We start from the raw sequence: 57,671 nt of genomic DNA, 5'->3' as shown, positions 1-57,671 counted from the left end.
CTGGTCTTCGACGACGCCGACGTCGACACCGCGGTGGAGGGTGCCGTGGTGGCCAAGCTCCGCAACGGCGGCGAATCCTGCGTCGCCGCGAACAGGATCCACGTGCAGTCCGGGGTGGTCGAGGAGTTCACCCGCAAGCTCACCGAGCGCATGGCGTCGTTCCGCCCCGGGCCTGGACTGGACCCGGCGAGCACGCTGGGCCCGCTGATCGACGACCGGCAGCGAACCAAGGTCGCTGGACTCGTCGACGACGCGGTCGCCAAGGGCGCCGAGCTGCTGCTCGGCGGCGAAGTGCCAACAGGGAAGGGCTACTTCTACCCGCCGACGGTGCTGCGAGGCGTTCCGCACGACGCGGAACTGCGCACCGAGGAGATCTTTGGGCCCGTGGCGGCGATCTACCCGTTCGACACCGAGGACGAGGCGATTGCTGCCGCCAACGACACCCCGTTCGGGCTGGCGTCGTACCTGTTCAGCCAGAACCTGTCCCGTGCGATGCGGGTCGCCGAAGCGCTGGACAGCGGGATGACCGGGATCAACCGAGGGGTGATCAGCAACCCGGCGGCGCCGTTCGGCGGCATCAAGGAATCTGGCTTGGGGCGCGAAGGCAGCAGCCACGGCATCGAGGAGTACCTCGAAACCAAATACATCGGCCTAGGTCTCTGAAAAGGCGCGATAACCGGGCTTGGCACCAGACTGTCCAGTCGGACCTCGACGCCCGCCCGGCGAGCATTCCTGACCGGCTCGCCGGGCGCGCTGCTGGCGGCAGTGGAAACGTCCTCCGCGCAACACGTCAACCGTGGCGGCGGGAACCCGACGCTGTTGTTGAGGGTGGTGGTCGGAACCATTGGTGTCTCTGTCGCGGGATCGCGATCAGTGCTGGGCTGCCACCGGCTCGGCGTGGCCGGACGCCACGCTGGGACCGGTCGCCCGGCTGCGGCGATCGAGGGAGGCCGCGAGGAGTGACAGCAGCAATGCGGTGCTGGCGAGCATGGCTCCGGCCCAGTTGGGCGCGGTGTAGCCGAACCCGGCGGCGATCACGACACCACCGAGCCAGGCTGCGAGGGCGTTGCCGAGGTTGAAGGCACCGATGTTGGCGGCGGAAGCCAGCGTCGGGGCGGTGGATGCCTGGTCGAGGATCCACTTCTGCAGCGGGGGAACGGTGGCGAAGCCCAAGGCGCCGATGGCGGAGAGGGTGAGCGCGGCGAGGACTTGGCTGTGCGCCGTCATCGTGAATAGCAGCAGGGCGACTGCGAGGCCGGAGAGCGTGACGAAGAGCATGGGCATCAGGGCCTTGTCGGCGAACTTGCCACCCAGCAGGTTGCCCAGGAACATGCCGCTGCCGAACAGCACGAGCAGCCAGGTCACCGCGCCCTCGGAGTAGCCCGCGACATCGGTCATCATCGGCGCGATGTAAGTGATCGCAGCGAACACGCCGCCGAACCCCAGGACAGTCATCGCCATCGCGAGCCAGACCTGCACGTTGCGGAACGCGGCGAACTCGGTACGGATCTTCGCGGCCTCGGGCTTGCCCTGCTCCGGGACGAGCATGGCGACGCCGAGGAACCCGATCAGGCCGAGCACGGCGACGATGCCGAAGGTGACCCGCCAGCCGGCGGCCTGTCCGACGTAGGTACCTCCGGGGACGCCGATGATGTTGGCGACGGTCAGCCCCATGAACATCAGCGAGATGGCCGAGGCCTTCCTCCCGGGGGCGACCAGGTTGGCGGCGACCACGGAACCGATGCCGAAGAACGCGCCGTGGGCGAACGAGGCGACGACCCGGCCGATGAGCATGACGCCGAAGGTGGGGGCGGCGGCGGAGAGCGCGTTGCCCACTATGAAGACGCCCATCAGGAACAGGAGCATCTTCTTGCGGGACACCTTAGTACCCAGGACGGTGAGGATCGGTGCGCCGATGACGACGCCGAGCGCGTAGCCGGACACCAGCCAACCCGCAGCGGGGATGCTGACGTTGAACTCGCCGGCGACCTGCGGGAGCACACCCATGATCACGAACTCGGTGGTGCCGATTCCGAAGGCACCGATGGCAAGAGCCAGGAGCGCGAGAGGCATGTGCGAGACCATCCTGTCTGACTGCGTCTGAGCATTACAGGCGTTGACAATAGTTGCACACGCTAGCTAATTCAAGGGACATGTATTGTGATGTGGCAGATAGTTGCAGGCGCGCCTCATATGGGTTGCACGGGATGCTCGACGCCGCGCCGGAGAAGGCGCTCCGGGCCGAACATGGCCTCTCGGTCGTCGAGTACGCGGTTCTCGAAGCGCTCGGCCGTCAGGACGGATGGCACATGCGCATGCAGCAGCTCGCCCGCGCTACCGCGCTCAGCGGGGTGGAGGTGGACTGGTAAATCTAGAAAAGTCCACCTAGGACTTTCATTTTTTCTCTTCTGGCCGATCCATATTCCGGCGGGTTCGAAGTTGTCCGGGCGGTGTGCTTGCTGGTAGGGGACCGTAGTCGGGCAGGCTGGAGGCGAAAGACTCGTGGCTATTCGTGATCATGGTTGTTATTGACGCAACCTGACCGATGTGTCCGAAAACGACGTCCGCCGGGGCGGTGCCGCACATTCCGGGGCGCTCTCGGCCGACCACACGGTTACGGCGCGCGGCGGGAGCAACGGTGGCCACGGGCAAGCGCGTGGTGTCCGAGGTCGCTAAGAGGCTGGGCCTGTCCTGGCTCGTGGTGCAGACCACTTCACCACCCAGGCTGCCGTCTCAGTCGTCGATGGAGCCGTCGAGCGGTCGGCCCTCGGTGAAATACGGCGCGATCTTGTTGTCGAACATCGATAGCGCCGACCCGATCGCCATGTGCATGTCGAGGTACTTATAGGTGCCGAGCCGACCGCCGAACAGCACGTTGTTGCTCTTGGCCGCAGCCTTGGCCAGCTCGCGGTAGCTTTCCAGCTTCGCCCTGTCCTCAGGGGTGTTGATCGGGTAGTAGGGCTCGTCATCCTTGTCCGCCGCCCGCGAGAACTCCCTGACGATGACCGTCTTGTCGCTCGGGTAGTTGGTGCGCTCGGGGTGGAAGTGCCGGAACTCGTGGATGCGCGTGTATGGCACGTCCTGGTCGGCGTAGTTCATCACCGGGGTGCCCTGGAAGTCGCCGGTGGTGTGCAGGACCTCCTGCTCGAAGTCCAGCGTGCGCCAGCCGAGCCACCCCTGTGAGTAGTCGAAGTAGCGGTCCAGCGGGCCGGTGTAGACGGTTGGCGTGGCGGCCGGGATGTCGTCGCGAACGTTGAAGTAGTCGGTGTTCAGCCGGACCTCGATGTTCGGGTGATCGGCCATCTTCGCCAGCCACGCGGTGTACCCGTCGACGGGCAGGCCCTCGTAGGTGTCGTTGAAGTACCGGTTGTTGAAGGTGTAGCGGACCGGGAGCCGGCTGATCGTGGCCGCCGGCAGTTCCTTCGGGTCGGTCTGCCACTGCTTGGCGGTGTAGCCCCGGAAGAACGCCTCGTAGAGCGGGCGCCCGATCAGCGAGATGCCCTTCTCCTCGAAGTTCTTCGCGCCATTGGAGTCGATCTCACTGGCCTGCTCGGCCACCCAGGTCCGCGCCTCGTCCGGCGTCATGTACCTGCCGGTGTACTCGCAGATCGTCGCCATGTTGATCGGCATCGGGTAGACCCGGCCCTGATAGATCGTGAACACCCGGTGCTGGTAGCCGGTGAAGTCGGTGAATTGGTTGACGTAGTCCCACACCCGCTTGTTCGACGTGTGGAACAAGTGGGCGCCGTAGCGGTGCACCTCGATGCCGGTTTCCGGTTCCGCCTCCGAGTAGGCGTTGCCGCCGATGTGGCCGCGACGGTCCAGGACCAGCACGCGCTTGTTCAGTTGAGTGGCGGCGCGCTCGGCCACGGTCAGGCCGAAGAAGCCGGAGCCGACGATAACGAGGTCATAGTCACTGAAGCTCACGATCATCGAGGGTAACGACACCGCGCCGAGCACCATCCTCAGGCCGCGTATCCGCCCCGTCCCACCAGGCCCGAATGGGGGTCTTCGAATGTGGCCGGGCACGGTCCCGTCGCCGGTGACGCTGCGTGTGCGTAGGCGTTGGTTCTCGGGATTGCGGGAGCGGGCTTCCCTGACTGCGGATTCTGGGACACCTGCCTCCCTGCCGGGCGTCGTGAGCTGAACGCCTACGGGCCCCTGCTAGTGCAAGGTAAGACGGTCGCTTGGGGCGTGAGTATCCGGTTCTGCACGGGGTGTTGGGATGGCAACGGGCGGTGTGGTTGTGGGCAGGACACGCCTCTCAGCTATGGCGCCGACTTCCTCAGCCAGCACGGTGCAGTACGCAGCCGCATACGCCTCCCGCATGTGAAGTGATGCTGCCGGGCTGATATCCGTTCCTGGCGCATCAATGTCGACCAAGGCCGTGCCCGCGTCGGAGCGAGTGGCTCGCCGTGTGCACAGGAGCCAGGCTGCCAAGGGGTTTCCGGGCGGGCCGACTTCGACTTCAACCCGGCCTCGGTGTTCCGGTTCGTTCGTGTGGCGTAGAAGTGCGAGTTCCTGTGCGGCGACGCCGCCCGCCGCCTCCGCTTTGAGGACGATGTCCTCCCAATTGCCGTCGAACAGGACGTAGTCGTCCGATTGGGGTAGCGGCAACACGGTTCTCACCGCCAAAGATGGAAAACTCTTCAAACTATGGCTACCCCTTCTGGGGCACCGTGATTCACCTGCCAGCGCGAGAAGTCTTCGCTGTTCCAGGGAATCAATCCGTGATCGGAGAATGATGGCGGCCGCCCAGGGGACGCTGAGCGGCGTTACGTGTTCGGCGATCTGAACGGTTTGGACGGGAGGTGTCCAAGGGGCGTTCTTGTCGTTTGGTGCGTGGGTGTTTGCCGCATCGGACGGTGCGAACGGGGTTGGTGGTGAAGAGGCGTCGTACTGCACCGGAAGGGAGGGCGCCGAAGTCGTCGTCGAGTTGGTCGCCGGTCGCTGCCAGGTCGGCTGCCTGCAGGTCGGCGCTCGCGGCCGTGATCAGCGGTCCAGAAGAAGTAGAGTGGTGATGTGGGCAAGTCGTCGCCCGGAACGCCGTGTGGCCTTCCGGCGGATGTCGTGAGTTTCGTCGGGCGTCGGCAGAAGAACGCTCAGGTCAGGTCTGTGTTGATGGCGCGGGCCGCCAAGCTCTTCGGGGTCAGCGGCAAGCCCTTCGAACCGATCAGCGACTTCTTGTCCGGGTTCGGCTACTACCTCAATTGGCACGATGGGGCCGAGGCCCGACCGCGCGATGCCCTTGGCGATGAGGCATTCGACGACGCCTACGAGGTGGGGCGCGGCATGTCGCTTGATGCGGCCATTGCCTACGCGCTGTCCGAGGGCGCCAAGGCTGAGGCGGCCGCTCCGTTGTTGAGCTCACCGCTGACGAGGCGCGAGCATGAGGTCGCCGCGCTGGTCACCAAGGGATTGTCGAACACGGAAATCGCTTCCAATCTGTTCATCGCGAAATCGACCGTCGAGGCCCCCGTGGAACACGTCTTCTTCGAGCTCGGGTGCAACTCCCGGACCCAGCTCGCGACCTGGTTGACGGAGCAGAAGACGCCCCACCGCAGTGCCGACGATGATTTCGGGGGGTGAGGAGCATGCGTGCCGGGCGGCAGGCGGGGAACTTGCCGGGTGAGAGCAGCAGCTTCGTCGGTCGCCAACACGAGGTGACCGGGGGCAAACGGGCATTGTCCAGGGCGCGGTTGGTGACTATCACGGGGCCACCCGGGGTGGGCAAGTCGCGCGTGGGCCTGCGCGTGGCCGCACAGGTGCGCCGGAGATTTCCCGACGGGGTGTGGCTGGTGAGGCTTGCGGAGCTGGACGACGGCGCTCTCCTGCCGCACACCGTGATGAGCATCCTCGGAGTCGGCGACTGGTCCTTGGGACGGCCGATCGACGCACTGTCGGAGTACTTGGTGTCTCGGCGGTTGCTGCTCGTTCTGGACAACTGCGAACATCTCGTTCAGGACTGCGCGGATCTGGTGAACGCGCTGCTCAGGAAGGCGCCCAGGTTGCGCGTCCTGATCACCAGCCGCCAGGTGCTGGGCTCCGACGGCGAGCACGTGGTGACGATCCCGCCGTTGCCGGTTCCGGAGAGCGCCGCCGAGATGTTCTCGATGGAGCCGGCGCAAGACTGCGCATCGGTGGAATTGTTCGCCGAGCGTGCTGCGGAACTGGCCCCGGGCTTCACCGTGGACGTTGCCAACTGCGACGCGGTGGCCGAGATTTGCGGTCGGCTGGAAGGGCTACCGCTGGCGATCGAGCTGGTAGCGAAATGGCTCCGGACGATGTCGGTCGAAGAGATCCTCGCAGCGTTGGATGAATGGCCTGAGACCGGCGTGGCCGGGTTACCTGGGCCTGGCGTCCGAACGGGGCGCCACCACGAGACGTTGCCGGCGATCTTCGACTGGAGTTTCGAGCTGTGCACGCCGGCCGAGCGGATGCTGTGGGCGCGGTCCTCGGTGTTCGCGGCGGATTTCGACCTGGATACGGCGGAAGCAGTTTGCTCCGACGAGGTGCTGCTGCTGCCAGAGGACGTGCTGGAGCTGGTCGTCGGACTGGTGGACAAGTCCATCCTCAGCCGGCAGGACCGTGCCGGGTGCACGCGTTACCGGTTGCTCGACCCGACCCGTCAGTACGGGAGGCAGCGGCTTCACGAGTCAGGGGAGGGAGACCTCCTGCGGCGGCGGCACCGGGACCACTACAGCTGGTTGGCCGAGCGGGCCGAGGCGAAGTGGTTCGGTCCCGAGCAGGTGGCCTGGAATGAACGCATTTACGCCGAGCATGCGAACCTGCGAATGGCACTGGAGTTCTGCCTCATCGAGCCCGGAGAGGCGCGGACCGGCTTGAGGTTGGCCGGGGCGCTGTGGTTCTGCTGGGTCGGCGGCGGTCGGGTCGCGGAGGGTCGCTACTGGTTGGATCACCTGCTTGCGCGAGCGACGGAACCGAGCAGGGAGCGGGCGAAGGCGTTGTGGACCAACGCCTGGGTCGCCACCATGCAGGGGGATACCAGCCCTGCGCTGATCATGCTCGACGAGTGTCGTGATCTGGCACGCAGCATCGGAGACGATGTGGAGCTGACCTCCGCGTTGTGCGTGTCCGGCTACGCCGAGCACGTGCGCGACAACCAGCAACGTGCGGTGGCGTATCTGGAAGAAGCCCTGGCGAGGGAGGACGCCGCGGGGCAGCCCAGCGCAGTGACCGTGGTGAGCCGCCCGATTCTGGCCAGTACTGTGCTCCTTCTTGGTGACTGCGAGCGGGCTCGTGCTCTCTGCGAAGAATGCCTGGCGATGCGTGACGCGTACGGCGTTCCCTGGTCGGGCTCTTGGGCACTGTGGGTGCTGGGCCTCGTGGCTTGGACGGAAGGCAACGCAGAGCAGGCCAGCTCATACGCTCGGGAATGCCTACGGCTCAAGCAGCAGCTCAACGACCTGGTCGGAATGGCCATATCCATCGAGCTGCTCGCCTGGTCCGCGGTCGACCAGGACGCTGAAAGCGCCGCTCGGTTGCTGGGGGCCAGCCACACCTTGTGGCGCGAGATAGGCAGGCCGCTGTTCGGCTTCCCGCCGTACGTAGCCCGGCATCGGGCAAGCGAGGAACAGGCCCGCATGGTTCTCGGCTCGCGGGCGTTCGACGTTGCTTTCGAGGACGGGAACAGCCTCACCTGCGACCAGGCCATATCCTATGCGCTAGGGGAAAGCCGTGATCGCGTGTCCTGACGGAACCATCATCGCCAGCCCTGCAAGGGGTTTTCCCGAATCACATGTCAGGCATCCCCGGCTGATTGGGGAAATCCCGACACACTCGGGTGGCCATCGGTCAGGCTGCAACGAGCGAGGCACTGACCCCAGGGCGTGTGCAAGGTTGACCTATCCGGTTTAGGTAGTTTCGGGCGGGAAGGTGGGTGGCAGGTTGCCCAGGTGGTGGACAGGTTGGCCAGGTGGTGGACCGTTTCGATACCGGCGGCTGTGCCGTTCGGTCGGCGCCAGCGCCATATCCGGTTCGCAAGTTTCCGTCCAGAACAAAGACCTTCCAGGCTGCGGGTCCTGGCACGTCCGTACCCGCCCACGATTTCCATTGAAATTGCGGAGGTTGTCCACCGAAAGGGCCGGCAGCACCGAAAGGGCCGGCAGCAGCCGCTGCCCATATAGGATTCCCCGTCCACCGCCTCCAGCGCCCGCCAGAGACCGTCCACACGACCCCGCAAGGACTCGACTGTGGGGGTGGGCCGGTCAAGCACAACCCGAACCAGGGAAGCCAAGAACACAAGAGCGCGGCTCCTGGACAGACCGTCACGGCTTGAACAACCCGATGATCTCCCACCGGAAACCGCGCCCTCGTCTCGCGTCCTACCTGGACAAAAACCCGCCGCAACCCTCAGATCAACCTTGCACACGCCCTGGACCTGACCCACGTTCACCGGGCGGAGCAGGATGCGGTGCTCGGGATTGATCAGTTCGGCGACGGCATGTCGGTTTCACAGAGCGTGGGACAGGCACGTGCTACCTGGGAGGGCGGACAGCGTCTCGTGACGCACCGGAAACCGTGCCAGATCCAGGATTCACCCGTTCGGCGGCGATAATTGTCTTCATCGGCCGCACCAGCCCGAATCAGCGCGGCTGGCCAAAGGCACGCCAGCTACCTGGTCGCCTAACCTCAGCAACAAGTTTCTGCCGAACCCAGGACTCCCACCTGTGGTAGGAGCGCATTGCGCCATTAAGACTCTTGCCCTCCCGCCCGGCCACCCCATACCGTGGCTTACGGATATGCGCTGGGGTGACACACGCGAATCCGCCCTGGGCGGATGGGGGTATTTGGACATTTCGTCAAAACTGCGTTGCCTGTGAACGAGCACGGTAACGGACCTGGTGGAAACGACAGTGTTCCGCCTGGTACCGGCTCGATGCGTTGACACATTCGGCACACCGCCGTACTGGGGCATATTCGTCGCGACGCGTCCCAGGAGTGATTCGCGACGTCCTAAAGCGCCTGCACGGGCTCAATTTATTTCTCGCAGCAAGCCGTTGTGGTTGAGGAAGGTACATGTTCACACACGTAGATCTCCGGACGCGGTTCGGCGAGCGGGGCTATGGCGGCCTCTATTCGTCGGAAAGTCTGGTAGCCGTTCTGGAGGAAGTGGAGACCGCTTTCCTGAAGGCCCGGGCCGACGACGCGTTCATGGACAAGTTCAAGGACGTGCTCCGCAACTTCGCTGGTAGGGCGACACCCGTCATGTACGCCGAGCGGCTGTCGGAAAAGTACGGCAGGCGGATCTTCCTCAAACGGGAGGATTTGCTGCACGGAGGTGCGCACAAGACCAACAGCACGATTGGTCAGCTGCTGCTGGCCGAGTACATGGGCAAAACGCGGATTATCGCCGAGACCGGGGCGGGCCAGCACGGCGTCGCCACGGCGATGACCGGAGCGAAGCTCGGCCTGCCGGTCGAGGTCTACATGGGTGCCGTGGACATCGAGCGGCAGCAGACCAACGTCAAGCGCATGGAACTGTTCGGCGCCCAGGTCCACCCGGTCACCAACGGCGGCGCCACGTTGAAGGACGCCATCAACGAGGCGATGCGAGACTGGATCACCAACGTGGGCAGTACCTACCACTGCTTCGGCACCGCCGCCGGGCCGTACCCGTACCCGTCGATGGTCAAGTTCTTCCAGTCGGTCATCGGCAACGAGTCCAGGGCTCAGATGGTGGAGATGACCGGCGCGCTGCCCAGCGCCGTCTTCGCGTGCATCGGCGGTGGCAGCAATGCCATCGGCATGTACTCGGCATTCGAGGACGACCCTGACGTGCTCTTGTTCGGCGCCGAACCCGCGGGTGCCAGCGAGGACCCCGACCGGCACGCCGCGACCCTCACCCGCGGAACCCCCGGCGTGTTCCACGGCATGCATTCGCTCTTCCTGCAGAACAGCGAGGGGCAGATCACCAACACCCACTCGATCGCGGCGGGCTTGGACTACCCGGGGGTCGGGCCGGAGCTTGCGGCTATGCAGGACTCTGGCCGCGCCACGTTCGAGGCGGTTTCCGACGAGGAGACGGTGAACGTGTTCGCCGAACTTTCCGAGTTGGAGGGGATCATCCCGGCGTTCGAGTCGGCGCACGCGCTGGCTTTGGCGTTGCGCAAGGCCGAGGAACTCGACCCGGAGGCGACCATCCTGGTCTGCGTGTCCGGCCGGGGCGACAAGGACCTGGAAGAGTACTGGAACTACCGAGGGATTTGAGCAGATGAACCGATTCGACGCCGCTTTCCAGCAGCCCGGCCGGAAATCTTTCATTCCATTCTTCACCCTGGGCGACCCGACCCGTGCGGAAAGCATGCGGCTCATCCGCGCGGCGATCGACGCGGGTGCGGACGCGGTCGAGCTGGGCTTCCCCTTCTCCGATCCAGTCACCGACGGACCGGTCAACCAGAGATCGATGCGGCGGTCGCTGTCGTCCGGGATGACCTACAACGGCTGCGTGGAAATGGTCCGGGAGATCCGGGCGCTCTACCCAGACCTGCCGATCGGGCTCCTGCTGTACTGCAACCTGCTGTTCAAGCGGGGTGAGCGGGCGTACGCCGAGTTCGCCGAGGTCGGCGTCGACGCCGTGGTCTGCTCGGACCTGCCGCTGGAGGAGTCTGGCAGGCACTGTGAACTCCTGGATGCCCACGGCATCGGGTGCATCCAGATGATCGCCCCGAACACGCCGACCGAGCGCGCGGCGCGGTTGATCGACGGGTCAAGCGCGTTCACGTACGTCATCAGCCGGTTCGGCACCACCGGGCCGAGCGCGCGGTTCGAGGACGACGCGGTGCACCGCGTGGCCCGCCTGCGCGAACTGTCGGACAAGCCGCTCGTGGTGGGTTTCGGGATCAGCAGCAAGGAGCAGGTGGCCGACTTCTGGAACGCGGGAGCCGACGGCGTGATCGTCGGCAGTTACTTCAGCCTTCTTGTGGAGCGGAACCTGGACGACCTGGGCGTCGCGCGCAAGGAGATCGACGAATTCGTGCGGGCGGTGAGGAGCTAAGAACTGTCTCGAAAGTGGTTCGCGTAGTGCTGCGGGTAGCGGCGCCCGTAGGCGTTGCCGTCGCCCTCTCACTGTGGGATCGCCAGACATCAGGTATGTCCACGGGACGGTGCGATTTGAGTCCCACACTGCAAGCGGCCGACGCCGCTTGTAGAACATGAGCGAAAACACCAGCCGCCCTGGGCGTCTCGCTCCGGGGATTCGGTGAGACCGGAAGCGCGCCTGTCGTGGTAAGCGGCGGGGCGGAGGAAATTGCAGCGGTGGACCAGCCGCAGGAGGGGCTCTCGCCGACATGCGCCGATCCGACTGGCTGCGTTTGCTAATCCTGAGCGCGTTGTGGGGAGCTTCATTCATCTTCCTGAGGGTGCTGGCACCCGTCCTCGGGGCGACGACCACCGCAGGGCTGCGCATGGGGATTGGTGGGCTGGCTTTCCTGCCATACTTCGCCGTGATCCGCTTCCACCCGCGATTGCGCGCGCACTGGATGCATTATCTGGTGGTGGCGCTGTTCAACGTGGCCGCGCCGATGATGCTGTTCTCCTACGCATCAATGCACATACCGGCGTCGTACTCGGTCGTCATCAACTCCAGCACACCGTTGTTCGGCACGCTGCTATCGGCGGTCTTTCTGAACCAGCGGCTCACCGTACGCGGTATCGCCGGGCTCACCCTGGGTATGTTCGGGGTTGCGCTCGTCGCGGGTGGGGGCTCGGAGCCGCAGGGCACGCTGTTCTGGACGGGCATCGGAGCTTGTCTCGCCGCCGCAGTGTGTTACGCCCTGTCCGGGGTCTACGTGAAGCGCTTCGCGTCGCACCTGAGTCCTATCGGGACTGCGGGGTGCTCCCAGCTGCTGGCGGGCTTGCTGGTGTTGCCGCTCTGGGTGACGAATCTTCCGCAGGTGGAGATCACCGTCGCGATGGTGCTAAATGTGCTCGCACTGGCCGTGCCGTGCACGACCATAGGCTTCGTTCTCTACTTCCGGCTGATCGCCGATGTCGGCCCGTCGCGGGCGATGATGGTGGCCCTGCTGACGCCGCTGTTCGGCGTGTTGTGGGGTGTGGTGTTCCTGGGTGAACGGTTGACGGTTTCCCTGATCGGGGGGTGCGCGCTCATCATCGTCTCGGCCGCTATGGTGCTGATCCGCACTGGTGACAAGGCCCAAACGAAGCAGCCGGCGAAATCCGCTCTTCACTAGTTTGGGTGCGGGTCACCATATGCCCGACACCAGCGGTGCCGTGTTGACGGTTTCGCCGAGGCGATGCGCAACCCAGCGGCGGGCGACTGCTACCAGCGGGGCGCGCTGCGGACCCGGGTCCACGCGGAACATGTGATGCCACGCCCCGAGCACGGCGACTGCGAAGTCGGTGCGGGTCTCGTCGGTCACGGTGCGCCATGCGGGAAACGTCGCGGCGGTCCAGTGCTCGGCGGCTTCCGGGGTGTGGCCGGCTTCGATCAGCCGGAGCACCAGGAATGCCGGCCCCCGGGGCGGCGCGGCGCGACCATGCCCAATCGACCACCCGGGCCCGGTCGGCGACCAACACGTTCAGCGGATGCAGGTCTGTGTGCGCGAGTGTGTCGCCGTCGAGTGCCTGGAACGTGCGGCGTTCGCGGTCGATGAATTCGCCGAGCCGGTCCCGCAGCCAGGCCGTGGGTTCGGCGGCCGGGTCGTGCGCCAAGCGCCGCCAGGCTGCCAGGCGCGCCCACTGCTCCGCCAGCCGGGGAACGTCAAGCGGGCACGGCGTCAACGCGTCGCCGAGCACACGCACTGTCGCGGCAACCTGCGGAAGGTCCGGCGAACCCGGCGAGAGATCTGCATGCCGACCGGGCACGTGTTCGAACCCGAGCAGCAGCCACCTGTCGACCTCGACCTGCCACAGCAGCCGCGGCGCCACGGCCAGCGGAAGGTACGAGTTCACCTGCGCTTCGTGCCGGTGCATCCGGGCTCGTGGGGTGTCGAGCCGGACGCCTTTGCAGAACAGGACGTGTCCGCCACCGGTGTGCAGGGTGGCGGACACGTCCGAGTTCCGCCCGGCGTCCGGGAGCACCGCCCGTGTCACCGTGCCGCACTGGTCCTCGATCGCGGCACGCACGGCGGTCGGGAGTTCGCTCCAGTCACGTCGGGTCAATGGGTGCTCACTTCTTCGGCGGCGGGTCGTCGTAGCAGCCGTTGTGACGCTGACTGCACAGAGTCGCGCTCTCGGTCGACCATAGCTCGCGGTCTGCAGCTCGCGGTCAACGACGAACCCGGCCCAACCCATCGCCGCGACCTTGCGGCGCCGTACCTCGACGGGGTTGTCATCGGGCATCGTGTCGGCGACGTCTTCGGGCACAGCGGCCAACCACGCGCTGGTCGAGGACGCCGGCATCGGGTTCGCCGGGTCGCTGCCGTGGAAGCCGAGATCGCCGCGCTCTGCCGGCCTCGCTGGGTCGGCGAGGTCCTCACCATCTCCCTGACCGGCCACACCCCGGCCGAGTTCCGCTTGGCGTGGCGCACCGACCAGAAAGCCCGCAAACGTCTGGAGAACCGGTTCTTCGGCAAGCGGATCCTTTTCCCCAACCGTACTGAGTGGACAGTCGCAGAGGTGGTCGCCGTCTACCGGTCGTAATCTGAGGTCGAGTCGGGTTTCCGGCGGATGAAAGACCCGCAATGTCAATCACCCCGGCACTCGACGCTGCATGGGACCACACCACGTTGGTCACCGATTGGCCCATGTGGTCGTGCCGCCCCAGGCGGGGAGCATCACGTCACCGACGACCAGCGCAAGAGCAGCACCGTACCGGGAGCGCGACACTGCCTACCGCGAGGACGACCAGAACGCCCGCGCCGGAATCGGTCCAGGGTGACCAGCGCAGCCCGACTTCGACGACCCCGCCTGCCTGAATGGACGCGTGTTGATGCCCATACGGGCAAAGTCATGGCCAAACGCTGTCGTCCCTAGCGACAAAAGAGTCAGAATTCGCCACGATATTTGCGATCAACGACATTTGTTCCGATTGGCGGCAGAATCAAAACCCCAGGTACAACACCCAGGGGGCCAGTTTCCGCAAGCCGAATCGGAGAATGCTGCCGGACGCGGAGGGTGGGGAGCGCCTGAGACCATTCTGAATGTCGTGCAGGCCCGCCTTGTGGCCCCGTTGCTTGCGTGTGAATCGGCGATCAATGGCACGCATTTTCTCTAAGCAATAATTGTGCGAAGCGGCGTGCTCTCGTCGCCGCGGCTTTCCCCGAACGCAACTCATGCGCCGCCGCGAAGACCCCGGCTCCCGCCCGGCCCCGCAACCGCCGTCAGCAGCTCACCACGGAACACCCGGCGACCGCGCACCGCGACCTTCCATCATGAGCCCGGTCTTGAGCACCAACACAATACCAACCAACGCCGCCCACCCTCGGTCAGCAACCACTCCGGATGCCGATCCCGAACGAAGCGGACGCGGCGGCAACAACGCTTCCCCGCCCCACGATCCGCCCAGTACCAGCCCTCGACCACCCCAGCAGCATCCCAAAAGTCGATCATTCGCCAGAATCAGACACGCCAATCATCCTGAAACGAGTTGCAACAGCTCCTGGTCAATTTGACACAACGGATTGCCCCATTCTTGTCAGCCCTCCGGGAACGTCGTGAACACCCTAGGTCGCAGGAGCCCAGATGGAATTCGCATATTCGGCACGTCTTGCGGAACTCAAGCGGCGCGCCGGGGAGTTGACGAAGCAATTAATGTCCTACGAGGACGAGTGCGAGCGGAACGGCAGTCTCTCGGAAGAGAGTCGGCACCACGTCAAGGCTCTCGCGCTGGACAGCGGTCTCGCGGCGATGAACGCCCCGGTCGACTCAGGTGGTGCTGGCCTGTCCTGGCTGGAGCAGGTCGTGGTGGAAGAGGAGCTGGGCCAGCTGACCAACGGGCTATGGGCGGCAGTCTGGCGTCCCACGGCGGCGGAGCTGCTCGCATGTACGGCGGCCCAGCGCGAGCAATACCTGATTCCAGAAGTCCGCGGGCTCAGGTTCGGCGGTCGCGCCATCACCGAGCCTGCGGCCGGCTCTGATCTGCGCGGGATCGCGACCACCGCTGTCCGCACCACCAAGGGTTACCGGATCAATGGTGAGAAGTGGTTCGTCACACTCGGAGACGTCGCCGACTACTTCGTGCTGCTCGCCGTAACCCAGCCGGACAACGCACCAACCATGTTCCTGGTGGACAAGGACCTTCCTGGTGTGGAGTGCATCGAGGTGCCCCGCTACACGCACCAGTTCGCGTTTGCGCACCCGCACTTCAGGTTCACCGACGTGGAAGTCGGTGAGGACGCGGTACTCGGAGCCGTTGGCGAGGGCCTCAGGCTCACCCAGGCCACGTTCTCCGAAGAGCGCATCGTCCTTGCGGCCCACGCGATGGGCGCCGCTGAACGGGCACTGGCTCTCGCCTCGGATTGGGCCCGTGAGCGCGTTCAGGGTGGCGACCGGATCATTCGGCACCAGCTCATCCAGGGCATGCTGGCCGACTCCGCCATCGACGTCGCTGTCAACCGCACCTTCGTCCACCGCGTGGCGTGGGAGGTCGACCGCCAGAGCGACCTGAAGACCCTCAACGCCAAGGTCGCGATGGCGAAGATCGCCGCAACCGAGGCGGCGGGCCGGGTCGCCGACCGAGCGGTCCAGATCTTCGGAGGGCGTGGCTACCTGAGGGCGAACCCGGTGGAGCGCATTTACCGCGATGTGCGGCTGGACCGGATCTGGATGGGCACGTCCGAGGTGCAGCGACTGGTCGTCGCCAACGAGATCGACAAGCGCGGCATCTCCACGCTCGTGCACTTCTCCGGGGCGGACCGCTCATGAACGCCACATTGGTGGATCTGCGCCTGACCCGCGAAGCGCACCAGGTGCTCGATCCGTTCCACGGCGTGACCTACCTGGCCACCCAGTCCGTGCAGGCGTTCCACGCGATCGGTCTGACGGGCCCCTGGGACGGCTACTTCGGTGGCCGGGCAGCACCGCTGGGCCCGGTCGGACCGGCGGTGGTGAGCGCCGTCTTCTACCACTTCAAGCCATCGATGGTGGTAGCCGAGATGACCGGCTTGTGGGAGAAGGCAACCCCCACGCAGGCCCTCCACGCACGTCTGACCGGTGTGGACGCCGCTCTCCGCGCGCTGCTGGACGGTGTGCTGGCGCAACGGTGGGTGGCGGAGGCGGCAGCACTGGCGGTGGCGGGAGCAACGGCGTGCTCCGTGCCAGCGCGCCCGCTCTGCGCCGCGAACCAGGCACTGGACCTGCCCGACGAGCCGCACCTGGCGCTGTGGCAGGCGGTGACGACGCTTCGCGAGTTTCGCGGCGACGGTCATGTGGTCGCGCTGGCCGAAGCCAGGCTCGGTGGTGTCGAGGCGCTGATCACCGCGACGGCCTCGGGGATCGAACGACGTGCCAGCATCCAGGCGCGCCGGGGATGGACCGACACGGAATGGGCTGCCGGCGAGCACCGGCTGACCCAACGGGGGCTTCTCGCCGCCGACGGGTCGCTGACGGAACGGGGTAGCGAGACCAGACAGGCGGTGGAGCAACGCACGGACCAACTCGCGGAGGTTCCGTGGCGAGCGCTCGGCGTCACGGCGACCAACCGGTTGCTGGAACTGATGCGCCCGCTCACGGCCCAGGTGGTGTCCGGGCTGCGCTCGGCCAGAAGGAGAGCTGGCAGAAATGGTTGACCCGACCAGGGAGCGCCCCAGCGCGAGCGAAGTCTCTGATCGGATCGCCCTGCGCGAACTCGTCGACAGCTACGCGCATGTTCTGGACAACCGGCTCCAGAAGCAGTTCGGAACCTTGTTCTGCGCGGAAGGCCGACTCGTGGTGCCGCACCCGGCCGGTGGCGATCGTCCCAAGCTCGTGTTCGACGGCGGCGACGGCTGGGCGAGGGCGTTCGCGCTCCTGGCGCCCTTCACCGCCACCGTCCACTTCGTCGGCAACCACCTGGTGTCGATCAGTGGCGACGACGCGACCGGGGAGACCTACTGCCTCGCACACGAACTCTACGACCACGACGGAGCGGGCAGGATGTCCGTGCGCTGCGTCCGCTACACGGACACTTACCTGCGGGTCGCGGATAAGTGGTTCTTCCACACCCGTGAGTTGACCACCGCCTGGATCAGCGACCAGGCACTGATCCCTTCTCGACCCGTACCGTTCCGGAGCGTGTGATGGCCGCGAAAGCCGTCGCCGTGCGTCCGATGGTCCAGCTTCTAGCGTCGGCACCCGCCCACACCCCGCCGGAGCCGATCGCCGTGCCGCCGATGCGACGACCGCATCGGTCGCGGCCGAAGCCCAGACGTCGCGGTCACCAAGGGCGACGGCGAGATCCGCGTCCTCGCGGAGGACTGGCTGTGGGCCGACGACGCCCGCACTCACCACGTCCAGCCACTCGGCATCGGTGTCGTGCCGCTGGCGGCGGACCGAGGTGATCCGGCCGACCCGCACCCTGACCGCTGTGAACGACCGCCACCCGACATCCGCACCGGAAGAAGGACACCATGCTCTGGAACGACTTGTTCGTCAGCGGCACTGGCCGGTACCTGCCGCCCCGCGCCAGCGCTATCGACCTCGTTGGTGACGGCACGATCGAACGCCAAGCGTTCGAGATGTCCGACTTCGAGTCCTTTACCGCCTCGGACGGGTTCACCGCCGCGGAGATGGCCGCAAGTGCGGCGACCGACGCCCTCCGCCGCTCCGGGCACGAGGGCGCCGACATCGCCACGGTGATCCACGCCGTCTTCGATGACCAGGAGCACTACGCTCCCGCCTGTTACGTACAGCGGGTTGTGGGTGCCTCCCGGGCGCTCGCGGTCGAGGCGGGCGCGGGCAGCTGCGGTGGTGCTGCGGGACTCGTGCTGGCCGCCTCGCACCTAGCCGCTGATCCCTCCGCCACGTCCGCGCTGGTTACGGCGGCGGGCCGGTTCGTCGCGCCGCGCTGGCCGAGGTGGCTGCCCGGGTTGGGGCACTTCCTGTCCGATGGCGCCGCTGCCGCCGTGCTGAGCCGGGGAGCCGGGCGGGCCCGGCTGGTCGCCACCTCCTGCACTGCGGCGCCCGAACTCGAAGGCCTGGCCACACCCACCATCCCCGCGGAGGACGGAAGCCGCATGATGACACCGGCGGAGACGGTCGGCGTCATGCCCCACCTCGGCACCCTCCAGACAGCCGCCCGCACCGCGGTCGAGCAGGTCCTCCAGGAAGCCGGCGTGTCGCTCGACAAGGTTTCCCGGTTCGCGGTCACCGGATTGGGGTTGGCGCAGCTGAACGTTCTCCTCCTCGAGCCCCTGGGCATACCCAGCGACCGGACCAGCTGGCCGCTGCACCGGACACTCGGCCATGTCGGCCCGTGCGACCAGCTACTCGGCCTGGACCACTTCCTCCGGGAAGAGTCCATCGAGCCGTCGGACACCGTCCTCGTGATCGGGATCGGTGTCGGCTTCCGGTTCATCTGCGCGCTCCTGGAGATCACGGGATGACGGGCGTCTTCACCGACGAAAGGGACACATGATGCTGGAACCGGATCTCACCGAACTGGTCGACTTCGCCCGCCGCAATTCTCCCTACTATCGGGCCCTCTACGCCGGTGTTGCCACCGACGGGCCGATCCGGGCGGAGGACTTGCCGATCATCGACCACGCCAGCTTCTGGAAAGCGAATACGGTGAAGGACAACCGGGTGCTGACGGCTCGCCACGACGACGGTGTCGTGTTCAAAACCGGTGGGACCGTCAACAGCCCCAAACTGACCGTGTACACCAGGGCGGAACTGCACGACATGGCCAGGCTGCAGGGAGACGGGTACGCGGCGGCAGGACTGCGGACCGGCGACCGGGTTGCCAACCTCTTCTACGCCGGGGAGTTGTACGCGAGTTTCCTGTTCAACGTCCTGTGCCTGCAGGAGACGTGCGTCCCCGTTGTGCACCTGCCGATCGCGGGAAGCCCGTCGCCCGAGGTCATGGCGGACCTGATCATCGAGCAGGAAGCGACCGTGCTGCTGGCGACGCCCACCACGGCCAGCCAGGTCGCGTCGCGGCTGACCGCGCGAGGTGACTCGGCACCCGCGGTCCACCTCTTCCTCTTCGGTGGGGAGGCGTTCTACGACGATCAGCGCAGACTGATCGCCGACGCGTTCCCCAACGCCGTTGTCCGCTCGCTGGGGTACGCGTCGGTGGATGCCGGTGTGCTGGCCGCGCCCGTCCAGGACGAGCCGGACGCTCGCGTGCATCGCGTCCACCGGCTCCAAAAACTGATGGAGATCGTCGACGACGAAACCGGCGATCCGATCAGGGAACCAGGTCGCCCCGGCAGGCTGCTGGCCACGGACCTCGTCCGGCGGCTGATGCCCCTCATCCGGTATCCGGTCGGTGACCGCGCCGCGTGGATCGACTACGACGATCGCCGGTTCCGCCTGCTGGGCCGTGCCGACGATGGAGCCAGGGTCGGTCCGGTCACCGTCTACCTGGAGGACCTGCGTTTGGTGATCGAGGAACTGGCCGGCGACCAGCCCATCGCGGGATTCCAGGCGGTGCAACGTCGACGGGACTCCAAGGACGAACTCGTGCTGCGGATCGGTGGGCAGATCAACGATCCGCAGCCGCTTGCCGAAGCGATATCCGCGCGGTTTGACGAGTTGCGCCCGATGTTCGGCGAACACGTGCGCGCCGGCCTGATCAACCCGCTGTTGGTCGAGTTCGTACCGGCAGACATGATCAAGGTGAACCCCCGCAGCGGCAAGATTGTCCGGCTGCTCGACGAGCGGGTGGCCTCGTAGGACGAGGCCCCTGGACGGGCAGCTTCCTACTCGCCGGCGAAGAAAACTCGACACGGCGAAAATTCGGAAGGTCAACTTCCGGTGACCGCTGGAGAAAAATCGTGCATTCGGATTTCCGAGGTCCTGATCCGCTCTCGGCGGGGACGGCGAGTTTCGGTGCGGAGGCCGTGAGTCGCAACCTGGACATTCTCACCGAGCGTGAACAAGCGGTACTCCGGTCCGCGGCCGTGCTGGTGGCCGGCTGCGGCAGCGTGGGTGGTGCCGTGGTCGAACCGCTGGCGCGAATGGGCGTCACCCGTTTCCGGCTCGCCGACCCGGACAGCTTCGACGTGTCGAATCTCAACCGGCAGGCGTGCGTGGTCGCTGATGTCGGCCAGCCGAAACCCGAGGTGCTCGCCCGCCGGGTAGTCGCGATCAGTCCCACCGCCGAGGTGCGCACCTACCCGGACGGTCTCACCCTCGAAAACCTCGACGAGGCGCTCGACGGCGCGCACGTCGCCTTCGACGCGATCGATCCCGCGATGTCCGCGTGGGTCAAGTACCAGCTGCACGAACGCGCCGCCCGACGCGGCATTCCCGTCGTCGCCGGAGTCGACTGGGGCGGAAAACCGGCCGTGTTCGTCTTCGACTACCGCCGCAACCCGCTGCCGTTCCACGGGAAGGCGACCGCGGAAGCGCACCGGGACAACCGTCTGTGGGAGTCCGTGCGCTGGTTCGGCAGGACGCACTTCCCCAGCGACTACCTCCCCGTCATGTCCGACCGGCTGGCCAACGGCGGTACCTGGCCGCAGATTTCCTACTGCGTGATGGGTCTCGGCGCGCTCGGCAGCAGGGTTGTGCTCAACTTGCTGATGAACCGACGGGTGAAACCCGTCGTGACGGTGGACTTCCATGCTGCGGCCATGCCGAGAACCGCTGCGTTAGCACACCGGGCGCGTATGCCGCTGGAACTCGCCCGGACTCTGTGGACCATTCACCAAGTGACGAAGAAAGGCGGTTCTCGGCCCGTGCGGAGCGTGCAACGGGAGCGCGAACTGCCCCCGGAACTCACCGGCGTGCTCAACGGCGCCCGACTCGCGCCTTCCACGTACAACTCCCAGCCGTGGCGCTTCGAAATCGTCGACGACCACACTGTCCAACTCGCACTCAACGGGCAACGCTGGCCGACAGCGCATCCGGACGAGCTGGGCTGGGCCGAGGACCTCGGATGCGCGCTGGGGGCTCTTTCGTACCTCGCGCACGGCGAATGGGAGGCGCACGAGGGTGCGCTCACGGACCAGAACTGGTCCGCAGGCCGATTCCGCCTCGATCGCCTGCGTGACGACTTCCTGACCCGCCAGGGTGTTCTGGGGGCACGTTCGACGCACCGAGGCGACATGCTGTCCACCCCGATCGACTGCACGACCCTGAAGCAGCTCGAAAAACTGTGTACCGACCGAAATGTCAACCTGGAGACGATGAGGGGCTCGCAAGCTCGAAGCAGGCTCCTCGGCCGGACCGAACACGATAGGTCCACATTGATCGGCAACGAGGACGAAATGTGGGCGTGGGTGCGCAAGCGGGCCGCTACCGAGTCCGGCCGCAGTTGGTTCGGCACGCCTCACGACCTGCTCGGCATCTCCGGTGTCGCCGGACGTCTTGCGTCGGCTCTGGCGGGATCTGCGATACCGGACGCGGCCAAACGTCACGTACTGGCACGTGCCGTCGAGCACGGGCGTGCCCGGCAGCTGCGCAATTGCGGCGCGGCACTCGTGCTGCGTGGCCCTCGTCGGACCGTAGCTGACCGCATCAGCGCGGGCGAGACGTTGATGCGACTGTGGCTGTCCCTGGTTGAGCAGGGATACGCGGCTCAACCATTGCTGGGAGAATTCGGCGGACTCGGGACTCCCTCGACGGGAGACACCTCCGGCGACAACGCCGTGCTGGCGGTCCTGCGTGTCGGCAAGGGAACCAGACCACCGACCACGCGGGTGGCGCGCTGTCCGCTGGCGATGTCGGTGAAGTGGGTCGAATAGAAAACTCCGCTGAACTCGGGCCTGGGGAGTCCGCGCACCCGCGAACTCCCGGTGGCCTCGCAGTGCAGTCCTGCTCCCGACACGCCAGCGTGCCGGGAGCAAGGAGCGCATTAACCCACTGTCACGGTCACCATTGCGTCATGCTGGCGGCTGGGGTTGTGCAGCCGAGACGTCAGCCTGGTCGAGAAGCCACGACACCGTCACGTCGATGACCTCGCGCTCCACGTCCCGGAAGCCGTGTCCGCCGCCTCGTACGCGGTGCCAGTCCGTGCGCGGCCGCCGGGCTGCCACCTCACGGGCCACCTCGTAGGAGACGTGCTCATCCGCATCGCCATGCACGACGAGCGCGGGGATGTCGCTCGCGAGAAAGGCAGGTCGCGGGTCAAGCTCCGCGAATTCTTCGAAGAGGTGCGCGCCTAGTTCGAACCGTCCCTCGATATCGAGAAAACCCGTCTGTTGCAAGGAGCTCAGGTCGCTGTAGAGCTGCCGGCCGCGTGGCAGCTCCGGTTCCAGGAAGGTCCGCCGTAGATCGAGCACTGGCTGCCACAGCACCACCGAGTCGATGGGCAACTCGCCCAACGAGAGCGTGGTGCTCACGGCACCGAAGCTCGACGCCACCACCGACACCGGGCGTTCGACCGACTCCACGGCTGCCCGCAAGTCCAACCGTTCTCCCGCGATCGTCATGTCGCGTGGCCTGCCCTCGCTGCGGCCGTGCCCGCGGAAAGAGAACCGCAGCACCGAGAATCCCGCGGCCGCAAGCCGATCCGCCAGGATCCGGAACAGCCCTTGCTCTTCGAGGTCAGCGGTGATGCCGTGGGCCAGGACCACAGCATCCGCACCGCCCTGATGCCAGGCAGCCTCAAGGCGGACACCGTCAGACGTGACGATCACAGGTGAACCTCGGTCCGGAGTCGGCCGATCGCCGCGACCACCCTCGTGCAGGCAAGCATGGCGAAGTCTTCCGTGGTCACGATTCCGGCGATGCCCGCCGGTCGCATGCTGAGCCCCGCTGCCACTGCAGTAGCCTCCTCGTCGAGAACGCGGATCAGACACCGAGACTGAACGGCGTATCCCCGTGGATCAAGCCCCTGGTCGAATTTTGTCCTGCAGGACTAATATGCATTAGCACCTTGACAGAAGCGCGGTGATGGACGGGTCGCGGACTCGCGTGCACCATCGAAGCTGGCATCCGTGCTGAGGACTGGGTTCCGGATTGATGGCCGTGGTCTACCGGGGCGGCCGTCGGCAAGGGTCTGGACGCAGGGCGTGTGCAAGGTTGATCTGAGGGAAACTACCTAAACCGGACAGGTCAACCTTTCACGCGCCCTGGGGCTGGAGGTGTGTCGGTTTGCCGGGAGCGGTGTTGCGCAGCGGCGACACGATGACCCAGGTATGTCGCAGACCCGCCTCTGGAGCTGGGACCGTTTGATCAGCAGCGATGAATGAACGAGCCACCCCAGGACAGCGGCGCGATCGACCATCCGCCGCTATACGCCCGCCTCCTGCGGTGCGTCCTCGCCGGCGAGCGCCTGCCGCACGTCGGTGGTACTCAGCCGGACCGATGCCATCAGGTTGCCGGACAGGTCTACCTCGTCGGTGCCGCTGGAGGCGATGTAGGTGAGGATGCGTTCGCGGAAGAGCCGGACGTGGCCTACCGCGACGGCTTCGGCGGTATCGGGGTCTCGACTCTCGTAGGCGTCGATGAGCGCGGAATGGTCGTGGCTCACCCGCGCGAAGTGGTCGTCGAGGCGGTTGGAGTTCCAGTCCTCCGCGCCCCCGAACGCGAGATATCCGAGCCGCTGTCCCTCGTCGTAGATGCGTCCGGCGAGGACGGCGAGGTACTCGTTACGCGCGATGCGCGCTTCGAGGTTGTGCAGCGCGGCGTTGGTTTCCGCGATGTCCGGCGCGGACCTGCGCTGGATCGCGTCATTGACGACCGCGTTGGCCTCGCGTAGCTCGGCGATCTCGTCGGAGGTCACGCGGTTGGCGACCAGCCGTGCGATCGCCTTCGCGGTGACGATGTTTGCTTCGAAGAGGTTGCTGATGCCCGACAGGTCCAGCGGTCGCACGGTGAAGCCGCCGCCGGGATGGGCCCGGATGAGGCCTTCGGAGGCGAGTAGGAACAGTGCTTCGCGCGCCGGGGTGCGACTCAGCCCGAGCTCGTGGCTGAGCTTCATGTCGTCGATCCACTCACCAGGCGTGAGGCGCAGTGTCATGTACCGCGCCTTGATCTCGGCATACGCCCGTTCCATCTGTGTCCGCTGTCGCCGTCCCACGTACACCATCCTGGCACATCGATTTTTCGCCCTTGACCCACGATAGACGCTTTGTATTATCTCTGCATGCAGAATGATGGGGCGTTCGAGCTGCCGGTTCCGGTCGAGGTTGACCACGAAACCGGGAGGTGGAGCGTCGACGGTTTGCCGATGGTGCTGGTGCCTCAGCACCTGCTCGTGAACAACTTGGATGCGGTGGAACAACGGGTCGGACGGGGCGAATCCGCCCAGCTGTTCCGGGATGCTGGTCGACGGTCGGCGTGGCACTGGTGCGCTCATGAATCCGCGCGGCTCGGGCTTGCGGGGGCAGCGATCGTCCGGCACTACCTGGACCGGTTGACTCGCCGTGGCTGGGGTCGCTTCGAGATCGACGCACTCGACCCCGTGCGAGGCGAGCTGCGGGTGCGGGTGCGGCATTCCGCCCTGTTACCCGTCCCAGGCTCGGTCCGATCCGTCGATCGGGCCTGCTACCTGTTCGAGGCGTGGTTCGAGGGTGCGCTCCAGTACGTATCGGGCGAATCGGGGATTGTGGCCGTCCGCGAGATTCAGTGCGGCATCAACAGTGACGAGTGCCTGTTCACCAGCAACTTACCCCAGAAGGTGCCATGACAAGTAAAGACGCCACTGACGCGAGAATGCTGCGCAAGGTTATCCGCGCGGCGTCCATCGGAAACTTCGTCGAATGGTTCGACTTCGCGCTCTACGGTTTCCTGGCTACCGAGATCGCCAACAACTTCTTTCCGAGCTCCAACTCAACGGCCGGCCTGCTCAAGACCTTCGCCGCATTCGCGGTGGCCTTCGCCTTACGCCCCATTGGCGGCGCGTACTTCGGCGCGCTGGGTGATCGCATCGGCCGCAAGCGCACGCTGGCCATCACGATCCTGCTCATGGCCGGATCCACGGTCGCCCTGGGTATCTTGCCCACCTACAGCGCAATCGGCATCGCCGCACCGATCCTGCTCGTGCTCATCCGATGCGTGCAGGGCTTTTCCACCGGCGGTGAGTACGCTGGCGCCTGCGCGTTCGTGCTTGAGCACTGTCGCCGAGATAGACGCGCGTGGTACTCGAGCTTTCTGCCGGTGAGCACGTTCGCGGCGTTCGGCACCGCGGCCATCGTGTCCTTCGGTTGCAGCGGGCTGTTCGGCGCAACCGCGATGACCGAGTGGGGATGGCGGCTCCCGTTCCTCATCGCCGCGCCATTGGGTGTGTGCGGCTTCTACATCCGCTCGAAGCTGGATGAGACGCCGGACTTCCAGCAGGTCGCCGACAACGACACGGTCGCATCCGCGCCGGTGCGGGAGGCCTTGCGATCGCATGGGCTCACCATGACCAAACTCGGCCTGTTCATTTGCACAACGGCGCTGTCGTTTTACATGTTCACCACCTACATGACGACCTATCTCAAGGTAACCGCCGGGCACGACGCGTCCATGACGTTGTTGTCCAATGTGCTTGCGCTGATGTTCGCGGCCGCGCTGTGCCCGTTAGTCGGTCGCTTCTCCGACCGTTTTGGCAGACGCGTGACCATGTTCACCGCCTCGGGGTTGCTGGTCGTCGGTGGGTTGCCCGCGTTCCTGCTGGCTGGCAACAGCGGTCTGGCGCCAGCGGTCTTCGGGCAGCTACTGCTGGCGCTGGGTGCCGTGTCGTGCAACGTCGTGACCGCGGTGCTGCTCGTCGAACTGTTCCCGACACGCGTGCGCTACACCGCTTCGGCACTCACTTACAACCTCGCCTACGCGGTGTTCGGCGGCACCGCACCGTTCATCGCGACCTTCCTGATCGAGGTCACCGGCGACCCGCTGGCGCCCGCCTACTACCTCGCGGTCGCCTCGCTCGTTGCGCTTGTCGCCGCATCGACACTGCCGGAGACCTCGCGGAGCCCGCTGTCCGCTACCGACCCCGTGTCCCAGCAAGGAGCGATCACCTCATGACTGCCAAGAAGATCACGATTTTTCCCGCCAAACGAGTGCTGACCCTGGACCCGGGCCGTCCGAGCGCGCCTGCGGTGGCCGTCATGGACGGGCGCGTGCTGTCCACCGGCAGCATCGAATCCATGAAGCCGTGGCTCGACCGGCACGAGTACGAGGTGGACGACAGTCTGCGCGACAAAGTGATCATGCCGGGTTTCATCGACCCGCACACCCACTTCGCGATGTCGTCGGGCTATCTAGGCGTGCCGTATCTGGGGCCGATCGACTCGCCCGGCCCGTGTGGCACCAATCCCGGGCACCCGACACGCGAGAGCGTCATGGCGGAGCTGCGTGCGCTCGACGCCCGATTGCCCGCAGGTAAGACGCTGGTCGCGTGGGGATTCGACCCGGCCATTCAGGGTGGTCACCTGCACCGCGACGAGCTGGACGGTGTCGTGGGGGAGCGGCCGGTGTTCATCATCTCCTTGGCGCCGCACTACCTTTACGCCAACAGCGCCGCACTGAGCACCACCGACGTCACGGACGACAGCGCGGTCCACGGCATCGGGCGATACCCAGACGGGCGCCTCAATGGCCAGTTCATCGAGTTCGCCGCACACAAGGCCGCGGTCGGACGATCAGCTGCCGACCTCGTTGCGGACACCGGTGAGCAGGGGCTGCGCGACATGGCCGCCCTCGCCGTGCGCTCCGGCGTCACCACCACCGCAGAGCTCCTGTTCGGCCTGACCGACCCCGAACACGAGTGGCGCATCCACGACGCCGCGTTCAACGATCCGGCAACACCGGTGCGCATGGCCCTGGTGTCCTACGAGATGACCTTGCACGACAACCACGGCGACAAGGCGGCGCAGCACCTCGCGGAGCTGCACGAGCGCAACAGCGAGACGCTGTTCTTCCACGGCGTCAAGTTCCTCGCCGACGGCTCGTTCCCGGCCATGTCGCTGCGCGTGCGCTTTCCCGGCTATCTCGATCTCAGTAACGGCGTGCGCAACGACGTCCCTTGGGAGCAGCTTCACGAGCGCATGCTGCCCTTCTGGCAAGCCGGTATCCCGATTCACTGCCACGCCAACGGAGACGAAAGCATCGACGCCGCGCTTGATGCGCTGTCGAAACTGCAGGACATCCGACCACGTTTCGACCACCGGTTCACCCTCGAGCACTATTGCATCAGCACACCCGATCAGGCGCGCCGGGTGAAGGCTCTGGGCGCGCAGGCCAGTGTCAACTGCTACTTCGTGCACTATCGCAGCCACGTGCACAGCCACGAGGGCTACGGCCCGGACCGTTCCGAGGCCGTCGGCCGTCTCGGGTCACTGGAGCGCGAGGGCGTGACCTTCGCCCTGCACTCGGACTTCGCCCTGGTCGCGGTCCCCATGCACCCACTGACCGCGGCCTGGGTCGCGGTCAACCGCCTCGGCGCGGACGGCGAGACGGTGCTCGCCCCCGGTGAACGCATCGGCGTCGACCGCGCACTCCGCGCGATCACCGTCGACGCCGCGCACATCCTGGGCATGGAACGCACCGTGGGCAGCCTCGAACCCGGCAAATTCGCCGACTTCGCCATCCTCGAAGAGGACCCCTACGAGGTGCACCCGACCGAACTGCGCGACATCCCCATCTGGGGCACCGCCCGCTCCGGCGTACTCCACCAGGCGTAGCCCGACAGCCGCACAGTGAGATCTTCAGCAGTCTTGATCGCGGCAGGAACCTGTCGATCTACGCGCTCGACGATTACTCCCGTACCGAGCTCGTGATGCACAACCACGGGGATTGACCGCCACGCACGAACAGAACCCTGATGCTGACCATGCAGGGAAATAGGGGTGAGCCGATTCTTGCAGCTGCTGATATGTCAGTTGTCGGCACAGCATCGCCCAGTCGTGCGGTTACCGGTCGGTACCCGATCTCCCGAAATGAGTGTCTATTTGATGTCAACGCAAACCCATGCCCACAGTTATCAATTGCGCGCTCCCCCAACGGGTTCTGGTCGTGATGACCGGATGTCGGCCAATGCGGCTGGCCAGGTTGTCCACCGCTGGCCACTCTGCTCGGGCGAAAGGCTGATCGGCGCCGTGAGCAATGCAGCTCACCCCGACGAGTCCTTCGCAGTACGCGGTTAGCTCTGCCCCGATTCGTCGCGGACGAGGGAAGTACTCGCGGCTGTGAGGTTCGAGTGCCCGGTGATTCCGGTTCGCGGCGACCCAATGCACCGTGATCGGCAGCGCCCGCCCGGTGACCTTCCGGGCGGGCGCTGTAGTCGTCCTGGACGGGCAGTCAGCTGACGATCGACTGACGCACCTCGGCGAGGCACCGGGCGAACTCGCGGGCCTGGGGATGCGTCAGCTTTGACGCGGTGATGCGGACCCCATGCGGGGTTCTGCTTGCCGGGGTTCGGAATGGAGCACCGTCCCGAACTGACCAGCCGACGTCCCGCAGTGCTGAGACCACGGCGGTGGAACCATGCGGCACGGGCACCCAGACGTTGAAGCCGTCGGTGGGGAACGGGGTGTCGACTCCCGCTTCGGTCAATTCACCGCGCAGTGCGTCAATGCGCTCGGCGTACGTGCGGCGAGCGTGGTCCAGTTGTCGTGTAACGGCATCCGACTCGAGTAGATTCGCCGCAAGCTGCTGGAGAAGGTGGCTCACCCAGGTGGCACCAGGTCGCAAGCGACTCCCGAGTCGGTCAGCCGTTTCCCGCTCGGAGGCGACGACCGCGACACGTAGATCCGGTCCGAGGAACTTCGCCACCGATCGCACGAGTGCCCAACGTTGCGTGGTAGGTGGGGTAACCCGGTTGTAGGAGTGGCGAGAGATCACGGAGAAGTGGTCGTCCTCGATCACAAGCACGTGTGGGTAGCGCTGCAACACCGACCTGATCTCTCGGGCGCGCTCGGCCGTGAGGCTGACTCCCGTCGGATTGTGCGCCCGGGGCGTAACAATGACGGCCCGAGCCCCCTCGTGGAGTGCGGCCCGCAGGGCTTCCGGCTCGAGTCCCTCGGCATCGACGTTGACGGGAGCCGCGCGGAATCCGTTGAGTCGCACCGTCCCTTCGCTCGCGTAGAAACACGGATCTTCCACGGCGACCAAGTCGCCACGCGTCAGGTGGGCGGTGAGGAGTCGCTCGACCGCATCGACGGCGCCGTGAGTCACCGAGATCTCGAAGGAGCGGTCGAGTTCGGGCGTGAACGAGTTGCGTGCCCATTGGGCCAAATGCGGATCGATTACCGGACTCCCGTACATCTGCATCCGGTAGTCGATCTGGGACAGCGCTGCCCCGACATCGGGAAGCAGGGCGGGGTCGGGATTGCCGCTCGAGAGGTCCACAAGCTCGGTGTTCACGACCGTCTCGCCCTCTAGGTGTGGCAGGGACGTGATGATGGTGCCGCGCCGGCCTTTTGTTTCGGCCACGCCGGCGGCGACCAGCATTCGATAGGCGGCGGCCACGGTGTTGCGATGCACCCCGAGTTCGAGGGCGAGGTCACGAATCGGCGGGACCGCATCGCCGGGTTGCAGCAGACCTGTGCTGACCAGGTTTCGCACGCTGTCGGAGATCTCACCTGCCGAGGCACCGATGATCGGCGCGCGATCTACGGCGTCTTTCGTCACCTTTCCAGTGTATGGCACGTGACAGAGCCGGGTCTCAACTTGTACCGTGTTTGTCACGTGACAAAACTGGGTCTTGCCGATAGCCGCCCGCCATCACGACGCCCATCAAGGAGTAGCGATGTACCTGCCGAAGCATTTCGAGGTGTCCAAGAACGACACCGCGGCCCTGCTGCGCAAGGGCGGATTCGGTCACCTGATCACCCCGGCTCCGGACGGCAGCATGGAGACGACCTCGATGCCGCTGCTCTACGACGCCGACAGGCACTCGCTGGTCGGGCACATGTCACGGCCGAACCCGCATTGGCGCTACACCGCCGAGGCGGAATCGGTGGTGATCATCCCGGGCTTCGACGCCTACGTCACGCCGGAGTACTACCCGAGCAAGCAAGAGACCCAAAAGGTCGTCCCTACGTGGAACTACCAGATCCTCAGCGTCTACGGGCAGCTGCGAGCCCATGACGACCGCGACTGGCTGCTCGATCACGTCACCAAGCTCACCGACAACCACGAGAGCGGCCGCCCGAAGCCGTGGAAGGTCACCGACGCTCCAGAGAAGTTCATCGCGATGCAGCTGAAGGGAATCGTCGGCATCGAACTGTCGATCACTCGCGTGGTGGCCAAGGCGAAACTGAACCAGAACACCACCGCCGAGGATCGGGCTGGTGTCATCCGTGGCTTGGAGCAAGGCACCCTGCCCGAGCGGGAGACCGCCGCGCACATGGTGGCCATCGGACTGGACAACAGGTAAGTGGACGACCGCGTGACAGCTTCAGTAACAGAACCGACTCCGGTCGCTCCGAATACCAAACCGTGCGGCGCGCATTGCCGCGCAAGCATGGGTTCGTGCCCGGGCGTGAGCGATCAAGAAACCGGCTCCGGTGGAACTGATCGGGCCGTGTTCGGTCACGTGGCGATCAGCAGAACCCATCGCCGATCTGCTGTTGCGCCAAGGAAACATCGCAAACGCCGGGAAGATGTCCGTTCGCTCTGTTCCGCCAGGTCCGCAAGGGCCGTCCTATGTTGATCAAGGTTTGAGATGACCTCGTCTCTTCTGGGGCGCGGTGATCTGACCAATGAGCGGTGGGCGAAGTCGGAACCGTTGCTGCCAACGGGAAAGAAGTCCGGGCCTCCGCCGAAGCATGCGAAACGGAAGCTCATTGCGTTGATCAGTACGGCGAACGTGTTCGTCACGCGCATGCAGACGGAGTGGTCACGCCACCACGATCGAATCGGGCGAGAATACTGGGCCGTGCCGCGACGGCCTCAACTCCCTGTCGGTGTGACCGGACCGCCGCACCGCGATCATCCCCGGCAGCCCGTCATCGACCGGCCGTCTCGGCTAGGGCGGTTTCGAGGATCGCCAGGCCGCGATCGATCTCGGCGTCGGTGGCGGTCAGCGGCGGGGCGATGCGGAACGTCCCGCCCATGCCGGGCAACTGCACGATGTTCATGTGCAGGCCGAGCTCAGCGCAACGCCTGGTGACGGCGGCGCCGAGCTTGTCGGCGTCCTTGCCACCCGGCCCGTCGACCAGCTCCAGCCCGACCAGCAGACCGCGCCCGCGCACGTCGCCGATCACCGGATACCGCCCGGCGAGCTCCGCCAGACCGCCGCGCAACCGCACGCCCAGCTCGCGGGCGCGCACGTCGAGGCGGGCGCGGCAGACGGTGTTGCCGACGGCCGCCGGAAGCGGGTCGTTGACGTGCGTGGTGAAGAACAAGAACCCGCGGTCGTGGGCTTCCTGCTCGATCTCGGCGCTGGTCAGCACAGCGGCGAGGGGCAACCCGGCGCCGAGGGTCTTGGACAGGGTGAGGATGTCCGGGACGATGCCGTCACGTTCGAACGCGTACCAGTCACCGGTGCGGCACAGCCCGGTCTGGGCCTCGTCCAGGATCAGCAGCATGCCCCGCTCGCGGCACTTGTCCCGCAGCGCCAACAGGTAGCCAGGCGGGAGGTCGACGACGCCGCCCGAGCTCAGCACGGGCTCGACCAGGCAGGCCGCGAGGCTGCCGACCGACTGGGCGTCGATCAAGTCGAAGCCGAGGTCGAGCTGCCGGCGCCAGTCCAGGTTCCCGTCGGCGTCGACGATGCCGGGCCGGAACCCGTCGGGCACCGGCAGGGCGAAGTTCCCCGGGGCGGCGGGCCCGTACCCGACCCGCCCGGCGCTGTAGGTGGCGTTCGCCGCTGCCTGTGTCATGCCGTGCCAGGACCGGGCGAACGAGACGACCTCGTGCCCGCCGGTGACGAGCTTGGCCATCCGCAACGCGGCCTCGTTCGCCTCGGCACCGGTGGTCAAGAACATGGCCTTGTCCAGCGGCTCCGGCAACGTCCCCGCTAGCCGCTGGGCGAGGTCGAGCACCGGGCGGCTCAGCATCCCGCTGTAGAGGTGGTCGAGCCGGGCGACCTGCTCGCGAACGGTCGCGACGATCTCCGGGTGGGCGTGTCCGAGGATCGCGCTCATCTGCCCTGAGGTGAAGTCGAGCAGCTCGTGCCCGTCCTCGGTGAACACCGAACTGCCCTCGGCGCGGGCGATGATCCCGGGGCTGAAGACGCCGCGACCTGAGTAGCGGACGAGGTGGCGTTCTGGTGCGGTGCGCGCGATGTCGTCCAGCATGGCCCCGACGCTACGAAGGACGCAGCTTCGCGTCCATCACGCGATTTCGACGAAACTGTTCGATGGAGCCGCACAATGTTGGCATGCTGAATCCGTGGCGCCTGCGCCTGCTCGGCCTGCTCGACAACCTCGGCACCGTCCGCGCTGTGGCCGAGACGCTGCATCTGAGCCCATCAACGGTGTCCCAACAGCTCGCGGTGCTCGAGAGCGAGACTCGCAGCCGGCTCCTGGAGCGGTACGGGCGTCGGGTGCGGCTGACCCGTACCGGGATGGCACTCGCCCGCCGGGGCCGCGAGATCCTGGACCAGATGGCCGAGGCGGAGGCCGAACTGCGCGCGCTCAACGACGAGCCGATCGGCACCGTCCGGCTCGGGGTGTTCCAGAGCGCGATATACACGCTCGCCGTACCGGCGGCGGCCCGGCTGGCGGACTCGCATCCGCACCTGCACGTGGAGCTGATCGAGTCCGAACCGCACGAGAGCGGGGCCGCGCTGCGCACCGGCGAGGTGGACGTGATCGTCACGACCACGGACTACGTCAAGTTCCCGTGGGACCGGGACCTCGAAGTCGTCCCGCTGGGGACCGACCCGGTGGTGCTGGTCCTGCCGCCGGACCATCCGCTCGCGCGACGCCGGGTGGTCGACCTCGCCGCATGCGCGGAGGAGACCTGGGCGTGCGACCGGCAGGGCTCGTACATGGCCGAGCTGACCCAGCGGCTGTGCCGCGAGTCCGGCTTCGAACCCCGGGTGGCCTGCCGGTTCAGCAACTACTTGCTGCTGCTCCAGCACGTCGAGTCCGGCCGGTCGGTGGCGATGCTTCCCGCGCTGGCCGTCCCACCCGGAATCCCGGTTGTCACTCGCGAGCTCAGCACGCCGGTGCACCGCAACGTCGCGATCGTGCGGCGCCGGGAGGCAGCGCTGCGCGCGGCCGTGGACGCCGTCGGCGAGACGCTGCTCGACCACCCGGACATCCCGGCCCTGTCCGCGCCCGGCTCCGCCGGACACCGGGCGAACTGAGCGAGCACCTCGTCGCGGGTGGCGTGCGGGCGCGTCCGGCGTTCCCGGGTGCGGATCTGATTTGCTGGACCTGATCGAGCCCGGCCACCGTGGTCGCAGCCGCCGTTCCGCGGGATGAACTCCACACCTACGCCACCTGAGATCACAGCCCTTTGATCACCGCTTCTTGTCCGACGCGGCATTTCTCTCGGTGGCTATCGCGGTGGACACCCGTTCCTGTGCGGAGGGCACCCGATCCAGCTCGATTCCGAAGTACTCGTGGTATGTCTTCAGCAATGCCTCGTCGGTGTCGAGCCGCCGCAGGGTACGCCGCCCGTCGTCATCCTCGATCAACACCTTCCCTCGCAGCGTTCGCTTCCCCCGCTCGGTGCGTGCGATGGAAATCGGCGCTGCCGCGAACGGCGACCGCGGGGACGTGCGATACCACCACAGGGACCGGCTCCCGTATTCCACGTCGCGGCCCCTGGTTTCCAGCCGGTACAGCAAAATGCCATCCAACGACACGTCGAAGTCGCCCTCGGGCGCGGTAGTCAGCAGGTAGGTGCCGTGCGGATCGGGTTGCGGTTCGCGCAGGTCGATCCGCAGCGGGTGCCTGCTGTTGTTTCCCTGACCGACGTCGACGAGCCAGGACACCTGGTCGTGCCCGGACAGCGGAACTGTGACCCCCAGCGCCATGTGGCCGATGCCCTTGTCGAGTACCGAGTTCCGGTAGATCTGGCCGTGCAGCAGCTCCACCTGGTAACCGAACGTGCCCAACAGCATGCCGAACGCGGAGTTGAGTTCCAGGCAGCACCCGCCCCGCTGCTGTGCCACGATCTTCTGCACGGCATCGAGCGTATGCGGCACCGGTTCCCCCGTGTAGAGCGCGATTGTCTCGAACGGGATCGACAGCACGTGGCGTTCCTGGAGGTGCCGTAGCGTCTCTAGGTCCGGGCTGTCCGGGCGGTCGGCGCCGATCCGCGCCAGGTAGGCGTCGACGTGGTGCTCAGCAAGGGCTGGCAGCATATTGTGGTGTCCTCTGTGTACGGAGGTCGTCTCGGCAGTCGTCACAGTGCTTCCGCGTCGTGGTCGAAAAGCCAGTCGAGGGTGTCGCTGACGGGCCGGGCTTCGGGACGCTGCTGGGATTCGGAGGCACCTCGGTGGAGGTTGCGCCCCATGTCACCGGACAACTGTTGGACCTTCGTCGCCCGCGGGCGGCGCACCTGCTCGTAGGTTCGCAACGCCACCGAGACGTCGTCTCCGTGGCGTGCCAGTGCACCGGCCAGGGCAACGGCGTCTTCGATGCCCTGACCCGCGCCCTGAGCAGTGAAGGGCAGCATCGGGTGCGCGGCATCGCCTGCCAGCGCCGTCCGGGCGGTGGTCCAGGCCGGGCCGTCCTCGCGGACGTGCAGGCCCCAGCGGGTCACCGTTTCCGCGGCCTCGACCAGGGGATGCACGTTGTCCCAGTCGGCGAAGGCGTCGAGCACATCCTGGGCCTTTCCCGGCTCCGACCAGGATTCCGCGCCCCACTCCTCGGCCGACAGGGTCGCGACGAAGTTGACCAGTCTGCCGCCGGCCACCGGGTAGCACACGAAATGCCTGCCCTCCCCGGCCCAGACGATCGACCGGGGCTCGGTGAACGAGGCGGGCAACCCGCTGGCGTCGACTAGGCCGCGGTAGACGCTGAAACCCGAGTACACGGGCTGGTCGTCCACCCTGGCCCGGCGCACCGCAGACCGGATGCCGTCGGCGCCGACCAGCACGTCGGCGCCGACGTGCCGTCGGCGAACCGGCACCGCACGGCCGCGTCGTCCTCGGCCACCGACTCGCAGGCCTTGCCCAGCTCGACCACGCCGTCGGGAAGCAGGGACGCCAGCAGCGCGTGCAGATCGAAGCGGGCGAGCAGGTAGTACGGCGCGCCGTACCGGTTTTCGCAGTCGTCCAGCGGGATGCGGCCCCGCACCTGACCGGTGCGCCCATCACGCATCTCGATGGCGGTCGAACGCACCGCCCCGGCCGTCCGCCAGCCCGAGGCGCTGCAGCAGGCGCACCGCGTTCGGGGCGAGCTGGATGCCCGCGCCGATGTCGCCGAAGGCGTTCGCCTTCTCGTACACTGCGACGCCGATGCCCGCCCGCCGCAGAGCCGCCGCGAGGGCGAGCCCGGTGATGCCCGCCCCCACGACCGCGACCTCCAGTGGTCTCGTGTCGCTCATCGTCACTTTTCCAAGCAGAACTCGTTGATCGGGTAGCCCACGTGCCGGTCCTGCGTGGGGAGGTAGCCGAGAACCGTGTCTCCCGGCTTGAGTTCAGTGCTGTTGAGCACCACACCCGCCGGGCCGAGCACGCGCACGTGCCAGTCGTCCTGCAGGATTAGGTTGACCGTCTGCCCGTCCGGAGCCACTGCGTCCACGGAGATCAGCGGGCGGCTCTCGATCTTGACGCGGCCCACGGTGACCATCCGGGTCCGGCCCGAGGTGTCCACCGCCATGACCTTGCTGCCGGACTTCAGCTCGCTCAGGTAGTGGGTGCGGCCCTCGGCGGAGAGGGTGTACGAGTGGATGGCGCCAGCGTTGACCCGGAATGGCCGGGTGGGCATGTAGGGGAGTGGATGGGTCTCGCTGACGCACAGGATCATGCCCTTGGAGTGCGAGCCGACCAGGATGCCCTCGTCCTTGCGGAAGTAGGTGCAGGTGTCGACGCAGGCCCGCTCGCCCATGCCGACGTGCTCGGTCGCCGTGACGGTCAGCTCGACGAGGTCCAGCGCGGGACTGCCGTCCGCCGCTGCGGCCTTCAGCGCCGTCGTGTCACCCACCGCCGCGGGCGCCAGCATGACGCCGTCCGAGCCATGCTCCAGCACGCCGAAGATGATTTCAGCCTCGGTCACGTCCTGGGCGATGGTGACCAGCTTCCCGGACGAGCCCGCGGCGGCGGCGATCACGATCTCCAGCGGAATCTTCGTGGGATCGCGGAAGTACAGCAGGCTCCACTTGTTGCTCTGTGCCGACCGGCACGCCTCGTCCAGGGTCGCGGCGTCGGTGATCTCGACGTACTGCCCGAACTCAATTTCGGGATGCGCCGCGGCGAGCTCGTCGAGTTGCCCGTGCTCGTCGGGGACGACGATCACCACGTCTGCCTGGCCGAAATCGTCCGGTAAGCTCGTTCCGGTCGGGAACAGGATCTTCCGCACCGTCGGCGGCAACCCGTCGAAATCGGCGGTGGAGTCCGATAGGATTCCATCCACCTTGATGTGGAGCGCCTCTTCCAGAACGGCGGACTTGGTCGGGCAGGTACGCACGTCGACCCAGGTGAGCTTCATGAAATTTGCATCCTCGGATGTGCAGGGAATTGTCAAAGGACTCGGGCGGAAGAATTCGAAACGGCTTACGCCATATCCCGCTGGGCGGCGGTCAGCTCGGTCGGAGCGGCCGGCACGATGTCGCCGTGCACCCGCTGCGCAAGCTTCCGGGTGAGATTTCCGGGATGCGGAGCCTGGAAAATGTTGCGGCCCATTGCCAGCCCTGCCGCGCCGCCCCGCATCGCCCCATCGACGAGCTCCAGCAGGTCTTTCTCGTCTGCGGTGCGCAGGCCGCCGGCCACCACGATCGGAATCGGCGACGTGGAGGTGATCCGGCCCATTGCATCGTCCGAGCCGACGTAGTAGGTCTTCACCATGTCGGCTCCGAGCTCGGCTGCCACCGTCACGGCGTGCACGACCGTCTCGGGATTCCGCGGATCGGTGATCCGCGGGCCGCGGGGGTACATCATCGCCAGCAGCGGAACGTTCCAGCGGTCGCAGGATTCGGCCACCGCCGCCAGATCCCCGAGCTGCCGCGCCTCCTCGCGGGAACCGATGTTCACGTGCACGCTGACCAAGTCGGCGCCGAGTCGCAGCGCCTCCTCGACCGTCCCGACGAGCACCTTGTGGTCCGGGTCTGGCGCGTGCACGGTGCTCGCGCTGAGGTGCACGATCAGAGACAGTTGCTTGAACCAGGCCGGGTCGACGAAACGCACGTTTCCTTTGTGGAGGACCACGGCGTCCGCGCCATTCGTGGCGAGCTGGCCGACGAGATTGTTCAGGCTGTCCCCGCGACCCGCGCCGGGGCCATCGGTGAGTGGATGGTCGAGCGGGACGATCAACGTCCTTTGTGGATTATTTCGAAAAAGTCGATTGAGGCGTAAACGACGCGCCGTTGATAAATGGCGAAAGTGTTGCTTCATTCAGCCATCCTCTTGTGGTTGTCCGGGAAATGGCCACTGTCCGGGTGAACTTATGAGACGGCGAGTTGCCGCGTCAACGGCATTGCACCTGCGGGAAAGATCCTTTGAACAGAAAGGGAAAAAATATATTGATTTCTCAACTATCGTTGACGGTGGGTTAATTTCGGTGGTAGCTCTGCTTTGGGTTGAATTCCAGTCAATTCGTGGTGATGTATCCAACAAGCCTGTTTTCGAGGTCAGCCCGGCGGTGTTGGCGTTGAACTTCCCCGTCGGCAGGTGAGCCAGCGGCCCGGATTTGCCGTCGGCGATGACCCGTTCGATCACGGCGTGGTCACGGTGCTTCCCTTCGGTCTGGAGGGTTTCGGCGGGGCTGTCGGTGACGATCGGGTGGTAGCGCCCAAGCCGGAAACAACTCGCCCTGGTCGCTGCTGACAGGGGTTTGGCCAGGTCACGGACCTGGAGCACGATCAGCCGGGCGGTATGCTGCCGGTGTTTCGGCTTCCCCGCAAACGCGGTGTATGCCGGTATTCGGCGACCTTGGCCCGCTGAGATCGACTCACCGGTGTCGGGATCGACGACCGCCTGGGGATAGCGGATCTGCCGCCAGGCCTCGGCCGGAATGCTGACAATCGCGGCGGCGATCGAGGGGCTCATCCCGTCGACAGCGAGAAATACGACCCGGCCCGGCGGCAGCCCGCGACCACATCCACGGTGTAGAACTCCGAATCCGCCCGCACGATCCGCATCCCGCAGCGCCCGGCTTGGTCGGCGGCGGTCAGGGACTCGGCGAAGACCGGGCTGCGCCACGCACATCGGCTGCTCTGCCCGCGCGCAGCCGTACCAGCTCATCGGGCACCCGCCGCACGCACGGATCGGCCTCGGTAGCCAGCTCCTCCTGACAGTGCTCCAGCGGTATTCGGCCGCAACAGCATCCCGGGTCGCCCGGAAGCCGTGCAAAACCACGCCGAAGCCTACGCCCGCTCCCGGCACCGGATTTCGGGGTCGCGATTTTTTGGGCTGCTCCGACCCGAAACTACTCACGACCGTTGACAATTCCTCGTCTGGCGCATTCGCGTATTGCGGCTATGTCCGGTCGAGTCCGATTTTCCGGTGTCCAGGCCAGCGCGGCACCGCACAGCGGGAGGTCGACTACTTCGATGTAGGCGACACCTGCCCTGGGAAACAGTTTTTTCGTTGAAGCCGGTACGAACATCATGGCTTCACCGAGGGCAATTGTCGCGAGGAGCGCCTCGATGTCCGTGACCGTCGGCCCATATCGAACGGGTGTGCCGTCCGGCCGGGGGTTGACGGTCCAGTAGTCCCACCAGTTGCGCGATACCTCGGGCGGCGCGTCCGCAACCGCGCGGTCGGCGAGTTGGGCCAGGGTGAGCTGCTTCTCGGTGGCCAGCGGGTCGTCGGCGGGTAGGCAGGCGACTCGCGGTTCGGTCGCGAGGTCTAAGGTCTGGATCCCGGGCGGGACCGGTGGGCGCACGAACGCGACGTCGACCTCTCCCCGGTTGAGCGCGCTGATCTGACCAGCGAAGTTCAGGCTGCGGACCTCAACGGAGATCCCGGGGTGCCGGCGACGCAGCCCGGCCAGCGTGGTCCGGGCGTAGGGCAGCGCTGCATCGGCTCCGCACTGGCCGACCACCAGGTGGCCGGTCACCATGCGGGCGTGCAGCCGAGCTCGCTGCAGGACACCGGACATCGCCGCGGTGACCGCGTGTGCCTCGGGCAGCAGGGCCTCGCCCGCGGTGGTGAGGACGACGGCCCGGCTGTTGCGCTCGAACAACTTCACGCCCAACCGGGTTTCCAACGCGCGGAGCTGCCGGCTCAAAGCCGACTGGCTGATGAACAGGCGGGCCGCAACTCTCCCGAAGTGCAGTTCGTCGGCCAGCGCCAGGAAAAGTCTGAGCTGATGAATGCTGGGCTCTCGGGCCTGGCGTGCCAGCCCGCTGGTCGCCTCTTCGTTCGAGCGATTTCCAGCCATGCACGTTAGGTTATCGGTTCGGCACATCTTGTAATAGCGGTTTGGCTTCCCCGCATAGGCTGGTCGTCGGCATAATCCTGGCTCGTGATCCAGACCAGAATCGTCGGCCTGGTGTCAACTGGGGGTCCTTGGAAGATGGTGCGCGTACTCGTCGCCGACGATCAGGCCGTCGTGCGCAAGGGGATCAGGGTTGTCCTCGACCCGGTGTCTGACTTCGAGGTCGTCGGCGAGGCCGAAGACGGTGACCACGCGGTGCGGCAGGTGATCGCGCTGCGGCCGGACGTGGTGCTGATGGACATTCAGATGCCGGGCAGTGGGATAGCGGCCACCAGACGACTCGCGGAGCATTCCGAACTGGACGTGCGGGTGCTCATGCTGACGACCTTCGACGTCGAGGAATACGTCTTCGACAGCCTGCGGGCGGGCGCCAGCGGGTTCCTGCTCAAGGACGTGGAACCGGAAAACCTGATCTATGCGGTGCGGTCGGTGTACGCGGGGGGCACCGTGCTTGATCCCGCGGTGACCGGCCGGGTCGTCGACCGGTTGCTGCGCCGCGACACCGCTCCGGTGCGCGCGGAGTCGTGGCCGGACCGGGCGGAACCGGGGCACTTCGACGTCATCGAGCTGACCCCGAGGGAGCGCGAGGTCGTGCGGCTGATCGCGCGCGGCCGGAGCAACGCCGAGATCGCATCGATCCTGCAGCTGTCGAGGACGACGGTGAAGACGCATGTGGCGAGCGCACTCAGCAAGTGGAACCTGCGGGATCGCGTGCAACTCGTGGTGCGCGCCTTCGAAACGGGGCTGGCGCAGATAAACGGCAACGAGAACTGCCGGGCGTTGTGACCGTCCTACCGACGCAGCGGACGAACCGGCCGGAACCAGCCGAAACCCGTCCCGCGCGTCGGTTGCACCGGATGTTGCCGGACGGGTCGCCCGGCGACTGGTGGCTGGTGGCCGGGCTGGTCGCGCACGCCGGACTGGTGACCGTGCTGCTGATCCCGATGCAGGACTGGCCACTGGCGACGGGACTGGCGCTGGCCGAGGCGCTGCCGGTGCTGTGGCGGCGGACCAATCCGGCGGGTGCACTCGTGGTGCACCTGCTGGTCAAGCCGCTGACGTACCTGGCGGACATTCCGGTGGGCGAGCTGGCCTGGCTGGTCCTGATGCACGCGGTGGGGCGGTACCTGCGCTGGCGGGTCGGTCTGGTGCTGCTCGTGGCCACCTGCGCGCTCGTTCCCGCGCTGCTGCTGGTGATCTCGCCAGCCGCGGCGCGTAGTCCCGGGATGCCGATCGGTGTGCTGCAGCTGGCCATTTCCTGGGGCCTGGGCTGCGCCGGGCGAGCTGCGGCGGGCAGAAGACTGCTGATGCGGAGGCGCCACGAACGGGAACGGTTGCGCGTACTGATCGACGCGCAGCGCGGGCGGATCGGCAGTGAGTTGCACGAGGTGGTCACACGGCGGCTGCGCGCCATCGCGACCACGGCCGGTTATCTCGAAGAACGCTCGACGGTGCCAGTGGCGGACTTGCGTGCGTTGCGGGAGGAATGCAGGGACACGCTCACCGTGCTGCGGCGCATGCTCGGGCTGTTGCGCACGACCGAGTCGGAAACCTCGGCCGAGCCGGAAACCGGCGCCGACGAGACGCGGCGGAGGGGGCCACGGCCCTGGTGGTACCGCCTGCTGCCAGCGCCCGCGGATGCGGCGCTGGTGGTCGCCCTGTTCCTAGGTGCGGTCGCGGTGCACGCGTGGTCGTCCTACTTCGCGGTCACGGGCGGCAGCGAGGCGATCTCCGCCCTGCTGTACCTGCCGTCCACGCTGAGCCTGCCGAGCACCACGACGACGCTGGCGCTCCTACTGCCGCAGCTGGCTCCGCTGGCCTGGCGGCGGCGGTCTCCCGCGCTGGGCCTGGTTGTCGTCACGCTCGGGGTGACGACGGGTCCGCTGGTGGGCAGCAACCACGTGGTCGGCACGCTCGCGTGGCTGTTGCTCGTCTATTCAGCGGGGGCTTGGGGGAGGTCGCTGCACGCCGCACTTTGCATCCCGGTCGCGCTGGTCATCTGGGCGTTCGGAACGAAGGGCGCGGCCGACGCGCCAGCTCCGGCGCCGAACACCGAGATGTATACCGCCTTGCTGTTCTGCGGCCTGTATGTCGCCGGGCGGGTACGCGGGCGCTTCCGCGTGCTGGCGGACAGCGCGGCGCATTACGCGGCGGACCGCCGGATCAGGGAGCGGCTGCGGCAGGAACGCAACCGGGTGGCACGGCAACTGCACGACCACGTTTCCCATCACGTGTCCGGAATGGTGGTGCAGGCCGGGGCGATCCGGTTGCTGGCGCGGCAACGGCCGGAGCTGATCGGCGAAACCCTGCGGGATATCCGGGAAAGTGCGCATGCCGCACTCGCCGCGCTGCCACGACTGCTGCGCGCCCTGGATCCCTCCGGGGCGCGCCCGGAGGGTGTCTCCGAGCGGCTGGGCGAAGGTGAACTGGGGGAGTTGGTCGCCCCGCTGCGCCAAGCCGGCGCCGAGGTGTCGGTGCGGTTGTGCGGTGACCCCGGCAACGCCTCCCGGGAGCAGGCCGCGCTGGCCGCGCGGATCATCCGGGAGTCGGTGCGCAACGTGCTGCGACATGCCGGGCCGAGCGCGACCCGGGTGTTGGTGGAATGCCAACCCAACCACACCGTGGTCGAAATCGTCGATTCTGGACCGGAGAGCGGATTCGTCGGGGACCGGGGTTGCGGTCACGGGATCGCGGGGATGAACGAACGAGTGGCGTTGGTGGGTGGTCGGTTGAACGTCGGCCCCTACGAGTCGGGTTGGCGGGTGCACGCGCTCCTGCCCAACTGGCAGGCCCCGGAGGCTGATCTTTGGGCGTAACCTGTCCATCTTGGACTCCAGCTGGCGGGATTGGGTTGGCATATCGAGACAAGGCATTCGCGAGAGAGCTTGCCGGGGAACTCGGAGTCCAGGCGCGAGTCCAACTTCACCTACCGCCTGAGTGTCTCCGGATGGCCTCGTCCTCGGGGAGGAGGAAGGCGCAGATCCCCTGCCGTGAACTGGGCTTTCGGTTCGGGTGGAAATCGTTCGCGCGGCCGAGGCGGGATTCGCTTTCCCGGGGATAACGTTTAGAACGAACCGGCTGGTAGTCGAACCGGTTCCCCGGAAACACCAAAACCGAGGAGGTTCGAACATGCTCTCCGAGAACGTTCAGGAAATCGACCTCAACATCGACATGGAGACCCTGTCCGCGCCGGGCGCTGGCAATCTCGGCAACAACGTTCACGTGCAGGCCGGCCCGATCACCGTGGGCACGACCTGCTGGGGCACGCCGTGTCCCAGCGCGAACACCGTCTCCTGCTGAGCAATCAGGCTTCAGGGCAGTGCCGAGATGCGCCAGTCCACCCCGGAAAGGATGTCGGAGCGGCGGCATCTCGGTCGTAGCAGGAAGTGCGGCGGCCGGCCGTCCCGGTCGCCGCATCCTCCCCAGTCCCCGGAGGGCGTGATGAGCAGCGGAGTAGCGAACCTCGCGGCATCCGGCGCGCCGACCACGGCCGCCACCGCTGATCCCCGGCCACCGCTGGGGCTGCTGGAGTACCTCGACCTCGCCGAGGGCAAGACGGTCCGGGAGAAGCGCGAGTCCGCCTTCGCCGCTGCGCTGCTGGCCGATCGGCTGGGATACCGGCGGCTCTGGCTGCCCGAACATCACGCGCTGGGCACCCCGAGCACCAATCCGGCCCAGTTGGCGGCCGTGCTCGGCAGCCACACCAGCCAGATCAGGATCGGTACCGCCGTGACCCTGGTGCGCGTGCGCGACCCATACCAGGCCGCCGAGGATCTGGTGACCGCCGGATTTTTCTGCGGCGAGCGGCTCGACGTCGGATTCGGCCGCGGCGACGTGATCGGTCCGTGCGCCGAGGCCCTGGATCACCTGCGTAAGGACGACGTGGGAACCGACGCGGCGATCGGCACGGTGATCTCGTTGCTGGATTCCGGGTGCGAGTGGATCGACCCGTTGGAGACCCCGTACCAGCGCTGGATGCACGGCTCGGGCACGCGGTCGGCGGCGCTGGCCGGACGAGCCGGCTTCTACTACTGCCACGCCCTGTTCTTCAACCCGGACGTGGACGCCTGCACGCGGACCCTCGACGCTTACCGCGCGGCGTTCCCGGCCGGCCGCAACGCGGTCGCGATCGGCGTGGTCGCCAACGACGATCCACGGCGGGCCAAAGAGGACAGCCTGCGGTTCGGGCTCCGGATCAACTGCGTGGGCAGCGCCGAGCAGTGCGCCGACGCGATCCACCGGCTGCGCGCGATGACCGGCGCGGACGAGGTGATCATCACCGAGCAGTCCAGCGATCCGGAGGACCACCGCCGCGCGCTGACCGACATCTTCGCGGCGGTGGCGGACGGGCCGCGGGTCAAGCGGAGGAGGGCAGATCGCTGAGCGGGGAATCCTTCGCCCTGGCCAGGATCGCGCTGCTGAGCGTGGAGCGGTCCGTGCGCCTGATGGCCGAACAGGACCTTGACGATCCGGTTGCGAGCATGGCGATTTCGCTGGCATCCGGGCCGCATGTGTTGCGGGAGAGCGCGACGAAGGAGCGCGCGCGGGAGTCGGTGATCCGCTATGTGGCCAGGATGGGCGGTCGGGCCACACCGTACGGGTTGTTCGCCGGAACCGCTCCAGTTTCCTTCGGTGCGCAACGAGACTTGGCATTGCCCGAGTACGCCGGGCACCGGGCTCTGGTGCGGGTGGACATCGACGCGCTGGACGGCGTGTTGCGCGCCGCCCTGGACGAGGTCGAGTGGGATCGCTGGCCGCTGCGGCGGAATCCGTTGGCGCGGGTGGAGGGTGGCGGCCTGCGCTACGCCAAGTCCGGTGACGGCAGCTCGGACGTGGTCACGGTGCGGCTCACCCCGGTGATCACCGAGATCCTGCGGCTGCTGGACGGGCCGCCGCTGCTGGGCGCGGAACTGCTGACGGCGCTGCGGAAGTGGAACTCCTCCCTGCCCGAGGACAAACTACGTCCATTCCTGGCGCGATTGGTCGACAGCGGGCTGTTGCTGCGGGCCGTGGACCTGATCGAGCCCGGGGTGGAACCCGCCGAGCGCGCGGCCGCGATACTTGAGCACGCGGGTGCCACGGCGGGTGCCGGCGCACTGCGCAAGCTGCACCACGCGGGCTGCGGGGTGCACGAGCTGCGTCCGGATCTGCTCGGCAGGTTGGATTCGGCCTGGCAGGCCGCGGGGGAACACATCCCGGCGCTGGCCGGGACCAAGCAGGCCCAGCGGTTCGACGTCCAACTGGCACTGGGCATGACGGCGGCCACCCTCGACCACCGCACCGTCGACGAGCTGCGGGACACCGTGCTGCGACTTGCGGCGCTGTCCGGTGGGAATGGTGGGGACGGGCTGGAGGCGGTGCCGGAAGCCTTCCACATGAACGAGTTCAGAGCCACGTTCCAGGCTCGCTACGGCGACGCCGAGGTCCCGCTGCTGGCCGCGTGCGACCTGGAATCCGGGGCGCTGAAGTCCTGGCACCGCACGGTGTCCGGGCTCGCCACCGAAGCCGGAGTGCGCGCGGAAGGCGATCCCACGGCATCGCCGGTGAACCCGAAGCTGCTCGGCGTGCTGGACCGATGGTTGCAGGACGGAGCCGAGGGGACTGGCGTGGACATCGCTGACTTCCCGGCGGCCGAACGTTCCGGCAGTCGGGCCGTGCTGGCGCTGCTGCTCGACGACTACCAGGGTCGGTACCGAAGCATGCTCGTCGGCGGCGTCGGCCGGTCTCCGCTGGCCCTGATGACCCGGTTCGCACTGGGAAATCCCGAACTCCAGCGGCGCTTCCGGGAGTGGATGTCCACCGAAGACACCGAAGACACCGAAGACACGGAAGACGGCTCCTGGCCGATCCACGCCGAGCTCGTCTACCACCCCGGCGGTCGGATCGGCAACGTCCTGGTGCGGCCTCGCATCCTGGACGACGCGATCGCGCTGACCGGCGGCGCTGGCGGCACCATCGGGCTGGACCGGTTGCTGATCCAGCTGCGGGGCAACGAGTTCCGGCTGCGGGACTCGGCCACCGGACGACCGGTGCTGGTCGAGTTGAACACCGCGCACAACGTCGATTTCTTCGGCCTCGACCCGGTGTACGCGGTCCTGGGCCACCTGGCCTCCTCTGGCGGGGTCGGCTGGTCCTGGGGCCCGCTCGCCGCGCTGTCGCACCTGCCGAGGGTGACCAGCGGCGCGGTCATCGTGGCACCCGAGCAGTGGCGGCTGACCTGGTCCCGGCTGCGCGCGGCGCGCGGCGCGGAGGATCCCGCCGCGGCCCTGCGCGACCTGCTGCCCGGCATCGGCGACCGCCGCTGGGTGGGCATCGGCCAGTACGACCAAGTGCTTCCCGTGGACCTCACCCACGCCGCGTCGGTGCGGGCCGCGCTGGGCCGGGAAACCGAGGCCGAGCACGTGCAGCTGGTGGAAATGCCGCAGATGGAGGCGCCGGCGGTGCGCGGACCGGACGGTCGGCACGTGGCCGAAGTGGTCGTCCCGCTCGGGCCGATGTGGCGCACCCCGCCGTCCGCGGGCTCCGGGCAGGACCGGTTCACCACGGACCACGGGAAGTCCTGGGTGTACGCGAAATACCACTGTGGACAGTCCGCCGCCGACGTGATCATCCAGCGGGCTCGGCGGCTGGCCGCCCAGCTGGACGAGGCCGGCGCCATCACCGACTGGTTCTTCCTGCGCTACGCCGAGGGCGGCTACCACCTCCGGCTGCGGATGCGGCCGGTGCGGCAGGAGCTGCGGGCCACCGTGCTCGCGGCCCTCGACGAGCTCGGCGCCATCCTGCAGCGGGAAGGCCTGGTCGGCCGGGTCGAGATGGACGACTACGTCCCGGAAATCGCCCGCTATGGCGGCGCGGAAGGCCTGCCGCTCGCCGAGCGGCTGTTCACCGCGAGCAGCGATCGGGTGGCCGGGTTCCTCGCCACCGGGCCGAGCGAGGAACAGCGGCTGTACCAGGCCGTGGCCGACATCCTGCACTGGACCTCGGTGCTGTTCGACTCGGCCGACGGCGAGCACGAGTTCCTGAAGCTCTGCGGCGGCGGGCTCGGCGTGACCTTCGCCAGGACCGGCAACGCGCACGGCAAGTTCGCCAGGGCGCACGACGCGGCCCTGACGGAGCACCTGAGCCGGGCCGAACCCGACGAGGACGTCGCCAAGGCGCTGACCGAACTCGCGGTGTCCGCCCGGGCGCGGCTGCCCGAGCGTCGGGCGTGGCAGGTGCTCGGCTCCGCGCTGCACCTGCACTGCAACCGGATGTTCGCCTTCGACGCGGTGCGGCTGGAGTACCTGGCCTACGAGTTGGCGCTGCGAAAGGTCCGGCAGCACAAGGCACGGGCGCAACGGCCCGGGAAAGGGGCGTGAGCAGGTGCGAGCCGCCGAGCTTCTGCGACTGGCCAGGACGCTGTACGACGACGCCACCGAGCGCGTCGAGGCCGAACCGAGCTTCCCGTTGCTGCTGGACCAGGCACTGCTGGCCGTCGAGTTCAGCCGCGCGCTCGACGAGGACTTCGAACCGAGGCTCTGGCTCAGTCAAGCGCTGGGCATGCTGCGTTCGGCGGGCGGCACCGGGCCGTGGCTGTACCGCGGGGCCGCTCAGGCGGGCTGGACGGCGATCCAGGTCGCGGACTTCTGCGGCACCGAGGTCGCCGGCCTGGCGCCGATCGACGAGATCGCGCTGCGGTGGATCGTGGACTACCCCGAGACTATGGACGTCGACCTGCCGATGGGCCTGCTCGGCCTGGGCGTCTACGGGCTGGCCCACCCCGACGCGGCGGCGCGGGAGAAGCTGACCAGCGGCGTGCTCGACGTGATCGACCGCCGGGCCGAACGGGACGGGGACGCGCTGTTCTTCCGCGTCAACGACACCGAACCGCGGCGGCGGGAAGGCTCGGTTGGCTGCCGGTTGCTCGGGATGGCGCACGGAGCCGCCGGGATCGTGTCCTACTTGGCCTCCGCCGCGCTGTCCGACACGGGCGCGGCCGCGCGGGCCCGCACGCTGCTCGACGAGGCCGTGGCCTGGCTGCTGCGCTGGCGCAGCGACGACTTCCCGCACGGGGTGTTCCCGCACCGGGTGGAAACCCGCTACCAGCCGGCCCGACCGACCTGGTGTTCGGGAGATCCCGGGGTCGCGCTGGCGCTGTCCGTGGCGGCACGGGCCACCGGGTCCGCGGAGCTCACCGAGCTGGTGTGCGCCGTGGCCGCGAAGGTCGTCAGCCAGCCCCCGGAGCACTGCCGGGTGCTGGACGGCTGCATGTGCCACGGCGCGGCTGGCCTGTGCTGGTTCGGCACCAGGATGCACGCCGACTTCGGCGTCCCCGGGGCGTCGGAGTTCGCCGCGCACTGGGCCGGGCATCTGGACCGGGAGCGCGCCGCCGGGCCGCTGCGGTACTTCTGTCCCGCGGGCATGATGCCCAACGCCTCCTTCCTGGAGGGCGATGCGGGTGCGGCGCTGGCCCTGCTGCACGCGGCGACCGGCGTGCCGCCCTGTTGGGAAGAACTCCTGCTGGCCACGCCGATCTCGCCGCGGAACCGCTAGCCAGCATGCCTAGATCACATCAGTGGACCGTGCGGTTGCTGCGCTGTTGCTGGCAGCACCGTTGGCTGACCGTCGTCGTCGTGGCGTCGGCCGCGCTGGGCACCGGGCTGGCCGGGCTGCTGCCGCTGATCATGCGGGCCGGAGTGGACGCGGCCGTGGCCGGACAGACCGGGACCGTCGGCCCGTTGGTCACCGCGCTGCTCGGAATCGCGGTGGTCCAGTTCGCGGCCTCGTTCGTCCGCCAGTTCTCCGCCGGCAAGCTCGCGCTGGACGTGCAACACGACCTGCGCATCGCCGTCTTCGGCTCGTTGCAGCGACTGGACGGACAAAAGCACGACGCGCTGCGCACTGGCCAGGTGATGTCCCGGGCGAACCTGGACCTGCAGCTGGTGCAGGGGCTGCTGGCGATGGCGCCGCAAGCACTGGGCAGCCTGGTGCTCATCGTGGTTTCGCTGGCCGCCATGCTCTGGCTCTCGCCGTCGCTGGCGGTGATCGCGCTCGCGTTGCTGGCTGCCTCTGCCGTGGTTACCGCCCGGGCAAGCCGGCGGCTGTATCCGGCGACGTGGGCGGTGCAACAGCGCAACGCGGAGATCTCCCAGCATGTCGAGGAAACCGTGACGGGCGTCCGAGTCGTCCGAGGATTCGCCCAGGAACAGCGTGAGATCGGCACGCTGCGCGCGCTCAGCGAGCGGCTGTTCGGCGAGCGCATGCGGGTGGCCCGGATGCAGTCCGGCCCCGGGGCCTGGCTCGGCATCCTGCCCCCGCTGGGGCAGGTGGCAGTGCTGCTGCTGGGCGGCTGGCTCGCCGTCCGCGGCGGCGTCAGCGTCGGTTCCTTCCTGGCGTTCTCCAGTTATCTGATCACGCTGACCGCGCCGGCCGGAACACTGTCCAATGTGGTCCTCGTAGCTCAGCAGGCGCGCCCGGCGGTGATACGGGTGTACGAGCTGATCGACACCCACGCGGAGGTGCGGGACGCACCCGACGCCCGCGATCTACCGGACGGACCGCTCGGCGTGACGCTGGCGGCCGTCGAGTTCGGCTACACCCGCGACGAGCCGGTGCTCGCGGGCCTTTCGCTGCGGGTGCGTCCTGGTGAAACCGTCGCCCTGGTGGGCGGTTCCGGGTCCGGGAAGTCGACGGTGGCGCTGCTGCTGTCCCGGTTCTACGACGCCACCGGCGGCGATATCCGGATCGGCCCGCCGGGAGCCGAGACGGATGTCCGCTCGGTGCGGTTGGACGCGCTGCGGCGCGCGGTCGGCGTCGTATTCGAGGAGCCCTTCCTGTTCTCCCGCAGCATCGCGGAGAACATCGGCTACGGCGTGCCCGACGCCGACATGCCCGCGATCCGCGCCGCAGCCAGCGCTGCCGGAGCCGACGAGTTCATCAGCGCGCTGCCTCAGGGCTACGACACCTTGGTCGGCGAGCGCGGGCTGACGCTGTCCGGCGGGCAACGGCAGCGAATCGCGCTGGCCCGCACCCTGCTGACCGACCCGCGCGTGCTCGTGCTCGACGACGCGACCTCGGCGGTGGACACCGCCACCGAGGCGTGGATCAACGCCAAGCTGCGCTCGGTAACGGCCGAGCGCACCACTCTCGTGGTCGCACACCGGCGTGCGACCCTCGCGCTGGCCGACCGCATCGCCGTGCTGGACCGCGGCCGGGTGGTGGACGTCGGCACCGAGCGGGAACTGCGGGCCCGCTGCCCGCTGTTCACCGAACTGCTGGCCGCATCAGCCAACCGGATCGACGAGTCACTCGCGACCGGTGCGACCGGTGACCTGTGGCCGCACCCCGAACTGGTCCGCAGCGTCCTGGACGACCCGGCCGCGGCCGACGCCGCCGAGCACGACCCGGACCTGGTCGCCCAGGCGCACCGGCTACCCCCCCGCCGCCGACCGGCCATCCACCGCCGCCGATCCGCCGGACGACGACCGCACCGGTTTCTGGCGCATCCTGCGTCCCGCGCGCTGGCTGCTGGCGCTGGCCTTTGGCCTGATCGCCGCGGACGCGGTGGCCACCACCGCGTTGCCCGCGCTGATCCGGTTCGGCGTGGACCACGGCGTGCTGACCAGGCAGCTGCACGTGGTGTGGGCAGTCGCCGGGGTGGCGCTGGTGGTCGTGGCGCTGAACTGGCTGGTGCTGTTGCACCAGCCCAGGGCAACCACGCGCGGCGGGGAGAGTGTGCTGCTGGCGATGCGGATGCGCAGCTACCGCAAGCTGCAACGGCTCGGGCTGGACTACTACGAGCGTGAGCCCGGCGGCCGGATCATGACCAGGATGACCGAGGACATTGCGGCGCTGTCGTCCTTCGTGGAGGGTGGGCTCACCGTCGGCGTGGTGAACCTGGCGACCGTGCTGGCCATGCTCGTCGCCATGCTGCTGATCGACGTCGGGTTGGCGTTGACCGGCATGGTGGTGCTGCCGATCGTGCTGGTGGCCACCCTGGTGTTCCGGCACTACTCGAACCTGATCTACCACCGGTCGCGGGAACGGGTCGGCGAGGTCAACGCCGATCTGCAGGAGAACGTGGCTGGACTGCGCACCTCGCAGGCCAACGGCAGGCAGCAGCGGGCGACCAGCCGGTTCGCCAGGCTGTCCAACCGGTACCGGCAGACCAGGGTCGGCGCGCAGCGATACATCGCGCTGTACTTCCCGTTCGTCACGCTCATGGCCGAGACGGCGACCGCGCTGGTGCTCGGATTCGGCGTGCACCGCGTCGTTGTCGGCACGCTGACGCCGGGGGTGCTGATCGCGTTCCTGCTCTACCTCACGCTGTTCTTCGCGCCGTTCCAACAGCTGTCCGTGGTGTTCGACAGCTATCAGCGGGCCAAGGTCGGCGTGCGGCGGGTCGGCGAGCTGCTGGACACGCCGACCTCGGTGCCGCAGGCGCCGGAGGCCGTCCCGGTGCCAGGGCGGTTGCGCGGCGAAATCGACCTGTGTGGTGTGGGTTATCGCTATCCCGGGTCGGCTGCTCCGGCGGTGTCCGGGCTGGGCCTGCGGATGCGGCCGGGGGAGCGGATCGCGTTGGTTGGTGCGACCGGGTCGGGGAAGTCCACCGTGGTGAAGTTGCTGGCCAGGATGTACGACCCGAGTGAGGGCTCGATCACCGTCGACGGGGTCGAACTGCGGGAGTACGACACGGCCGGCTACCGGGGCCGCCTCGGTCTTGTCCCGCAGGAGCCGCATCTGTTCAGCGGGGACGTGGCGGCCAACGTGCGCTATGGCCGCCCGGACGCAAGCGACGCCGAGGTGACTGCGGCGGTGCGGAAGGTCGGCGCGCTGGACGTGGTCGCTGCGCTGCCCGGCGGATTCCGGTTTCAGGTCGGCGAACGTGGCCAGCGTCTGTCCACCGGGCAGCGCCAGCTCATCGCGCTGGCCCGCGTCGCCCTGGTGCGGCCGGACATCCTGTTGCTGGACGAACCCACCGCCGCGCTGGACCAGGCGACCGAGGCGGCAGTGCTCGCCGCGTACGACCGGCTCTCCCAGGGCCGCACGACGGTCCTGGTCACCCACAGGTTGTATACCGCGGCCCAGGCAGACCGGATCGTGGTGCTGGACCAAGGCCGGATCGTGGAGACCGGTACGCATGAACGACTGCTGGGCAAGGGCGGGGCGTACGAACGGCTGTGGCGGCACGGGATCGAAAACGGCGCCGTCACGGCATAAGACTCTGAGGTCATCGCAGAACAGCGTGCGCGGCGGTGCCGTACGGGTCGTGGGTACTTTGGGCCTATAGATAACGACCTTTTGTTGCACCACCGTTATGCGGGACTTTACTGTGCGTACTACTTCTACTGGAGAAAAGTTGGCTGCGACGGATGCCCGGCTCGGCCAACAGGAACCGAAATGGTGCCAGCCTGGTATGGGTTAGTCCTCCGCTTTGTGGTGGTCGTCTTTATGGTCGGATTCCCAGAATTCCATAACTTCTTGGTTGCCTTTCTTGTCGGGATCCCAGAAGTCAATCACTTGGTCGAGGTCCCAGACGAAATAGAGGGGCTTGTAGTCGCTTTCCTTTAGCTGTGCGTTATTCAGCCGGTTTGAACACCTCGGAAAGAACAACGGCCCCGACCGAGTAAGATCGTTTTCCTACCACAGAACACGACTTACAGGTGGGACCGTTGCGCTACCAGTCTACTACAGGACTTGCCGCTGATCAGATCGAGGAGCTCGTCGTCCGCATCTGGCAAATCGTCCAATGTCCATACGTCGGCGTGCTCGGTGTCTTCGCCGGCCTTCCTGTCTTCGGTGAACCAAGCGACCGGGGAGCGAGCGCGTTCGTCGAGCACTGCGCTGCGAGGGGTGCGGATCGGAAGTCCGCAATGATGGCGTTCAGTGGGCGACTTCCTTTCTGCGTAGCCGTGCGAGTTCTGCCGGGCAGCGCGTGCACGGCGCTGGGATGCTCCGCGTCGGATCCGGCGGGAACAAGCTGATCAGAGGAACGCCGCATAGGGCGTGGGTTGCGCCAGATTGGATGTAGTGGGCGACATTGTCTGCGCTGATCAGCTTCCGGCAGGAGTGGGCGCTAACCGGCTCACCATCGTGGTGGTGGGCCGCGGTAGGTCCTGGTCGGCGACCATCCATGCAGGGCCGTGAGCATCGTGCTCGTGTTGCGCGACGATCTCTCTGCGGAGATGGCCCTGGCGGTTTCGATCAGGTGGAACGATCGGCGGGTTTGTGACTCCATCCCGTCGAAGTCGATCCGGTCTGCGGCTTGGATCGCTTCGTGGGGTTTCGCAAGATCGGCCAGCATCGTGACGGTGTAGGCGTCTACCATGCTCCGACCAAACCGCAGCCACGGGTGCACATAGCCCTCCGGCATGGCCTTGGCGGCTTGGTTGGCAATGTCCCAGTGCCGCCAGGCATCGCCTTCTCGCCCGAGTCTTGCGAAGCTCAATGCGCAGGCGAGGTGTAGTAGCCCGTACGAAGCACGTTCGGTGTCGGAACGGCCGGGGTCGAGCAGGCGTGCGGTGTCGAGGGCGAGCGCAACGCGGGATTCGGCTGCCTGTCCGGCGTCGCGGAAGACGTGGTTGAGGTACCACGTCGCCGCGCTGATAGCGGCCGGATCGTCGGCTCCCATCGCGGCGGTCATGGCGCGGTCTCCGCATAGGTAAACCAACTCGGGCGCAGGTTGAAACGATAGGTAGAGCTGCGCGAGGTGGTAAGTCTGCGCTTCGGCGGCAAGCACTGCGCGTCGGTCGTTTCCCTCGGCGCGGGGCGCGCCGATACGCACATCGTGGAGCAGCGTCGGCAGGAGCCCGGCGACTGCGGCGCTGCCTGGCTGCGCCGTGCCATAGCTGCCACGCCTGCCTGATTCGGCCCGTCAAGCTATCCACGTTCACGGGTTCGTCGCCGCTGGGGGCGATCGGGTAGCTGGTTATGGCATGGCTAATGTCCGGCAGCCGTTCGTGAGCCGATTTGCCGAAGTGGATAGCGGCAAGTCTGGCGTCACCAGTCAACTCGGCAATATCCACACCCAAGGTGTCGGCGAGCAGTAGCAGCATGGAAGGACGCGGCATCTGATAGTCGCCGCGTTCGAGACGTTTGAGCCATTCCGGGCCGCGTCCGACCAAGCCAGCGAGGACAGGCCGGGAAAGGCCGGCACGGTTGCGGAGCGCCTTCAGACGGTTGCCGAATGAGGACTCTTGGGGAGCGAACTCAGTCACGAGTGATCACCTCATCTACCGGGGCCTCGCACGCCGGACCCCCACGGCGTCCCCTGGGGGGCGTTCTCTCCCGGCAAGGAGGTAGATCGAGCGTAGCGGCGTGAGTGCAGCAGGTGAACCGTTGCCCGGAGTTCGGCAGTCGCTCCGACGAGGCTAGGGCAGTGGCGGTTCCGTGGAAGTTTTAGGCGACGTGTGGTGCCATAGCTTCGACGAATGGGGGTGGCGGTTGGGTGGCTGGGTGCGGTTTCCCGTTGACCTGCCGGGGGTCTGGGGCGGCGAGCGTCCCAGGCGTTCGTGATCGAGCCGGACGTTGATCGAGCGGGTGCTCACTGGTCTTGGTCTCGGTGTGTCTCTTCGTGGGGTATGGGCCACCCGTGAAATGGCGGATTCGCAGTCCCATTGAGCAAGGCTGCGAGGTCGCGGCGCAGTTCCTTTTCGGTGTCGTACGAGACAGTCACCTCGGGACGCCCCGGCACGCGGAAGGTGACGCGCCAGGTGTCGGTGGGCGTCCGTTCGATCCGCATTAGAAGTTCGTGCCCTGTCCTCCAGCGGATAACTGTCCCGTTCACGGCGTGCTGCTCCCCTGCTCGTACGGGATTTACGTTATGCGTCGAGACGGTCGCGCGGCAGAGTCCTTCGCCCGGGAGTGCCAGCCGGGGCCACTTGACCGAGCCCGCGACCTATCGACTCCTGGAGTGGCGAGGCCGGATTTGACAGGCACCTCTGAGGAGCTCCCTACGCCGTCCGAAGGTGGTCGCCAGGGTTGCGCGGGCGCGGTCGGCCGCCAGGCCGCAGGCACAACGGCGAAGCCCTGGCTGCCCGCTCAGCGACGAACCCCCGCCCTTCCGCGCTGGAAGGACGGGGGTTTGCGGTGGGGAGGTCACGTTCGCAGGTCGCGATCGTCGACCAGGACGCTGCGGTGCGGGTCAACCGGAATCTCCGGTGTCGGGAAGGTGCTGCGGGTGATCGGCGATCCACGTCCATGCGGTCCACGGGCCGTGTCACGGCCGGTGGTGCCAGGCGTTTTCACGCCCGCCCTGGGGCACGTCATCCGCCCACGGCGTCTTCGGCCTCCCAGCGCAGCAGGTCACCCGGCTGGCACTTGAGCACCTCGCAGAGCGCGGCGAGCGTCGCGAAGCGCACCGCCTTGGCGCGGCCGTTCTTGAGTACCGCCAGGTTCGCGGGTGTGATCCCTACGCGGTCCGCGAGCTCGCCCACGGACATCTTCCGCCTGGCCAGCATCACGTCGATGTCGACGGCGATCGGCATCAGATCACCTCGTCCAACTCGGCCTGCATCTGCGACGCTTCGACATCGCGCGCGACGGCCTGGGCGAGCAGCATCCGCAGCACGAGCACGATGAGCGCGACCCCAAGGATGGCCACGCCAATCCCGCCCATGATGACGGTGACGCCCGGGTCGGCCCGCTGGCCCGGCGCATTGAGGACCGTGACCGTGAACCACACGAGCGCAGCCGCCACGATCGCGCCGATCACGACGTCCACGTACCGGAAGGCGGCGTGGGAGAACACGGTTCCGCGTCGCACCATCGTCACCAGCCGCCATATGCAGACCAGGGCGACCTGGGCCGACACCATGCCCAGGATCGTGACCACGCGCAGCGGGGTCAGCGGTAGCGACCCGTCCTCCGGGTCGGTGGCCAACGCCAACACCATCAAAGCCTGTACGAACACGGTGCCGGCGAGCACCACCACGAGCACGGCGCGCAGCGCACCCACTGTCAGCTTTCCCATGACCCAACTTTCCATCGAGTTACGATGAGAATCTATCGAACTTCGATAGATGAAGCAAGGGCTGGGACGGAGGGTGGGCCTCGGTTTCGCACCGTGGCGGGACGCCACCGCCCAGGCATGGCGTTCGCGCGAACCGTCTTGATCTTGTCGAAGTCGGCCTCGCTTGGGCGCAAATCGGATGCCACCCGACTACGCCGAGGCCCTGCTCACGACCCGTTGCAGCGTCACCAGGTGACCGGAAGGCGGTGCAGGCCGTAGATGGACATGGCCTCCCGGCGTGGCACTTCCTTGGGCGGCACCGCAAGTCGCAGCTCGGGAAACCGCCGGAGCAGTGCGGTGTAAGCAACGCGCAGCTCGATCCGGGCCAGCTGGTGACCGAGGCAGAAGTGCGCGCCGTGACCGAAGGACAGCTGCCCGGGCTGGTTGCGGTTGATGTCCAGGACGTCCGGGGCCGGGAACTGGGCCGGGTCGCGGTTGGCCGCAGGCAGCGAGAGCATCACCGCCTCACCGGCGGCGATCCGGTAGCCGTGCAGGTCGACATCCTCCCTGACCACCCGAAGCATGCCGAACTGCATGATCGTCAGGTAACGCAGCAGTTCCTCGACCGCCCCGTCGGCCCGTTCCCGATCTGCCCTCAGGAGGGCCAGTTGCTTCGGATGGCAAAGCAGGGCGAACACCCCGAGCGAGAGCATGTTCGCGGTGGTCTCGTGCCCGGCGACGAGCAGCAGGAACGCGATGGAGGTCAGTTCCGCGTCGGTGAGGTCGCCGGCGCCGATCAAGCCGCTGAGCAGGTCGTCGGCGGGGCAGCGGCGCTTCCGCTGGACCAGGTCGGCGAGGAAGCGGCTGATCTCCGCCGACGCCGTGGCCACGCGCTCCTGGCCGGACGCCAGGTCCACCATGATGGCGGTGTTGCGCTGGAAGACCTCGCGGTCGGCGTAGGGCACGCCGAGGAGTTCGCTGATCACGAGGGAGGGAACGGGCAGCGCGAAGTGCTGGACCAGGTCCACCGGATGCGGCCGATTTTCCAGCGCGTCCAGGCATTCCTCGGTGATCGCCTCGATCCTCGGGGTCAGCTGGATCATCCTGCGCTGGGTGAACTGCCCGATCAGCAGCTTGCGGTACCGGGTGTGCCGAGGCGCGTCCATGCGGACGAAGAACCCCGGTGCCGCCGGTTCCGGCCGAGGCTGCCCCGGCGGAAGCTTGCGCAGCTCGTGCCGCGCGCTGAAGCGGTTGTCCGTGAGCACCTCGCGCACCACCGAATAGCCGGTGATCAACCAGCCGTTGGTGCCGTCCGGAAAGCGCAGCGGGCTGATCGGTGCCTGCTCGCGCAGCGACCCCAACTCCTCCGGCGGGTTGAAGACGTGCCGCCGCCGGATCGGTAGGGCCGCCGGTTCCGGCTCGATCGCGGTCACCTTCCGGCTCCGCGACGGCGTCGCTGGCGTTCGGCCGCCGCCAGCGCGGTGACCAGCGTGGGGTGGTAGCAGGTGCGGAAGATGTAGGTGGCAGCCCGGTCCTCGGTCCGCTGCGCCAACACCTCGGGCCGAAATGGCGGCCCGGGAATCGCGCCGCCATCCAGCTGCGCGGCCGCCAGCCCGCACCAGCCTTCCAGGACCGCCGGATTGTCGGCGATGCCCACGATCTCCGCGCACAGCAACAACTCGGCCGTCAGGTCGAAGTGCTCGGCAGCCAGGAAACCGGCCAACATGCTGTGCACCGCCGCGGCCAGCTTGTCCCGCTCGGCGGCGTCACGGAAGGGCAAGCTCCGCGCGGCCATGTCGGTGGCGTAGAACAGGATGTGAGTGAATTCGTAGGCGTCTTCCTCGGTGGCGGACGTCGGATCGAGATCGGCCACGCCGCACGCGCCGTAGAGTTCGGCCCGTTCCGGCATGGCATGGCGGAGTTCGCACAGCTCCAGGGCGTAACCCACTTCGAGACGACCGCGCGCCGAACCGATGTCGCTGCCGGGATCGCCGTCCAGGGCATCGACCAGCTCTTGCGCTGCGGCGAGCGGCTCCCGCGGGCTTCGGCCCAGCCGATGCATCAGGCCGAGCAGCCAGAGCCGGTACGGAAAATGAATGTCCACTAGGGACAGATCGGTGCGGAACTCCTCGTGGTGCACGACCCGATCCGCGATGTCCAGTGCTGCCTCGAGGAACTCGGCGTGGTGCGCGGCCTGCGGCCCTCGACGCAACGACCGGCACAGCAACAGCAGTTCCAGGATC

General features: G+C 67.2%; 47 protein-coding genes and 2 pseudogenes (2 of these 49 cut by a window edge). 27 read left to right on the top strand and 22 right to left on the bottom strand.

What is annotated here, in order from left to right; translation table 11 throughout:
- Window positions 1-663 carry the 3' portion of an NAD-dependent succinate-semialdehyde dehydrogenase gene (locus tag SSPN_RS0116880; RefSeq protein WP_010696366.1) on the top strand. 807 nt of this gene lie to the left of the window's left edge, so 663 of the gene's 1,470 nt are visible here — the last part of the coding sequence; the start codon falls outside the window, past its left edge; it ends in the stop codon at window positions 661-663.
- Between the two features lie 207 nt (window positions 664-870).
- Here SSPN_RS0116880 and SSPN_RS0116875 read toward each other — a convergent pair whose 3' ends face one another.
- Window positions 871-2,073 carry an MFS transporter gene (locus tag SSPN_RS0116875; RefSeq protein WP_010696365.1) on the bottom strand — a complete coding sequence of 401 codons (1,203 nt, stop codon included), beginning with the start codon at window positions 2,071-2,073 and terminating at the stop codon, window positions 871-873.
- A 134-nt stretch (window positions 2,074-2,207) separates the two neighbouring features.
- On the opposite strand from SSPN_RS0116875, the gene SSPN_RS44210 reads away from it, so the two are divergent.
- Window positions 2,208-2,369, top strand: coding sequence for a hypothetical protein (locus SSPN_RS44210; protein ID WP_237710569.1), 162 nt, complete (start codon window positions 2,208-2,210; stop codon window positions 2,367-2,369).
- Between the two features lie 364 nt (window positions 2,370-2,733).
- Here SSPN_RS44210 and glf read toward each other — a convergent pair whose 3' ends face one another.
- Window positions 2,734-3,963, bottom strand: a complete 1,230-nt coding sequence (gene glf / locus SSPN_RS0116865; RefSeq protein WP_010696363.1) for a UDP-galactopyranose mutase — start codon at window positions 3,961-3,963, stop codon at window positions 2,734-2,736.
- 1,158 nt (window positions 3,964-5,121) lie between these two features.
- Between glf and SSPN_RS0116860 the strand changes: the two genes are divergently transcribed.
- From SSPN_RS0116860 to SSPN_RS0116840, 5 genes are all read left to right on the top strand, one after another.
- Window positions 5,122-5,589, top strand: coding sequence for a response regulator transcription factor (locus SSPN_RS0116860; RefSeq protein ID WP_029535417.1), 468 nt, complete (start codon window positions 5,122-5,124; stop codon window positions 5,587-5,589).
- Window positions 5,590-5,594: 5 nt separating this feature from the next.
- Window positions 5,595-7,715, top strand: coding sequence for an ATP-binding protein (locus SSPN_RS0116855; protein WP_010696360.1), 2,121 nt, complete (start codon window positions 5,595-5,597; stop codon window positions 7,713-7,715).
- A gap of 1,324 nt (window positions 7,716-9,039) precedes the next feature.
- The gene (gene trpB, locus SSPN_RS0116850; protein ID WP_010696359.1) at window positions 9,040-10,230 is read left to right on the top strand and encodes a tryptophan synthase subunit beta; all 1,191 of its coding nucleotides are present in this window, start codon (window positions 9,040-9,042) and stop codon (window positions 10,228-10,230) included.
- A gap of 4 nt (window positions 10,231-10,234) precedes the next feature.
- A complete protein-coding gene (gene trpA, locus SSPN_RS0116845) occupies window positions 10,235-11,017 on the top strand; it encodes a tryptophan synthase subunit alpha (RefSeq protein WP_010696358.1) in 783 nt (260 codons plus the stop codon).
- Between the two features lie 292 nt (window positions 11,018-11,309).
- Window positions 11,310-12,212 carry a DMT family transporter gene (locus tag SSPN_RS0116840; RefSeq protein WP_010696357.1) on the top strand — a complete coding sequence of 301 codons (903 nt, stop codon included), beginning with the start codon at window positions 11,310-11,312 and terminating at the stop codon, window positions 12,210-12,212.
- A gap of 12 nt (window positions 12,213-12,224) precedes the next feature.
- Here SSPN_RS0116840 and SSPN_RS53765 read toward each other — a convergent pair whose 3' ends face one another.
- Window positions 12,225-12,482: a hypothetical protein gene (locus tag SSPN_RS53765; RefSeq protein ID WP_010696356.1), complete on the bottom strand. Its 258-nt coding sequence runs from the start codon at window positions 12,480-12,482 to the stop codon at window positions 12,225-12,227.
- Window positions 12,483-12,579: 97 nt separating this feature from the next.
- Between SSPN_RS53765 and SSPN_RS57720 the strand changes: the two genes are divergently transcribed.
- The 7 genes from SSPN_RS57720 to SSPN_RS0116800 all read left to right on the top strand — a co-directional run bounded on the left by SSPN_RS57720 (window position 12,580) and on the right by SSPN_RS0116800 (window position 21,812).
- A complete protein-coding gene (locus SSPN_RS57720; RefSeq protein ID WP_029535416.1) occupies window positions 12,580-13,623 on the top strand; it encodes a hypothetical protein in 1,044 nt (347 codons plus the stop codon).
- A gap of 1,041 nt (window positions 13,624-14,664) precedes the next feature.
- Entirely contained in the window at window positions 14,665-15,846 is a 1,182-nt protein-coding gene (locus SSPN_RS0116825; protein WP_029535415.1) for an acyl-CoA dehydrogenase family protein, read from the top strand.
- A complete protein-coding gene (locus tag SSPN_RS0116820; RefSeq protein ID WP_010696354.1) occupies window positions 15,843-16,709 on the top strand; it encodes an SCO6745 family protein in 867 nt (288 codons plus the stop codon). Before SSPN_RS0116825 ends, SSPN_RS0116820 begins: the two co-directional genes overlap by 4 nt.
- A complete protein-coding gene (locus tag SSPN_RS44195) occupies window positions 16,702-17,199 on the top strand; it encodes a nuclear transport factor 2 family protein (RefSeq protein ID WP_010696353.1) in 498 nt (165 codons plus the stop codon). Before SSPN_RS0116820 ends, SSPN_RS44195 begins: the two co-directional genes overlap by 8 nt.
- 329 nt (window positions 17,200-17,528) lie before the next feature.
- The gene (locus SSPN_RS0116810) at window positions 17,529-18,503 is read left to right on the top strand and encodes a 3-oxoacyl-[acyl-carrier-protein] synthase III C-terminal domain-containing protein (protein ID WP_010696351.1); all 975 of its coding nucleotides are present in this window, start codon (window positions 17,529-17,531) and stop codon (window positions 18,501-18,503) included.
- A gap of 28 nt (window positions 18,504-18,531) precedes the next feature.
- Window positions 18,532-19,797, top strand: coding sequence for a phenylacetate--CoA ligase family protein (locus SSPN_RS0116805; protein ID WP_010696349.1), 1,266 nt, complete (start codon window positions 18,532-18,534; stop codon window positions 19,795-19,797).
- 167 nt (window positions 19,798-19,964) lie between these two features.
- Entirely contained in the window at window positions 19,965-21,812 is a 1,848-nt protein-coding gene (locus SSPN_RS0116800) for a ThiF family adenylyltransferase (protein ID WP_010696347.1), read from the top strand.
- A 138-nt stretch (window positions 21,813-21,950) separates the two neighbouring features.
- Here the strand turns inward: SSPN_RS0116800 and SSPN_RS0116795 are convergent, their stop codons facing one another.
- The 3 genes from SSPN_RS0116795 to SSPN_RS0116785 all read right to left on the bottom strand — a co-directional run bounded on the left by SSPN_RS0116795 (window position 21,951) and on the right by SSPN_RS0116785 (window position 24,067).
- Window positions 21,951-22,706, bottom strand: coding sequence for an alpha/beta hydrolase (locus SSPN_RS0116795; protein ID WP_010696345.1), 756 nt, complete (start codon window positions 22,704-22,706; stop codon window positions 21,951-21,953).
- Complete coding sequence (locus SSPN_RS61655) at window positions 22,703-22,831, bottom strand: hypothetical protein (protein WP_010696339.1); 129 nt, start codon at window positions 22,829-22,831, stop codon at window positions 22,703-22,705. The genes SSPN_RS0116795 and SSPN_RS61655 overlap by 4 nt, the downstream gene beginning before the upstream one ends.
- Before the next feature lie 471 nt (window positions 22,832-23,302).
- The gene (locus tag SSPN_RS0116785; RefSeq protein ID WP_010696337.1) at window positions 23,303-24,067 is read right to left on the bottom strand and encodes a GntR family transcriptional regulator; all 765 of its coding nucleotides are present in this window, start codon (window positions 24,065-24,067) and stop codon (window positions 23,303-23,305) included.
- A 90-nt stretch (window positions 24,068-24,157) separates the two neighbouring features.
- Between SSPN_RS0116785 and SSPN_RS0116780 the strand changes: the two genes are divergently transcribed.
- From SSPN_RS0116780 to SSPN_RS0116770, 3 genes are read left to right on the top strand one after another with little or no spacing between them, the layout of a single operon-like run.
- Window positions 24,158-24,700 carry a DUF5943 domain-containing protein gene (locus tag SSPN_RS0116780; RefSeq protein WP_029535414.1) on the top strand — a complete coding sequence of 181 codons (543 nt, stop codon included), beginning with the start codon at window positions 24,158-24,160 and terminating at the stop codon, window positions 24,698-24,700.
- Entirely contained in the window at window positions 24,661-26,022 is a 1,362-nt protein-coding gene (locus SSPN_RS0116775) for an MFS transporter (RefSeq protein WP_237710567.1), read from the top strand. The genes SSPN_RS0116780 and SSPN_RS0116775 overlap by 40 nt, the downstream gene beginning before the upstream one ends.
- Window positions 26,019-27,680 (top strand): amidohydrolase, encoded by a 1,662-nt coding sequence (locus tag SSPN_RS0116770; protein WP_010696330.1) that lies wholly within the window; start codon window positions 26,019-26,021, stop codon window positions 27,678-27,680. Before SSPN_RS0116775 ends, SSPN_RS0116770 begins: the two co-directional genes overlap by 4 nt.
- A 616-nt stretch (window positions 27,681-28,296) precedes the next feature.
- Here SSPN_RS0116770 and SSPN_RS0116765 read toward each other — a convergent pair.
- Window positions 28,297-29,628, bottom strand: a complete 1,332-nt coding sequence (locus SSPN_RS0116765) for an aminotransferase class I/II-fold pyridoxal phosphate-dependent enzyme (RefSeq protein ID WP_010696328.1) — start codon at window positions 29,626-29,628, stop codon at window positions 28,297-28,299.
- Window positions 29,629-29,746: 118 nt separating this feature from the next.
- Here SSPN_RS0116765 and SSPN_RS0116760 point away from each other — a divergent pair, with 118 nt between their 5' ends.
- Complete coding sequence (locus SSPN_RS0116760; protein WP_010696325.1) at window positions 29,747-30,376, top strand: FMN-binding negative transcriptional regulator; 630 nt, start codon at window positions 29,747-29,749, stop codon at window positions 30,374-30,376.
- Between the two features lie 571 nt (window positions 30,377-30,947).
- On the opposite strand, the gene SSPN_RS0116755 is transcribed toward SSPN_RS0116760, so the two are convergent.
- Window positions 30,948-32,240: an aspartate aminotransferase family protein gene (locus SSPN_RS0116755; protein WP_010696324.1), complete on the bottom strand. Its 1,293-nt coding sequence runs from the start codon at window positions 32,238-32,240 to the stop codon at window positions 30,948-30,950.
- An 83-nt stretch (window positions 32,241-32,323) separates the two neighbouring features.
- On the opposite strand from SSPN_RS0116755, the gene SSPN_RS0116750 reads away from it, so the two are divergent.
- The gene (locus SSPN_RS0116750; RefSeq protein WP_044574193.1) at window positions 32,324-33,256 is read left to right on the top strand and encodes a LysR family transcriptional regulator; all 933 of its coding nucleotides are present in this window, start codon (window positions 32,324-32,326) and stop codon (window positions 33,254-33,256) included.
- A gap of 156 nt (window positions 33,257-33,412) precedes the next feature.
- Here the strand turns inward: SSPN_RS0116750 and SSPN_RS0116745 are convergent, their stop codons facing one another.
- The 8 genes from SSPN_RS0116745 to SSPN_RS0116720 form a co-directional block, all read right to left on the bottom strand.
- Window positions 33,413-34,261 (bottom strand): arylamine N-acetyltransferase family protein, encoded by an 849-nt coding sequence (locus SSPN_RS0116745; protein WP_010696320.1) that lies wholly within the window; start codon window positions 34,259-34,261, stop codon window positions 33,413-33,415.
- 41 nt (window positions 34,262-34,302) lie between these two features.
- Entirely contained in the window at window positions 34,303-34,965 is a 663-nt protein-coding gene (locus SSPN_RS44190) for an FAD-dependent monooxygenase (RefSeq protein ID WP_237710652.1), read from the bottom strand.
- Window positions 34,902-35,243 (bottom strand): hypothetical protein, encoded by a 342-nt coding sequence (locus tag SSPN_RS56760; protein ID WP_010696316.1) that lies wholly within the window; start codon window positions 35,241-35,243, stop codon window positions 34,902-34,904. The genes SSPN_RS44190 and SSPN_RS56760 overlap by 64 nt, the downstream gene beginning before the upstream one ends.
- Entirely contained in the window at window positions 35,215-35,448 is a 234-nt protein-coding gene (locus SSPN_RS51220) for an FAD-dependent oxidoreductase (protein WP_083821752.1), read from the bottom strand. Before SSPN_RS51220 ends, SSPN_RS56760 begins: the two co-directional genes overlap by 29 nt.
- Window positions 35,449-35,450: 2 nt before the next feature.
- Complete coding sequence (locus SSPN_RS0116735; protein ID WP_010696313.1) at window positions 35,451-36,551, bottom strand: 3-dehydroquinate synthase II; 1,101 nt, start codon at window positions 36,549-36,551, stop codon at window positions 35,451-35,453.
- A gap of 65 nt (window positions 36,552-36,616) precedes the next feature.
- Entirely contained in the window at window positions 36,617-37,453 is an 837-nt protein-coding gene (locus SSPN_RS44185) for a 2-amino-3,7-dideoxy-D-threo-hept-6-ulosonate synthase (protein ID WP_044573006.1), read from the bottom strand.
- Complete coding sequence (locus SSPN_RS54860) at window positions 37,454-38,107, bottom strand: hypothetical protein (RefSeq protein WP_143539573.1); 654 nt, start codon at window positions 38,105-38,107, stop codon at window positions 37,454-37,456.
- 379 nt (window positions 38,108-38,486) lie between these two features.
- Window positions 38,487-39,443: a LysR family transcriptional regulator gene (locus tag SSPN_RS0116720; RefSeq protein ID WP_010696308.1), complete on the bottom strand. Its 957-nt coding sequence runs from the start codon at window positions 39,441-39,443 to the stop codon at window positions 38,487-38,489.
- 135 nt (window positions 39,444-39,578) lie between these two features.
- On the opposite strand from SSPN_RS0116720, the gene SSPN_RS0116715 reads away from it, so the two are divergent.
- The 7 genes and pseudogenes from SSPN_RS0116715 (at window position 39,579) to SSPN_RS62695 (ending at window position 51,698) form a co-directional block, all read left to right on the top strand.
- On the top strand, window positions 39,579-40,286 hold the full coding sequence (locus tag SSPN_RS0116715) for a response regulator (RefSeq protein ID WP_010696307.1): 708 nt from the start codon (window positions 39,579-39,581) through the stop codon (window positions 40,284-40,286).
- A 71-nt stretch (window positions 40,287-40,357) separates the two neighbouring features.
- A complete protein-coding gene (locus tag SSPN_RS44180) occupies window positions 40,358-42,316 on the top strand; it encodes an ATP-binding protein (RefSeq protein WP_143539574.1) in 1,959 nt (652 codons plus the stop codon).
- 313 nt (window positions 42,317-42,629) lie between these two features.
- Entirely contained in the window at window positions 42,630-42,800 is a 171-nt protein-coding gene (locus SSPN_RS57715) for a hypothetical protein (protein ID WP_010696305.1), read from the top strand.
- A 141-nt stretch (window positions 42,801-42,941) separates the two neighbouring features.
- Window positions 42,942-43,883 carry an LLM class flavin-dependent oxidoreductase gene (locus tag SSPN_RS0116700; RefSeq protein WP_010696304.1) on the top strand — a complete coding sequence of 314 codons (942 nt, stop codon included), beginning with the start codon at window positions 42,942-42,944 and terminating at the stop codon, window positions 43,881-43,883.
- Window positions 43,884-43,945: 62 nt separating this feature from the next.
- Window positions 43,946-46,858 (top strand): lantibiotic dehydratase, encoded by a 2,913-nt coding sequence (locus SSPN_RS0116695; protein ID WP_237710651.1) that lies wholly within the window; start codon window positions 43,946-43,948, stop codon window positions 46,856-46,858.
- Window positions 46,859-46,862: 4 nt separating this feature from the next.
- Window positions 46,863-48,032 carry a lanthionine synthetase LanC family protein gene (locus SSPN_RS0116690; protein ID WP_010696302.1) on the top strand — a complete coding sequence of 390 codons (1,170 nt, stop codon included), beginning with the start codon at window positions 46,863-46,865 and terminating at the stop codon, window positions 48,030-48,032.
- Window positions 48,033-48,037: 5 nt separating this feature from the next.
- Window positions 48,038-51,698: pseudogene (locus SSPN_RS62695) on the top strand (ABC transporter ATP-binding protein).
- An 865-nt stretch (window positions 51,699-52,563) separates the two neighbouring features.
- Here SSPN_RS62695 and SSPN_RS59850 read toward each other — a convergent pair.
- Window positions 52,564-53,121, bottom strand: coding sequence for a hypothetical protein (locus SSPN_RS59850; RefSeq protein WP_049887608.1), 558 nt, complete (start codon window positions 53,119-53,121; stop codon window positions 52,564-52,566).
- 66 nt (window positions 53,122-53,187) lie between these two features.
- Between SSPN_RS59850 and SSPN_RS59845 the strand changes: the two genes are divergently transcribed.
- Window positions 53,188-53,343, top strand: a complete 156-nt coding sequence (locus SSPN_RS59845; RefSeq protein ID WP_237710566.1) for a hypothetical protein — start codon at window positions 53,188-53,190, stop codon at window positions 53,341-53,343.
- A gap of 154 nt (window positions 53,344-53,497) precedes the next feature.
- On the opposite strand, the pseudogene SSPN_RS62690 reads toward SSPN_RS59845, so the two are convergent.
- The 5 genes and pseudogenes from SSPN_RS62690 to SSPN_RS44160 all read right to left on the bottom strand — a co-directional run.
- Window positions 53,498-53,695, bottom strand: a pseudogene (locus tag SSPN_RS62690) (helix-turn-helix domain-containing protein); the annotation flags it as partial.
- Window positions 53,696-54,742: 1,047 nt separating this feature from the next.
- A complete protein-coding gene (locus tag SSPN_RS0116660) occupies window positions 54,743-54,964 on the bottom strand; it encodes a helix-turn-helix domain-containing protein (RefSeq protein ID WP_010696297.1) in 222 nt (73 codons plus the stop codon).
- Window positions 54,964-55,449, bottom strand: coding sequence for a DUF2975 domain-containing protein (locus SSPN_RS0116655; protein WP_010696296.1), 486 nt, complete (start codon window positions 55,447-55,449; stop codon window positions 54,964-54,966). Before SSPN_RS0116655 ends, SSPN_RS0116660 begins: the two co-directional genes overlap by 1 nt.
- A gap of 224 nt (window positions 55,450-55,673) precedes the next feature.
- Window positions 55,674-56,861: a cytochrome P450 gene (locus SSPN_RS0116650; protein ID WP_010696295.1), complete on the bottom strand. Its 1,188-nt coding sequence runs from the start codon at window positions 56,859-56,861 to the stop codon at window positions 55,674-55,676.
- Window positions 56,858-57,671, bottom strand: partial view of a DUF6895 family protein gene (locus SSPN_RS44160; protein ID WP_010696294.1) — the 3' portion only. It continues 161 nt past the right edge of the window; the window shows 814 of its 975 coding nt (coding positions 162-975); its start codon lies beyond the right edge, outside the window — the gene reads right to left on this strand; it ends in the stop codon at window positions 56,858-56,860. Before SSPN_RS44160 ends, SSPN_RS0116650 begins: the two co-directional genes overlap by 4 nt.

The sequence above is a fragment of the Saccharopolyspora spinosa NRRL 18395 genome, from assembly GCF_000194155.1.
GTDB lineage: Bacteria > Actinomycetota > Actinomycetes > Mycobacteriales > Pseudonocardiaceae > Saccharopolyspora > Saccharopolyspora spinosa.
The sequence above is the reverse complement of the archived record's forward strand: the minus strand, read 5'-3'. Positions and strand labels throughout refer to the sequence as shown.

Coding starts and splice junctions, on each gene's coding strand:
- SSPN_RS0116820 (WP_010696354.1), top strand. CDS start 15,843: ATGAACGCCACATTGGTGGATCTGCGCCTGACCCGCGAAGCGCACCAG.
- SSPN_RS0116825 (WP_029535415.1), top strand. CDS start 14,665: ATGGAATTCGCATATTCGGCACGTCTTGCGGAACTCAAGCGGCGCGCC.
- SSPN_RS0116655 (WP_010696296.1), bottom strand. CDS start 55,449: ATGGGAAAGCTGACAGTGGGTGCGCTGCGCGCCGTGCTCGTGGTGGTG.
- SSPN_RS57715 (WP_010696305.1), top strand. CDS start 42,630: ATGCTCTCCGAGAACGTTCAGGAAATCGACCTCAACATCGACATGGAG.
- SSPN_RS0116750 (WP_044574193.1), top strand. CDS start 32,324: ATGCTGAATCCGTGGCGCCTGCGCCTGCTCGGCCTGCTCGACAACCTC.
- SSPN_RS0116780 (WP_029535414.1), top strand. CDS start 24,158: ATGCAGAATGATGGGGCGTTCGAGCTGCCGGTTCCGGTCGAGGTTGAC.
- trpA (WP_010696358.1), top strand. CDS start 10,235: ATGAACCGATTCGACGCCGCTTTCCAGCAGCCCGGCCGGAAATCTTTC.
- SSPN_RS44195 (WP_010696353.1), top strand. CDS start 16,702: ATGGTTGACCCGACCAGGGAGCGCCCCAGCGCGAGCGAAGTCTCTGAT.
- SSPN_RS0116855 (WP_010696360.1), top strand. CDS start 5,595: ATGCGTGCCGGGCGGCAGGCGGGGAACTTGCCGGGTGAGAGCAGCAGC.
- SSPN_RS0116860 (WP_029535417.1), top strand. CDS start 5,122: ATGGCGCGGGCCGCCAAGCTCTTCGGGGTCAGCGGCAAGCCCTTCGAA.
- SSPN_RS0116770 (WP_010696330.1), top strand. CDS start 26,019: ATGACTGCCAAGAAGATCACGATTTTTCCCGCCAAACGAGTGCTGACC.
- SSPN_RS0116735 (WP_010696313.1), bottom strand. CDS start 36,551: ATGAAGCTCACCTGGGTCGACGTGCGTACCTGCCCGACCAAGTCCGCC.
- SSPN_RS0116810 (WP_010696351.1), top strand. CDS start 17,529: ATGCTCTGGAACGACTTGTTCGTCAGCGGCACTGGCCGGTACCTGCCG.
- SSPN_RS0116720 (WP_010696308.1), bottom strand. CDS start 39,443: ATGGCTGGAAATCGCTCGAACGAAGAGGCGACCAGCGGGCTGGCACGC.
- SSPN_RS0116755 (WP_010696324.1), bottom strand. CDS start 32,240: ATGCTGGACGACATCGCGCGCACCGCACCAGAACGCCACCTCGTCCGC.
- SSPN_RS0116805 (WP_010696349.1), top strand. CDS start 18,532: ATGATGCTGGAACCGGATCTCACCGAACTGGTCGACTTCGCCCGCCGC.
- SSPN_RS0116875 (WP_010696365.1), bottom strand. CDS start 2,073: ATGCCTCTCGCGCTCCTGGCTCTTGCCATCGGTGCCTTCGGAATCGGC.
- SSPN_RS0116745 (WP_010696320.1), bottom strand. CDS start 34,261: ATGCTGCCAGCCCTTGCTGAGCACCACGTCGACGCCTACCTGGCGCGG.
- SSPN_RS0116695 (WP_237710651.1), top strand. CDS start 43,946: ATGGCCGAACAGGACCTTGACGATCCGGTTGCGAGCATGGCGATTTCG.
- SSPN_RS59850 (WP_049887608.1), bottom strand. CDS start 53,121: ATGACCGCCGCGATGGGAGCCGACGATCCGGCCGCTATCAGCGCGGCG.
- SSPN_RS0116840 (WP_010696357.1), top strand. CDS start 11,310: ATGCGCCGATCCGACTGGCTGCGTTTGCTAATCCTGAGCGCGTTGTGG.
- SSPN_RS0116715 (WP_010696307.1), top strand. CDS start 39,579: ATGGTGCGCGTACTCGTCGCCGACGATCAGGCCGTCGTGCGCAAGGGG.
- SSPN_RS0116700 (WP_010696304.1), top strand. CDS start 42,942: ATGAGCAGCGGAGTAGCGAACCTCGCGGCATCCGGCGCGCCGACCACG.
- SSPN_RS0116785 (WP_010696337.1), bottom strand. CDS start 24,067: ATGGAACGGGCGTATGCCGAGATCAAGGCGCGGTACATGACACTGCGC.
- glf (WP_010696363.1), bottom strand. CDS start 3,963: ATGGTGCTCGGCGCGGTGTCGTTACCCTCGATGATCGTGAGCTTCAGT.
- SSPN_RS54860 (WP_143539573.1), bottom strand. CDS start 38,107: ATGAGCCCCTCGATCGCCGCCGCGATTGTCAGCATTCCGGCCGAGGCC.
- SSPN_RS0116660 (WP_010696297.1), bottom strand. CDS start 54,964: ATGCCGATCGCCGTCGACATCGACGTGATGCTGGCCAGGCGGAAGATG.
- SSPN_RS51220 (WP_083821752.1), bottom strand. CDS start 35,448: ATGAGCGACACGAGACCACTGGAGGTCGCGGTCGTGGGGGCGGGCATC.
- SSPN_RS0116760 (WP_010696325.1), top strand. CDS start 29,747: ATGTACCTGCCGAAGCATTTCGAGGTGTCCAAGAACGACACCGCGGCC.
- trpB (WP_010696359.1), top strand. CDS start 9,040: ATGTTCACACACGTAGATCTCCGGACGCGGTTCGGCGAGCGGGGCTAT.
- SSPN_RS44180 (WP_143539574.1), top strand. CDS start 40,358: ATGTTGCCGGACGGGTCGCCCGGCGACTGGTGGCTGGTGGCCGGGCTG.
- SSPN_RS44185 (WP_044573006.1), bottom strand. CDS start 37,453: ATGAAGCAACACTTTCGCCATTTATCAACGGCGCGTCGTTTACGCCTC.
- SSPN_RS44210 (WP_237710569.1), top strand. CDS start 2,208: ATGCTCGACGCCGCGCCGGAGAAGGCGCTCCGGGCCGAACATGGCCTC.